The organism is Citrobacter sp. Cb080 (genome assembly GCF_030334745.1).
In the GTDB taxonomy this organism is placed as follows: Bacteria; Pseudomonadota; Gammaproteobacteria; order Enterobacterales; family Enterobacteriaceae; genus Citrobacter; species Citrobacter braakii.
This window is the reverse complement of record NZ_JAOWDG010000021.1, coordinates 57,672-115,342: the sequence shown is the minus strand read 5'-3', so window position 1 is coordinate 115,342 and position 57,671 is coordinate 57,672. Positions and strand designations below refer to the sequence as shown.

Genomic DNA, 57,671 nt, shown 5'->3' with positions numbered 1-57,671 from the left:
CCGCCGACTCACGCATTACCAACGAGGTTCGTCGGGTGTTCAACTTCATCGAGAACCCGTATCGTCCGGTGACATTCGATTATCTGCTGGTTTCTCCGCAGAACTCGCGCCGTTTGCTGTACGCGATGATTGACAAAGAAATCGCCAACGCGCAGCAAGGACAGCCTTCCGGTATCACCCTAAAACTGAATAACCTGGTCGATAAAGGCCTGGTTGATCGTCTCTATGCGGCCTCAAGCTCAGGCGTGCCAGTCAATTTATTGATTCGCGGTATGTGCTCTTTGATTCCGAATCTGGAAGGCATTAGCGACAATATTCGCGTGATAAGCATAGTTGACCGCTACCTTGAACACGACCGGGTTTATATCTTCGAAAACGGTGGCGACAAGCAGGTATACCTCTCCTCCGCAGACTGGATGACCAGGAATATCGACTATCGCATCGAAGTCGCCACACCGCTGCTGGACCCGCGTCTTAAGCAACGGGTGCTGGATATTATCGATATCCTGTTCAGCGACACGGTGAAGGCTCGCTTCATCGATAAAGAACTCAGTAATCGCTACGTACCGCGCGGAAACCGCCGTAAGGTTCAGTCACAATTGGCGATATACGACTACATCAAATCACTCGAGCAACCTGACTAACGCTATGCCAATACACGACAAGACTCCACGACCGCAGGAATTTGCTGCGGTCGACCTTGGTTCAAACAGTTTCCATATGGTCATTGCCCGCGTGGTTGATGGCGCAATGCAGATTATCGGGCGACTGAAACAGCGCGTTCATCTGGCGGATGGCCTCGGCGAAGATAACAAGCTGAGCGAAGAGGCAATGGAGCGCGGATTAAGCTGCCTGTCGCTGTTCGCCGAACGTCTGCAGGGCTTTCCCCCATCAAGCGTATGCATCGTGGGAACCCATACTTTGCGTCAGGCGCTAAATGCGACCGATTTTCTCAAGCGAGCAGAAAAAGTTATCCCCTACCCTATTGAGATTATTTCCGGTAATGAAGAAGCCCGACTGATTTTTATGGGCGTGGAGCACACCCAGCCGGAAAAGGGTCGTAAGCTGGTTATTGATATCGGCGGTGGTTCAACAGAACTGGTGATCGGCGAAGATTTCGAGCCCAAACTGGTGGAAAGCCGTCGTATGGGCTGCGTCAGTTTTGCTCAGATGTATTTCCCGGGCGGCGCTATTAGTCGGGAAAACTTCCAGCGTGCGCGCATGGCGGCAGCGCAAAAGCTTGAAACCTTAACCTGGCAGTTTCGCATTCAGGGCTGGAACGTTGCGCTGGGCGCGTCGGGCACGATTAAAGCGGCACACGAAGTGCTGCTGGAGATGGGCGAGAAAGATGGTTTTATCACCCCCGAACGCCTGGACAAACTGCGATCCGAAGTGCTAAAGCATGCGTCATTCGATGCGCTCAGCCTGCCGGGGCTGTCTGAAGAGCGAAAAGCGGTGTTTGTGCCGGGACTCGCGATTCTGTGCGGCGTTTTTGACGCACTGGCTATCCGCGAACTCCGCCTTTCTGATGGCGCACTACGCGAAGGCGTGCTGTATGAGATGGAAGGTCGTTTTCGCCACCAGGACGTTCGCAGTCGTACCGCGAGCAGCCTGGCGAACCAGTACAATATCGACAGCGAACAGGCCCGGCGCGTACTGGAAACGACGATGCAAATGTACGACCAGTGGCATACGCAGCAGCCAAAGCTGGCCAATCCACAACTGGAAGCGTTGCTGCGCTGGGCGGCGATGCTGCATGAGGTTGGGCTGAACATCAACCACAGCGGTTTACATCGCCACTCGGCGTATATCCTCCAAAACAGCGATTTACCGGGTTTCAATCAGGAACAACAGCTGATGATGGCAACCCTGGTTCGATATCATCGCAAAGCGGTGAAACTGGATGATTTGCCGCGCTTTACGCTGTTCAAGAAAAAACAGTTTCTGCCGTTAATTCAGCTGTTGCGCCTGGGCGTGCTGCTGAATAATCAGCGACAGGCGACCACCACGCCACCGACGCTGACCCTAATTACCGACGACAACCACTGGACCTTACGCTTTCCGCATGACTGGTTTAGCCAGAATGCGCTGGTGCTGCTCGATCTGGAAAAAGAGCAGCAATACTGGGAAGCCGTTACCGGCTGGCGTCTCAAAATTGAAGAAGAGAGTTCACCCGATATCGCCGCATAAGCTCTCAGCAGGTGCCAGTTCTTCTGGCACCTGCTCTTCCAACATTTCATGCAACGGCTGCGGTTTACCAATCAGATACCCCTGCATGTAATCAATCCCCAGCGAAATTACCGCACTGCGTATTTCTTCACTTTCGACGTACTCCGCGACCACCAGCATTCTTTTCATCCGCGCCAGATGGCAAATAGAGGCCACGATTTGATAGTCGAGGCTATTCGAAACGATGTTGCGAATAAAGCTGCCATCAATTTTCAGAATATCGGCATTCACATTCTTCAGCCGCGCATAGCTGGCATATCCGGTACCAAAATCATCAATCGCAATCTGACAGCCCAATGATTGCAGCTGCAGTAACGTTGCCTGCGCCTGTTCCGCATTGGTTAAGGCATTGCTTTCCGTTACTTCAAAAATCAGCTGCCACGGTTCAACTTTGTACTTAATCAGCAGTTGGTTGATGTCATGCGGAAGCCGGGCACGGCATACCGACGTGGGAGATAAGTTAATAGCAAACCGACGAGCGGGCATTTTTTCCCGATTCTGCGCCATAAACTTCAGCGTATTTTCAATCACCCACAGATCGATGCTGGATGACAATCCAAACTCATGCGCTACCGGTAAGAAGCTGTCAGGACCGATGGTTTCACCATCATCCCCCTCGAGCCGCAGCAGAATTTCGTGATAAACATCGCCGCGCACGCCTGAAATCGGCTGCGCCATCAGGAAAAAGCGATGGTGCTCCAGCGCCAGTTGCAGACGATTCATCATCGCAACCTTATCTTTCAGGTCACGTTGCAGGTGCATCACGCCTCGGCGCTGCAAATTCTCTGGCGCATTGGTCGCCAGAGAAAGCTCGGCGATAGTGCTTAACTCCCCCAGTAACAAGTAGATGTGGTTAACAGGAGAACGGACATAGCAAAAACTAATCCCCACCTGCGGCTGTAAAGGCATGCCATCCCAGATAAAACGAAACTGCTTGATATGCCTGTCCAGCGCTTCAATACGCTCCTGATGCGACTCGGTGTTAAACCGCAGGACTAAATCATTACCCGATAACTGATAGACATGCTCATCTTGTTTCAGCAATGGCTTTACCCACTGGGCAAGTTTTTGCTTGTACTGGATACGTAGCATAATGCCGTAATTTTTCACCAGCAGTTCCATACCCGGAACACTCAAAAAGCAAAGCACTGACCATGGCGCTTTTCTCAAATCCCGGTTCAAAGCGCGCAAATTCGGAATATGCACCATGGGGTCAAAGAAGGCCAGACGATGAGAATGTCTGGCGACAATTCTCTGCCGCGTTGCCAGTACGGCAATAAAATTCACAATGAAGGAAAAAACCAGATAACTCGATGAGGTAATGGCAAGCTGCACATCGTAACCCGAATACCAGGGCATATAGCGTTGATAATAATGAATTGCTGTAATGAGTACGAGCATCCATATTAACGAAATAAATTTATAACCGTAACGCATAGCTCCCCATAGCATGACGGGCAGCATCAGTGACAAGGTATAATTCGTGCTAAATATCGAGCTTTTCTCATCTAGCGGCATACACAACAATGTCATTAGTATGGTCAATATAATCAACCAGACCGCAAACTCTGTTTTGGTAACTTTGGTATCAAACTGCTGCTTTAATTGAGATAAATAGCCTCTGATATACAAAGGATTACGAATCGTGCGAATTATAAAGTAGCACAGTGGAACCCCAACCAGATTCCCGGCCAGCATGGCCTGATAGTTGATCAACGTGCCGGTATTAAGGGGCATAACGCCCACCATGCCGGATTTGCTCTCATAGACGCCCACAAACGCGGCGAAATGGAAGAATAGTAGAAACAGCGTTGCCGGGCAGAAAACCTGCCAAAACATGTGCTGAAACATCAGGTGGGAGTCACCGTAAGAAACGTTATTCCGCCGGGGAGCAAAAACTTTATACCCTCCCCAACTAAGCACTATCGTAACTATAAAGTGCGAAATTATTGAAAGCATTTCAAATAACCCAACCTGCGGATATTTGTACCAAATGATGGAAATGATAATTCCTGGTAATGCCGCCCAGCCAAAAAACAACATCAGGCTAATCATCAGCGCTAAAGGCAGGTAGAAAAGAATTACGTTCCCGGTACTAATATGGGCATAGGTGTTAGCAGTGCTCAATATAGGCAACAGCAAGGAAGGCAAGATGAGAGGTAACGCCCACCATCTATCTCTAATACCAATATAATTTTTATTGAGTTTCATAGATGCTCAGTAGAATCCCGCACATCCTGCAGGGGGTATTCGGACAGGCATCCCACCTGACGTTAAAACGATAAAGTTAAATACATTAAAATGACTCATCAATTTTAGTTGTCAGCAAAGGGTGATGCTTGATACACATCAATAAATAAGTCCCTCATTAATCAATTATTACTCTTTTCATGGTTTTTTATCGTTATCTCATTATTAATGCAAATAATAATATTAATTTCCATAACATAAATAGATAAAACAACTGAAGCAATTTTACATAACGAAAAATTGACCATTCCCTCACAGTATGCCTTAATGTGACTATCGCCCTCAGTTGGGTACACTACAAGGAACCTTTTGTGAGCCAGGTTACCAGCCTACGCAAACGACACCGATTTAACAGTCGCATGATCCGGATCGTACTGCTTATCAGCTTTCTTTTCTTCTTCGGACGCTTCGTCTACTCCGCCATAGGTGCGTGGCACCACCACCAGAACAAAAAAGAATCTCAGCAGATCACCCTGCCGCAACAGGCATCTCCTGCACAAACTGACGTACGCTGATCGCTCGAGCCGAGCCGAGCCGAGCCGATGATACTACAGCATTAAGATTCCTTACCGGATGGCTAATCGCCTGATATTTAACCATCCGGTAAGGGATTTGAGTGATGAAACTTCACGCAGTCTTACTCACCCATACGTGCTGATATATCGGATAATCAACCGTGTTTTTCGCACAAATACACAATCTTTTAATCCCACTACACTGCGCTCAAATTGACGCTAATTAATATCTCCAGAAAATATCACTGACTAAAACATTCATATTTCACATGAAATTAAATGCTTATTTGAATTGTTACCATTATTAAATTCTACAGGGTAATACCATGAGTGTTTTTCATTATTTCCGTAAATAAAAAGCGGTGTTGAATGGAGCGAAGACGTTAAGTGTGTGATTAACCCTACTATCGAGCAGGTCTGTCGCATCGATAAAATTCGCGCAATAAAAAGCCCTCTGTAAAAAGAGGGCTTTTACATACTACCGGTTCAGAAACCGCTAAACGGGAGGAATATTATTCCCACTCAATCGTAGCTGGCGGCTTACCGCTGATGTCATACACCACGCGGGAAATACCGTTAACTTCGTTGATAATGCGGTTAGAGACGCGGCCTAAGAAGTCATACGGCAGGTGCGCCCAGTGCGCGGTCATAAAGTCGATGGTTTCAACAGCACGCAGGGAAACAACCCAGTCGTACTTACGGCCATCGCCCATGACGCCAACGGAACGTACTGGCAGGAACACGGTGAACGCCTGGCTCACTTTGTTGTACAGGTCAGCGTTGTGCAGTTCCTCAATGAAGATAGCATCCGCACGGCGCAGCAGGTCGCAGTACTCTTTCTTCACTTCGCCCAGCACGCGTACGCCCAGACCCGGCCCCGGGAATGGGTGACGGTACAGCATGTCGTACGGCAGACCCAGTTCCAGACCAATCTTACGCACTTCGTCTTTGAACAGCTCACGCAGCGGTTCAACCAGACCCATCTTCATCTCTTTCGGCAAACCGCCCACGTTGTGGTGAGATTTGATGACGTGCGCTTTACCGGTGGCAGAAGCCGCGGATTCGATCACGTCCGGATAGATGGTTCCCTGCGCCAGCCACTTAACGTCTTCCAGCTTCAGCGCTTCTTCGTCGAAGACTTCCACGAACACGCGGCCGATGATTTTACGTTTAGCTTCCGGATCGTTCTCGCCTTTCAGCGCGTCCAGGAAACGCTTTTCACCTTCAACATGAATGATGTTCAGGCCGAAATGGTCGCCGAACATATCCATCACCTGCTGAGCTTCGTTGAGACGCAGCAGACCGTTGTCGACGAACACACAGGTCAGGTTTTTGCCAATCGCACGGTGCAGCAGCATCGCGGTGACGGAGGAGTCAACGCCGCCGGAGAGGCCGAGGATCACTTTATCAGTGCCAACCTGCTCACGAATGCGGGCAACGGCGTCATCGATAATTTTTGCCGGGGTCCACAGCGCTTCACACTGGCAGATGTCGCGCACAAAACGCTCCAGCATGCGCATCCCCTGACGAGTGTGGGTAACTTCCGGGTGGAACTGCACACCGTAGAAACGTTTTTCCTCGTGCGCCATGATGGCAAACGGGCAGTTGTCGGTGCTGGCAACGGTCACGAAACCTTCCGGAATAGCGGTCACTTTGTCGCCGTGGCTCATCCACACGTCCAGCAGTGGTTTGCCGTCTGCGGTCAGAGAGTCTTCAATACCGCGGATCAGCGCGCTGTCGGTCTGAACTTCAACCTGCGCATAGCCGAATTCACGTTCGTTAGAACCTTCAACATGGCCACCGAGCTGCATTGCCATAGTCTGCATGCCGTAGCACACGCCGAACACAGGCACGCCCGCAGTGAAAACGTATTCCGGCGCACGCGGGCTGTTTTCTTCAGTGGTGCTTTCCGGACCACCGGAAAGAATGATACCGCTTGGGTTGAATTCGCGAATTTGTGCTTCCGTAACATCCCACGCCCACAGTTCACAATAGACGCCCAGTTCACGTACGCGACGAGCAACCAGCTGAGTGTACTGAGATCCGAAATCAAGGATGAGAATGCGATGTTTATGAATATTGTCTGTCATTGACGCTAATTCCGAGGCAAGTGAAACAAATTCGCCCGGCATATAGCCGGGCGCGGAAACTTATCAGGAGCCCATGCGGTAGTTAGGGGACTCTTTGGTGATGGTCACATCGTGAACGTGACTTTCCTGAATACCCGCACCGCTGATACGTACAAACTCTGCTTTTGTTCGCAGCGCGTCGATAGTACCACAGCCGGTCAGACCCATACAGGAGCGCAGGCCACCCATCTGCTGGTGAATGATCTCTTTCAGGCGGCCTTTATACGCAACGCGACCTTCGATACCTTCCGGGACCAGTTTGTCAGCGGCGTTATCGCTCTGGAAATAACGGTCGGAAGAACCTTTGGACATCGCGCCCAGAGAGCCCATACCACGGTATGATTTGTAAGAACGGCCCTGATACAGTTCGATTTCGCCCGGAGATTCTTCAGTCCCCGCCAGCATAGAGCCAACCATCACTGCAGAAGCACCGGCAGCGATCGCTTTTGCGATGTCGCCGGAAAAACGAATACCGCCATCGGCAATAACCGGAATACCAGTGCCTTCCAGCGCTTCAACGGCGTCAGAAACGGCGGTGATCTGCGGTACACCGACGCCGGTAACGATACGGGTAGTACAGATGGAGCCTGGGCCGATACCGACTTTAACAGCGCTGCAGCCGGCTTCCGCCAGCGCGCGAGCGCCTGCACCAGTCGCAACGTTCCCCCCGATGATCTGCAGATCCGGGTATTTAGCACGAGTTTCGCGGATACGCTGCAGTACGCCTTCTGAGTGACCGTGAGAGGAGTCAATCAGCAGAACATCCACGCCAGCGGCAACCAGCGCGTCAACACGCTCTTCGTTACCCGCACCTGCGCCTACAGCAGCCCCAACGCGCAGACGACCATGCTCGTCTTTACAGGCGTTAGGTTTACGTTCCGCTTTCTGGAAATCTTTAACGGTGATCATGCCGAGCAGATGGAAGCTGTCGTCAACAACCAGCGCTTTCTCGACGCGTTTTTCGTGCATTTTGGCAAAGACAACATCGCGTGCTTCGCCTTCACGAACGGTCACCAGACGCTCTTTCGGCGTCATGTAGACGCTAACCGGCTGATTCAGATCAGTCACAAACCGTACGTCACGACCAGTGATGATGCCGACCAGTTCGTTATCTTCAGTCACAACCGGGTAGCCTGCGAAACCGTTACGCTCGGTCAGTTCTTTTACTTCGCGCAGAGTGGTGGTTGGCAGTACGGTTTGTGGGTCGGTCACGACGCCAGATTCGTGTTTCTTCACGCGACGAACTTCTTCCGCCTGGCGCTCAATAGACATGTTTTTGTGGATAAAACCGATGCCGCCTTCCTGGGCCAGGGCAATTGCCAGGCGCGCTTCCGTCACGGTGTCCATTGCTGCGGAGAGCATAGGAATGTTCAGGCGAATGGTTTTCGTCAACTGGGTGCTGAGATCAGCAGTATTCGGCAGAACGGTAGAATGAGCGGGAACGAGGAGGACGTCGTCAAACGTCAGGGCTTCTTTTGCGATACGTAGCATGGGCAATATCTCACCTGGGAGGTTATTAAATATTGCCGCGGCATTATACAGAGCGTAACCGATTGCATCCACACTTTTTTGCAAAAAAACCTTGCGCTCCTCTGTGAGCATGTTACTTTCGACTGAATAACTTGCTGATTTAGAATTTGATCCCGCTCACATGTTATCCTCTCAGACCACCTCAATTTTTACCGTAAGCCGCCTGAATCAGACGGTTCGTTTGCTGCTTGAGCAGGAAATGGGACAAGTGTGGATCAGCGGTGAAATTTCGAATTTCACTCAGCCGTCCTCCGGTCACTGGTATTTCACGCTCAAAGATGACACCGCTCAGGTACGCTGCGCGATGTTTCGCAACAGCAATCGCCGGGTAACGTTCCGACCACAGCACGGTCAGCAGGTACTGGTACGCGCCAACATTACATTGTACGAGCCGCGCGGCGACTATCAGATAATTGTTGAGAGCATGCAGCCAGCGGGCGAAGGTTTGCTGCAGCAAAAATATGAGCAACTCAAGGCCAAACTGCAGGCTGAAGGGCTATTCGATCAGCAGTTCAAAAAAACGCTGCCCTCACCGGCCCACTGCGTCGGGGTAATCACCTCTAAAACCGGCGCCGCGCTGCACGATATCCTCCACGTCCTGAAGCGTCGCGACCCTTCCCTGCCCGTTATTATCTACCCGACCGCAGTCCAGGGCGATGATGCGCCAGGGCAGATCGTTCGGGCCATTGAACTGGCGAACGCGCGGGGCGAGTGCGATGTGCTGATCGTCGGGCGCGGCGGCGGCTCGCTGGAAGATTTGTGGAGCTTTAACGACGAACGTGTTGCACGGGCGATCTTTGCCAGCCGCATTCCAGTTGTCAGCGCCGTCGGCCATGAAACCGATGTCACTATTGCCGATTTTATTGCAGATTTACGGGCACCTACGCCGTCGGCGGCAGCAGAAATTGTCAGCCGTAATCAGCTTGAACTGCTGCGTCAAATACAGCATGGTCAGCAGCGTCTGGAGATGGCGATGGACTACTACCTCGTCAATCGTACTCGTCGATTTACCCAGCTTCATCACCGCTTGCAACAGCAGCATCCGCAACTGCGTCTGGCCCGTCAACAGACCGTGCTGGAACGACTGCGTCAGAGAATGAACTTCGCACTTGAGAATAAGATTAAACAGGCAAATCAGCGTCAGCAGCGCATGCTGCAGCGTCTGAATCAGCAAAACCCGCAGCCGCGTATTTACCGTGCGCAAACACGCATTCAGCAACTGGAATACCGACTGGCGGAAAATATCCGTGCGCGTTTAAGCGATCAGCGCGAGCGTTTTGGCAACGCGGTTACCCATCTTGAGGCAGTCAGCCCACTGGCCACGCTGGCCCGCGGTTATAGCGTGACGACCGCAAAAGAGGGTGAAGTGCTGAAACAGACTAAACAGGTTACAGCAGGTGATGTGCTCACCACCCGCCTGTCTGACGGATGGGTGGAAAGCGAAGTGAGAGCTGTCACGAAGACAAAGAAAACGCGCAGGAAAAAACAGGATTAAAGCGGCACAAACGCCACGCGTTTCTTCGAGATAAGGCCATGACCGTTCTGGCAGAAATAATCCACCGCGCCACAGGCTTTAAGCACCTGCAGCGGCTGATTGCACTCCGGGCAGTGCGCTTCTAACTGAATATCTTTATTACAGTTATCACAGTGCGCCATACCGTTTTGCGGCTCCAGCTCTGCATGACAATCCGGGCAAATAATAGACATAGCGACTCCAGTACAGGGATCCATTACTGCGCTGAGTTTAACACGATGCGTTTAATGCCGCCCGCGTAACTGCTGCTGTAACGTTAACAGGCACTCCACTTCCTCCAGCCTGCGCTGCGTCGTGCGGCTCACTTCCTGTGGACTGCGTTCAAACAGACTTTGCGCGCCCAGAATATGCTCCACCAGACAATGGGCATATACACTACCAGGCAGACTCCAGCGTTGTACAACATCACCGTCAATCAATTCGAGCACATCCTCGACACCACGGCGATCATGGCTAATGACACGACCATCGCGCAGACAAAGGCGCAAGCCTTTTTGTCCGCCAGCCGGCCCCGCGTATTTATTCAGCCAGATGTCCAGCGGAATGCCGCTAATCTGTCCCTGCAGATGCGCCTCTCCTTCTGCTGTGGTCAGGTCGCCCTCTACAATATTTCGTCCCAGACGGTCTTTAGCGCTCTTCACCTGCAAGGTCATACTGTCATTACCGCCCAGGTAACGCACTGTTTCACGCAGCATTGCCAGTACATGTGTGCCAATGTCCAGAATCACACCGTCCGGATGACGAAGCTCACGGGTATCCGGCTCACCGGTGGCAAAGTTAAGCGCAATGGGTTCTCCAACAGCGTTAAACCCGCTCGGTTCCTGCAAAAAACCGTCGATTTTAACAATGTGTGAAAAATGAGAGACAAGTGCCTGTTGCGGATTATCGCCCTGCCACTGCGCTCCGAGTTTGCCCAACGCCAGCTGCATTGCACCATTGCGTGCCATCCAATGGTCGAGTGCCAGCACGCGGTTGGCAGCATCCGGTTGAGTCAGCAGCGTTTTCAGTTTTTCAATTTGGGAAAGCGTGGCGACAAGAGGCTTTTCGACCACAATACGAGCGATGGGAGCCGCCAGCGCCTGTTCAAGCACATCGAGGTGATGCAGGGATGCGGTGGTAATAAACAGGGTATCAAGCGGCATTGCAAGAAGTTCAGCGAGCGACGCACAGCGTGTCACGTCTGCGGGCTGCTTTGCGGGTTGAACATCAAATCCCACACAGCGTAGTGCATCACCGAACATATTACGTAATGCGGGCAAGTATGCCGTTTCAACGACTGCACCAAGCCCAACAAATCCTAACAGCATGCTCTTACCTCGTTAATTGAATAGCCGGGACATAACGTCTGCCCCGGCACAATCGAGGTGTTATCAGGCGCTAGTTGCCGGTTTAGTTTGCGTATTCTCCAGCATGCGACGAATCGGAACAATGAGGATGATCAGTACCGCAGCGCAGATCAGCAGCGCAATCGAGCAGCGTGCGAAGAGATCCGGCAGCATATCCAGTTGGTCAGCCTTCACATGACCGCCAATCAAACCTGCGGCCAGGTTGCCCAGCGCACTGGCGCAGAACCACAGGCCCATCATCTGCCCGCGCATTCTTTCCGGCGCCAGCAGCGTCATTGTCGCCAGACCGATCGGACTCAGGCACAGCTCGCCAAGCGTCAGCATCAGGATACTGCCCACCAGCCAGAATGGAGAAACGCCTGCCCCGCCGTTACTGAGAACGTTTTGCGCCGCCAGCATCATCAGACCGAAGCCTGCCGCCGCAAAGAGGATACCGATAACAAACTTGGTGATGCTACTCGGGCGAATATTCATGCTTGCCAGCTTCGGCCATGCCCAACTGAATACCGGTGCCAGCAGGATAATAAACAGCGCGTTTATCGACTGGAACCAGACCGCCGGGATTTCAAAATCACCGATCATACGGTTAGTGTAGTCGTTGGCGAACAGGTTGAACGAAGTTGGCTTCTGCTCAAACGCGGACCAGAAGAACGCGGCGGAAACCAGCAGGATAAAGCAGACCAGCAGTCTGGCGCGCTCTTTACGGTTCAGACCGGCAAAGATGAACAGGTAGATAAAGTAGAGCGCAACGGAGGCTGCAATCACATACACCAGCATGCTGGCAACCGCGACCGGATTAATTACAATCACGCCCTGCGCTATCAGCGTAACAATAACCGCCGCACCGACGGCCAGCGCCAACAGCCACGCGCCCACGCCGTTACGTTTCACTACCGGGCTATTCCAGGTGGAGTCGAGCCCCACTTCGCTGTCGTAGCGTTTCATTGATGGAACGGCAAATACACGGAAAATGATCAACGCCACCAACATCCCGATACCACCAATGCCAAAGCCCCAGTGCCAGCCGTGAGTTTTAATCAGCCAGCCGGAAATCAGCGGCGCGATAAACGACCCCATGTTGATGCCCATGTAGAACAGCGAGAAGCCGCCGTCGCGACGCGCATCGCCTTTTTTGTACAGCGTGCCAACCATGACCGAAATACAGGTCTTAAACAGACCGGAGCCGAGCACAATAAACATCAGACCAATAAAGAACAGGTTGTTCCCCATAATGGCGGAGAGCGCAATTGACAGATGGCCGAGGGCAATCAGGATGGAACCGTACCACACCGCTTTCTGTTGGCCGAGCCAGTTATCCGCCAGCCAGCCACCCGGCAGCGCAGCGAGGTACATCGTACCGGCAAAGATACCCACAATCGCCGAGGCATTTTCACGTGCCAGTCCCATGCCGCCGTCATAAACGGTAGCAGCCATAAACAGGATCAGTAACGGGCGAATGCCATAAAACGAGAAGCGCTCCCACATCTCTGTGAAGAACAGCGAGCCGAGCGGATAAGGATGGCCGAAGAAAGTTCGGCTTTCTTTTTGATTAACAGAGGATTGCATAATTCTCCCGAAAGTTATGTCGTCGTGTGTGTAAACACCGCGATGTACGCCAGCCAGTTACGTATCTGACCGATTTTTTACATACGGCGAAAATTTATTTAACCATTTGATAACCTAAGGCTAGTTTTGTCTAGTACCAGCCCCCGGACTTTAAGACGAAAACTCGACAAATGTCTACTTTCTTAGATTTAAACTTGGTAAAAAATGAATAGTGATTGACATCGCACGGGCTGAGGCTGGCGATGGAACGTCGAAAAAAAACCCGCGACAAGCACGGGTTTTTATCAGCATCAGCAACGGTTACTTGCTTTTTTTGATGTGTTTTATCAAACGCTTACGTTTACGCATCTGCGTCGGCGTCAGCGTATTGCGTTTGTTCGCAAACGGGTTTTCCCCTTCTTTGAACTGAATGCGGATCGGCGTCCCCATCACATCCAAAGACTTACGGAAATAGTTCATCAGATAACGCTTGTAGGAATCCGGCAGGTCTTTGACCTGGTTGCCGTGAATCACCACGATTGGTGGGTTATAACCACCGGCGTGGGCATATTTCAGCTTCACACGACGACCACGCACCAGCGGCGGCTGATGATCTTCTGCCGCCATAGTCATAATGCGCGTCAGCATCGCGGTGCTGACGCGACGGGTGGAGCTGTCATACGCTTCGCGGACCGATTCAAACAGATTACCCACGCCGCTGCCGTGCAGCGCAGAGATGAAGTGTACACGCGCAAAATCAATAAAGCCCAGACGGAAGTCCAAGGTCTCTTTGACCTGCTCTTTCACTTCCTGCGTCAGGCCATCCCACTTGTTGACCACAATAACAAGTGAACGCCCACTATTGAGGATAAAGCCCAGCAGCGACAGGTCCTGATCGGAAATTCCTTCGCGCGCGTCAATCACCAGCATCACCACGTTGGCATCTTCAATCGCCTGCAGCGTTTTGATAACTGAGAATTTTTCTACTGCTTCGGTAATTTTGCCGCGCTTACGCACGCCCGCGGTATCAATGAGCACATATTCGCGCTCATCGCGTTGCATCGGGATATAAATACTGTCACGCGTGGTCCCCGGCATGTCGTAAACCACTACGCGGTCTTCGCCGAGAATACGGTTAGTAAGCGTGGACTTACCTACGTTCGGGCGACCAACAATCGCCAGTTTGATCGGCAGATCCTGCGGATTGAAGTCATCTTCAGGCTCTTCTTCGCCGTTCTCTTCGGCTTCCAGTTGCGCCCAATATTCTGCATCTTCATCCACCTCTTCCTGAGGAGCAACGTCATCCATCCACGGCAGCAGAACATGCTCCAGCAGGCTGAGAACGCCACGACCATGGGATGCCGCGATCGGATAAATTTCACCCAGACCCAGCGAGTAGAAATCGACGACCGCCTGATCAGGATCGAGTCCGTCAGTTTTGTTGGCTACCAGGAACGTCGGTTTCTGGCGCGAACGCAGATGTTTCGCAATGGCTTCATCCGCAGGCATCAGGCCAGCACGTGCATCTACCATGAACAGCACAACGTCCGCTTCTTCGATCGCCAACAGCGACTGTTCCGCCATGCGGGTTTCTACACCGTCTTCGGTGCCATCAATACCGCCGGTATCAATACAGATAAACTCGCGGCCTTCAATTTCCGCACGACCGTACTTACGGTCACGAGTCAGACCCGGGAAATCCGCAACCAGCGCATCTCGGGTGCGAGTTAGACGGTTAAATAACGTGGATTTGCCAACGTTAGGGCGCCCGACAAGCGCGACCACAGGTACCATGTTTAAAGCCTCATTTAATAAATCATCAGACAACGGGCACATTTTTTGCGCCGTTGTTAAAAACAGTAAAACGGCCCCTGCACCAGGAGCCGTTTTTCAAAGCGAGCGGCCGGGACGATTAACGCGTAATAGAGTACAGCGTACCGTCTTTCGCCTGGATCAGCAGTTTACCATCAGCAGAGACCGGCTCGGTCAGGAAACCAGAGCTGTCAACTTTCTGCTGGGCGACAAAGCGGCCATCATCAACGTTAATCCAGTGCAGGTAGCCTTCGCTATCACCCACGACCAGATTGCCGTTATACAATACCGGGGACGTCAGCAGACGGTGCAGCAGATCGCTTTGCGTCCACAGCGTCACACCGCCGTCGGTGGTCAGCGCCAGTACACGGTCGTTCTGGTCTACCAGGTAGATACGGTTACCGTCGACGATGAAATCATTCACTGAGCCCAGTTCACGTTTCCACATGATCTGACCGCTGCGCAGATCCAGCGCCGTCAGGTTACCATTATAAGCCAGCGCGTAGACAACGCCATTGACGATAACCGGCGTGGTATCAACGTCGCTCAGACGATCGATTTCCGTTGGACCTGTCGCCTGAGAAATACGCTGCTGCCAAATCATCTGGCCCTGCTGCATCAGCACGGCGCTTACGCGGCCGTTATCACCGCCAGCGATAGCTGCGCCAAAGGCGGTCGCTGGGGCAGATTCGCCGCGCAGAGACAGAGAAGGCATGTCGAGGTTAACGGTCCATTTGATAGCGCCGTCAGCTTCGTTCAGGGCCTGCAACTGACCGTTACTGGTGTGGATTAATACCACGCCATCGCTCACAACAGGACGAGACAGCGCTTCACCGGCAACTTTCGTCTGCCATGCGGTGGTACCATCGCTGGTGTTCAGCGCATAAACCTGCGCTTTTTCGCTGCCAATGTAAACATGGCCACCGGACACGGTTACACCGCCAGAAAGCTGTGCAGATGCGCGGGAGAACCAGCCGTCTTTCTCACCCAGATTAACAGACCAGACTTCTTTGCCGTCGTCCGCATTCAACGCCTTAACGACGCCGGCGCGATCGGCTGCATAGACAACGTTATCCGCCAGCGCAGGATGAAGATTGGAATAGAAATCACCAATACCGTTACCTACAGAGGTGCTCCAGTCCGTAGACGGAGTAAACTGGTTTTCAACCACCGGTAATGGGGACATCTTAACGACATCTTCTTCGCCACTAAACAGTGAACAGCCGCTCAATAGGGTAACGGAAAGCAGCCCTGGCAGAAGTAATTTACGCAATTGCATCGGGTCCCTCTCAGATGGACAAATTATTGATTTTCATCTGCATCATTTCGCTCAGAGCAGGAGAGGCATCGCTTTTCACGCCCGCTTCCCATGCGCTACGCGCACCTTGTTTGTCGCCTTTGCTCAGCAATGCTTCACCGCGCAGGTCGGCAACAATGGCCGTCCACCCTTCACCTTTAATGGTGTCGAGTGTTTTCAGCGCGGTATCAGCCTGTTTAAGCTGAACCTGAACACGAGCCAGACGCAGATTAATCACCGCTTTGAGATTCTCATCGCTGGTCGCTGCTAAGCCTTGTTGCAGCTGGCTTGCGGCTTTCTCAAGTTCATTTTGGTCAACAAACTGCTGCGCCAGTTCCAGTGAAGCTAACGCGCCGTAGGTATTTTTGTTTTCTGCGGCAAATTTCTCTGCAGCAGGAAGGCTATCCGGTTTACCCGCGCTAACCGCAGTCACCGTATTTTGATATGCCAGAGAAGCAGAGCGTGCGGACTCCGTCTGATGGCTGGTCCAGTAACGCCAGCCAACCAGCGCGCCAACCCCTAAAATGACCCCAACAGCCAGCGCTTTGCCGTTTTCAGCAAAGAAGCGTTTTACTGCATCAATCTGGTCGTTTTCGTTCTCGTAAATTTCCACGCTGTCCTTCTCCTTAGCCCAGTAGAGTGCGCAAATGCGCGGCAACGCTATCCTGCGCTACTGCCGTTTGCTCACCAGAGCGCAAATCCTTCACTACAACAGTACCGTCAGCCACTTCGGACTCGCCCAGTACCAGTGCAACGCGGGCGCCCCACTTGTCGGCGCGGGCGAACTGTTTCTTAAAGTTGCCGCCACCGTGGTTTGTCATCAGTTTCACACCAGGAACTTCATCGCGCAGACGTTCTGCAAGCCGCATTGCAACCGACTGCGTATCCGCCCCCGAAGCGACCAGGTATATATCGACAACAGGATCTGCGTTAAATTCCGGATTAACTGCCTGAACTAACAAAACAAGTCGTTCCAGACCCATGGCAAAGCCCACGGCCGGCGTTGCGCGACCGCCAAGTTGCTCTACCAGACCGTCGTAACGCCCACCGGCACACACGGTACCCTGAGAGCCCAGGCTGCTGGTAACCCACTCAAATACGGTGCGGTTGTAATAATCAAGACCACGAACCAGACGCTGATTGACGGTGTAGGCAATACCTGCGGATTCCAGCAGTTTGCACAGGCCCGCAAAGTGCTCGCGAGAGTCGTCATCAAGATAGTCGCCCAGCGAAGGTGCGTCGTTGAGCAGCGCCTGTACTTCCGGGTTTTTGGAGTCGAGAACGCGCAGCGGGTTAGTGTACATACGGCGCTTGCAATCTTCGTCCAGTTTCTCTTTGTGCTGTTCCAGGTAGGCGACCAGCGCATCACGGTAGTTAGCGCGGGCTTCAAGCGAACCAATTGAGTTCAGCTCAAGGCTGACATGCTGAGAAATACCCAGCGCGCGCCACCAGCGAGCGGTCAGCATAATCAGTTCAGCATCGATGTCCGGACCTTGCAGGCCAAACACTTCGACACCCAACTGATGGAATTGACGATAGCGCCCTTTTTGCGGACGTTCGTGGCGGAACATCGGCCCGATATACCACAGACGCTGTTCCTGATTGTACAGGAGACCATGTTCGATGCCGGCGCGTACGCAGCCCGCAGTCCCTTCAGGACGCAACGTCAGGCTGTCGCCATTACGGTCCTCAAAGGTATACATCTCTTTTTCAACCACGTCGGTGACTTCACCGATCGCGCGTTTGAATAACGGGGTCTGCTCTACAATCGGCAAGCGGATTTCACTGTAACCGTAGCTGCCGAGCACGTTTTTGAGAGTGCCTTCAATGCGCTGCCGGATGGCGGTTTCGCCAGGCAGATAATCGTTCATGCCGCGAATGGCTTGAATGTTTTTTGCCACGTTTATTCTCTTTATGAATATAAAAATGAACCCTCAGCGCTAACCCGAACAATGCGGGCGCCATGCGGGTTCAATCATACACGGGAAGCACGCCGCTTCCCATCACGTTGTTATTTTTCAAGCTGCTGCACGTCAATACGACGCGCTTCGTCCAGGATACTCGCTTTGGCGCGAATGCGGGCTTCAAGCTGCGTAATCATATCGTCGTTATCGAGTCGATCCTTACGCACGCCGTCTTCATACAGACCGCTTTTCTTGTTACCGCCCGTCACGCCCAGCGTAGAAACCAGCGCTTCGCCAGGACCGTTCACCACACAGCCGATGATCGAAACATCCATTGGCGTAATGATATCTTCCAGACGTTGTTCCAGCGCGTTCACCGTACCGATAACGTCGAACTCCTGACGCGAGCAGGTTGGGCAGGCGATAAAGTTGATCCCGCGCGCACGAATGCGCAGCGATTTCAGGATATCGAAGCCAACTTTGATCTCTTCCACCGGATCCGCTGCCAGAGAGACACGCAGCGTATCGCCGATCCCTTCGGACAACAGCAATCCTAAACCGATCGCTGATTTTACCGCCCCGCTGCGTGCGCCACCGGCTTCGGTGATCCCCAAATGCAGCGGTTGATCGATCTGTTTCGCCAGCAGGCGATAGGATTCAACAGCGAGGAAAACGTCAGACGCTTTAACGCTGACTTTGAATTGATCGAAGTTCAGACGATCGAGGTGATCCACATGGCGCATAGCGGATTCCAGCAGCGCCTGCGGCGTCGGTTCACCGTATTTTTCCTGCAGATCTTTTTCCAGCGATCCGGCGTTGACGCCGATACGGATAGGAATATTTTTATCACGAGCGCAGTCCACTACCATGCGAATACGCTCTTCATTACCGATATTGCCTGGGTTGATACGCAGGCAATCGACGCCGTATTCCGCCACCTTCAGCGCGATACGATAGTCGAAGTGAATATCGGCAACCAGCGGGACATTAACCTGCTGTTTGATAAGCTTGAACGCTTCTGCGGCATCCATTGTCGGTACAGAGACACGAACAATATCTGCGCCGACGCGTTCCAGCGCTTTGATCTGATTAACCGTCGCTTCCACATCTGTGGTACGCGTATTGGTCATAGACTGTACGGCGATGGGCGCGCCATCGCCGATCGGCACGTTCCCAACGTAAATGCGTGTTGATTTTCTACGTTGAATTGGAGCCTGGTTATGCATTAAAAAATCTCCCGCATTGCCGTCTGTTACTGAGCCGGTGATTGTTCGGCATTAACGGTCAGACGCGCAACCTGGTTAGTTCTGATAAAACGACTCAGATCGACAGGTTTACCCTGGAACTGAATCTGCACTGCCGCCGGAGCGCCAATTTTCAGTTTGTACGGCGCCTGACCCGTCAGATTCAGATTGCCGTCCTTACGCTGCATACCACTGAACAGTTTTTTTCCGGTCGCATCGGTCACTTCCAGCCAGCAATCGGCGGTAAAGTTCATTACCAGTGCGTTAGGATCGGCGGCTGGGGTAGTGACACCCGCCTGGTCAGTCGGCAGCGGCGCCGCGGTCGCTGGCGCAGCAGTTGCGGTATCGACGTTAGCCTGAGAAGGTGCCACAACGGCATTCTGCTGCGCATCAGCGGCAGGTGCCGGGGTTGCAGCAACATCTGGCGTAGGCGCTGCGTCCGCCACCGCGCCATCGTCTGGAGCCGGGGTAGTATCCTGGCCCGCTGCGGCGCTGGTATCTAACGGTACGTTCTGCGCACCATCTTTACCGGCATTCAGCTCAGCGGAGGATTGATCGGCCATGGTGGTGATCTCTTCCTGCTGCGCTTTATGGTTCTGCCACCACCAGGCTCCCGTCAGTCCGACAACGACAAACAGCACCAGCCAGGTAAAGGTCATTAACCAGCCGTCGCGTTTTTTACGACGCTTACCGAGCGAGAAGCTCTGCATCGGTGCGACTTTGGCTGGGCGAATCGGAGCCTGTTTTTCCAGCCCTGGCAACAGTTCTTCTTCAGGAATATGCACCAGACGCGCATAAGAACGGATATACCCGCGCAGGAATGTTGAAGCGAGATCGGCTGGTGCCTTATCTTCTTCAATATCACGTACCGTGGAGACCTTCAGGCAAAGTCGCTCCGCGACTGCCTGCTGGCTGAATCCGAGTTGTTCACGGGCATTGCGCAGACGAACGCCGGTGGATAGTGCTTCATTTTTGTCGTGCGTGGCTTCAGTATTCATTCGCTACAGCTGCGTAAATTTGGGTTCTGATGCCGGCGAGCCACAATGCTCACCCACACCGCGAAACATCTGGTCAGTTAACCTTCGTCAGACAGTATAAAACGGTCAGACTATCAAAGACAAAACAACGTAAACCTGAGGGCTAAAGGCTTGTTGCGCCGTTACATACTGCCTTAAAGTCGACAAAAACGCACCGTTATTATTGACCTGACGACAACAACAAAAAACCTCATTTGGCTTACGTTGCACTACGGTACATGAATTATACCGTAGTGCACTCAACATCAAACGGTCTTGATATCGATAGCGTCGCCCTGCATACGCTTACGCAGAGTACGCTTGGTACGGTCGATAACGTCACCCGCCAGCTGACCGCAGGCTGCATCGATGTCATCGCCACGTGTTTTACGCACGATGGTAGTGAAACCATAGCTCATCAACACTTTGGAGAAACGATCGATACGGCTGTTAGAGCTACGGCCATATGGCGCGCCTGGGAACGGGTTCCACGGGATCAGGTTAATCTTACACGGCGTATCTTTCAGCAGCTCTGCCAACTGATGCGCGTGTTCAGTACCATCATTGATGTGATCTAACATCACATACTCAATGGTCACACGACCCTGGTTAGCGTTGGACTTCTCCAGATAACGACGAACCGCGCCAAGGAATGTTTCGATATTGTACTTTTTGTTGATAGGTACAATTTCGTCACGAATTTCATCGTTCGGCGCATGCAGAGAAATCGCCAGCGCGACATCAATCATATCGCCCAGCTTATCCAGCGCAGGGACAACGCCTGAGGTGGAGAGCGTGACGCGACGCTTGGACAGCCCAAAACCGAAGTCATCCAGCATGATTTCCATCGCTGGCACCACGTTGGTCAGGTTGAGCAGCGGCTCGCCCATCCCCATCATCACCACGTTGGTGATAGGACGCACGCCCGTTGCTTTCACCGCGCCGACGATTTTCGCCGCGCGCCAGACCTGACCAATGATTTCCGACACCCGCAGGTTACGGTTAAAGCCCTGTTGCGCCGTAGAGCAGAATTTACACTCTAATGCACAACCGACCTGTGAAGAAACACACAGGGTCGCGCGATCGTCTTCCGGGATATACACGGTTTCTACGCGCTGATCGCCAACCGCGATGGCCCATTTGATCGTACCGTCAGAGGAACGCTGCTCTTCCACCACTTCCGGGGCGCGAATTTCAGCCACTTCTTTCAGCTTGTTACGCAGCACCTTATTGATGTCAGTCATGTCATCAAAGTTGTCGCTGCAATAGTGGTACATCCACTTCATGACCTGATCGGCACGAAACGGTTTTTCACCCATATCTTTGAAGAATTCGCGCATTTGCTGACGGTTCAGATCCAGCAGGTTGATTTTTCCATTTTTATTTGGAACCGCAGGAATGACGACTTCAGAGGTGTTAACTAATTCAGACATAATTTTTTCCGGCCTCGTTGTTACACGTTGTGGCCCGTGGAGGGTTAAAAAGAAACGCCCCGGCAAGCGTTCTGCTCTTCCGGGGCGTTGCATTGTACAAAGTCTGGCGCAGGGATGCCACGTTTGCACGAAGCATTAGCGAAAATAATATGTAAATCGCTAATTCCTCTCCAAAGGATTTCGCATCGCAGGAAAGCGGCACGTTCGAGCCTCCCTGAAAGCATAGAAAACGATGCGATGTGAAAGACGCAGGAGATTAGCGCGTGCGCGGGCAAACCTCGCCTTCACCGAAGAAATAGGCGATTTCACGCGCGGCAGATTCAACGGAGTCGGAACCGTGAGTACCGTTCTCAGTGAAGCTATCAGCGTAGTCTGCACGCAGAGTACCCGCCAGCGCATTCGCCGGGTTGGTTGCACCCAGCAGATCACGGTGACGCTGTACGGCATTTTCGCTTTCCAGAACAGAAACAACGATTGGACCGGAGGTCATGAATTCAACCAGACCGTCAAAGAACGGCTTACCATCATGCTCAGCATAGAAGCCACGCGCCTGCTCAACGGTCAGGTGCAGCATTTTAGTACCGACAATTTTGAACCCTGCTGCTTCAAAGCGCGCAAAGATGCTCCCAATAACGTTTTTTGCCACCGCGTTTGGTTTGATGATGGAAAAAGTACGTTCAATAGCCATGATTACCTCTGAAAAAGATGTTTTGTTGTTGTTTACCTGGCGCAGATTATAAAGAGCATCCCGGCAATTGACTATTGACGAAGATAACATTTCTTTAAAATAAGATGAATTTTAGCAACAAAAGTCACCTGGTGGTCTACTGCAACGAAAATCTCACCGTCGCCACCTGTCCGGCATCATCCATCACCAGCAGTTGATAATCCCCTTTGGTCGCCAGCCGTAGCGTAAGACGGCGTCCGCGTTCATCCAGCCGTTCACCGTTAAGAAACCACCAGCGATCGCCAGTCCCACCGCTGGTTTGTACTGGCAATGAGGCCAGCGCAGAACCGGGTAAACGCTTCACGATCGCGCCATCACGAACCCCTGTCAACTGCAACGGCAGCGAAGCATCCTGCCCCAGCGGCGGACACGTGGCAGAAACCGGCGGTAATCTCGCCCCACGGCGCTCTGACTCCGGCAGCCATGGCTCCAGCGGTAAAGGCCAGACGATTAACGTTTGTTCGCGCGCCTGCGGGCAATCCGCCGCCACACGTTTGCCTTCATCATCCAGCCAGACGGGGAAACGAATGCCACTCACACCCTCCTGTTCGGGCAATAACAACGTGGGCGGCTGGCTGCCCTCCAGCAGCCAGGTTGCCAGACGGCGTCGACACTTGCTGTCTCCGGGCGCAAGTGACTGCCCGCCCGGCCAGCACACTACGCCGCGGCTAACGGATTCAGGGCGCGGATCCTCCGGCTGATTTGTCCCGCGAGAGAGCAAAAGATTGTTGACCTGATTGAGCAGCGGCACGGCGCTGGCAAAACCAAACTGGCCCACCACCGGCGTACCGTCGGGTCTGCCGGTCCAGATCCCCATCACATAACGGGCGTTAACGCCAATCGCCCACGCATCGCGATAGCCATAACTGGTACCCGTTTTCCACGCCAGCGGAACCACTCTGCTCAGCGCGTTATCCGGCAGCGGTTGCGCTTCGTCAGCCATAATGCGGCGAATAATCCACGCCGCGCCTACCGACATCAACGGACGCTCCAGCAGTGGATCGTCTGGCTGCAGGCGCAGTTTTCCCGCTTTTCCCTGACGGGCAAAGGCACTGTACGCCGCCGCCATGTCTTCCAGTCTGGCCCTTGCCCCGCCCAAAATCAGCGACAGATTCGGTGCGGCACCTGCGGGCAGATACAGCGGTAAGCCAACGTTACGTAACGATGCGGCAAAACGCTTCGGGCCATAGGCTTCAAGTACCTGCACGGCGGGTAAATTTAGCGAGCGCACCAGCGCTTCGCTCATACTCACCGGGCCATGAAAACCACTGTCAAAATTCCCTGGTCGATAATCTCCGGTTCGACGCGGCACATCCTGCAACAATGAAGCAGGATGAATTAATCCGTCATCCAACGCCAGACCATAGATAAACGGCTTCAGCACCGAGCCCGGCGAGCGGATCGCATTCACCATATCCACATGGCCAAAGCGGGAGTCGTCATTCATATCTACCGACCCCACCCAGCCACGCACGCTCATATCAGTGTGATCGACCACAATCATCGCCAGCGAACTGCGCGCAGGTAAGCGGCCCTTCCAGTTTTGCGCCAGCTCTTCCAGTTGGCGCTGCAATCCGGCGTCAAGGGTGGTCACGATTTTATCGCTCCGGCTTTTTCCCAGCATCATGCGCGAGAATAACGGCGCTAACTGCGGCATTTGTCTGGGCGCCAGCCAGACCGGTTCTTCGCGTGACTCCTGCACCTGTCTGGCAGGCCAAACGCCCTGCGTCGCCATGCGCTCAAGCACTTTATTGCGCGCCGCTTCAGCGCGGTCCGGCCAGCGGTCCGGGCGCAGACGGCTCGGTGCCTGCGGCAACACGGCCAGCAGCGCGGCATCGGAATAACTCAACTGTGTGGGAGATTTACCAAGGTAGGCCCAACTCGCCGCCCCCACGCCCTGCAGCGTGCCGCCAAACGGCGCACGGTTAAGATATAGCGTCAGGATGTCGCGCTTAGAAAGATGCCATTCCAGCTGCAATGCGCGCCAGAGCTGGCGGAACTTGCCGCCGAAAGTTCGCGGGTGGGGATCGAGTAATCGTGCGACCTGCATGGTGAGCGTACTGCCGCCTGAAACGACGCGACCTGAGGAGAGGTCCTGCCATGCCGCGCGCAGCACTGAAAACGGATTGACGCCGGGATGTTTCCAGAACCAGCGGTCTTCGTAGTTGATTAACGCCTCAAGGTAACGGGGGGACACCTCATCAATAGTCACCGGATAACGCCAGATACCGTCCGCGTCGGCGAAGCGCCATAGCGGCGTACCATCGTAAGCCACCACGACACGTGCCGGATCGACTTCGTGAAGCGGCAGCGGCCAGATTTTATCTGCCGCCCAAACCACCGCTACCAGCAATAGCGCAACGGCTGCCAGCCAGAGCCAGCAGCCGCGTTTCCCCAACCCGCGCATCATTTACGGTCTGACAATCAAAAGCCCCTCTGTCGCACCGGTCGCGCGCCACTGCGGAACATACATTGACTCCACTTGCGGCACAGGAACCTGATAGGTCCCCGGCGTTACCGCCCGCGCCAGATAGACCAGCGTCACCGGCTGCCCTTCGTTGACCGCTACCGCGGCGACAAAGCGATCGTCACGGAACTCAACGTGCTGGATATCCGCCTGCTGCATCTGATTGAGCAAATTCGCTACCTCGCTGCCGCTGTCCTGCAGGCTGGCGCTGCCGTTGGCCAGATTCTGGTTTTCCAGCTCCAGGCCGGCTGGCAGTAAGTCAACCACCAACGCATCCGGTACGTTCTGGCTGGCTTTCACCTCCAGCCAGACCAGTACCAGCTCGCCGCTGCGCAGAGAATCCAGCGCTTTGCTGTTCCCGTCGAGCCCCAGGATCTGACGCTCAATGTGCAGGACGTTGCTGGCAGGCGTCGGCGAGGTTTGCGGGTAACCACTCACATCCAGACGCAGCCACAGCGGCAGATTACCGGTATTGGTGACGTTCAGCGTAGACAGCGCGTCAGCATCCAGATTACGCGTTTGTGATTTCTCCCCGGCTAACGCCTGTTCAGAGAGTGACGTTTGCGCCTGCCACGAGCCAGGCAAGTCCTGTAACGTACGCGCGGCAAGGAACAGCGCATTGTTTTCCTGAGTAGAGAGCCAGCGCTGCCCAAAGGCCTGTTCTGACAAAGTGTTCAGCAGCGTATTCTGCACGTCAGGTTTAAGCTTGTTCTCTTCCAACAATGCCAGCATCAGCGCGTTGTCACGTAGCTGACTGCCGTAATCCGCCATCCACTGCTGCGCATCACGGCGTGGCGTATTCAGCGCCAGCGTCAACGCTTGTTCACTGCGGTTGGCGTCGCCCATGTTTTTCAGCGCTATCCCCAGTTGCAACAGCGGTAAACCGGAAGCCGCCTGTGCACGACGCTCCCAGATCTCACGCAGCGCGCCGAGCGGGGCTTTCTGCTGACGAGCCAGCACCAGCGCGGCGTAGGCCTGTACGGCAAACCGGCTTGCTGATGCGTCGTCGGTATAGCGAATCGACATCATGCCCGGATCCTGCAAATAGCGCAGCAGCCGCTCGTTACCCCGGTTAATCACCTCTGCCGGAACGCTATAGCCCTGTTCATTCGCGCGAACGAGGAAATCCATCACATACGCGGTCAGCCAGTACTCTTCCGACCCGTTCTTATCCCACAGCGCAAAACCGCCGTTATCACGCTGCATTTGCAGTAAACGAGAGATGCCAATCTCTACTGCCGCACGGCGTTTTTCATCACTGTCGCCCGCGATACCTAACGCCTTCAACTGCGCGGCATTGGTGTATAAGGATGGGAACAACCCGCTCGCCGTTTGCTCGAGGCAACCGTAAGGGTAAGCTTTCAGTTCACGGATATAGCGCGCCAGATTCAGCGGTGGCTTACCGCTGAACAGCAGTTGTCCCTGCATCGTCACAGGAGAGAAATTCGTCAGTTCTTCGCCCGGAATCTGCCAGGTTGCGCCCGGCTGAAGTGCGACGCCGTAATTAACAGTTTGCGCCGGGAACGCCGGTCGCACGCCAATTTTCCACTGTTTATGCTGAACAGGCAGCGTTTCACCCGGTAGATTCAGACCGCTAATTTGCGCCTGAATTTCGCCATCGCCAAAGCCCTCCCGCGCACGCACCGGAATAAACAGCGTAGTCCGTACGCCTGGCGCCAGATTCACCGGGGCGGGATCTTGCCCCATCAGCTCCAGTAAACCGCTGGCCGCGAGATTAATAATCAGCGTTTGCGGTTTGTCAGTCAGGTTGGTCACGTCCAGCGTCAGGCGCGAGGTATCCCCCCCCGCCAGAAAGCGCGGCATGTTCAGTTCAGTAATTACCGGCGCGGCGACAATCACTTTGCTTTCGCTACTGCCAAAGTCATCCGCCGTCCAGGCTTGCGCCATTACCCGCAGCTCGCCGTTGAAATCACCAATTGGTAACGTCACCGTACCTTCGCCCTGCTCGTTAAGCGTCACCGGCAGCGCCTGTTGCGCCACAATATTGACGTGATTAACCGGTGGCTTGCCGCCGCGTTTTAACTCATCGCCATCACCACCAAAGCGCAGCGCCGCCAGACGTCCTTGCCCTTCGATCACCTGGCCGTAAATATCATAAATATCCGCGCCATAGCGTTTTTGCCCGAAAAACGCCTGCCACGGATCCGGCGTGGCGTAATCGGTAATGTTCAACACCCCGCTGTCAACGGCTGAGACCAGCACGTTAACCTGTTTTGGCACGTCGCCATTTTTAACGCTGGCTTTAATCTTGACGGTCAACGGCTGATTTGGACGCATTTTCGCCGGACTTTCCAGCGCCAGCGCCAGACGACGGTTTTTATCGCCTAACGGCAAATGCAGTAAGCCGACTGCCCGTTTTGGCGTTGCCGAACGAGACTTGTCGCCAGGACGAACCACCAGCGCGCTGAGATACAAGTCATGGCGATTCCAGGTTTTATCGACCGGGATGGAGATATCAAGACCATCCGTCGGTACGTCTATCTCTTGCCACCACAGCGGGCCTTCGCTGGACTCCACCATCGCGTAACCTTTGCCTGCAGCGGGTGCGGCAATGTGTAGCTTCATGGTATCACCGGGACGATAGCCGGGTTTATCCAGTTTCAGGGTCACGCGATCGGGACGTACTGCCCCACTGCCGTCGCTGTTATCCTGCCAGCTATAACCAGCCCAGAAGCGAACGCTGCTCACCGCATCATTCGGAGCTTTCACTTCCAGGCGATAGGCACCCCACTCGACAGGGAAGCTGACTTTACCGGTCTCATCGGCCTTAAGATCCAGGGTCTGCTCACCCTCAACCAGATCTTTTTGATCGAACTGCGATTGCCAGCCCTCGCCTTCAGACCAGTTCCAGTAATAATCACGGCGTTCACGGATCAAACGCACCTGTAAACCGGACACCGCTTTTTTCTCGCCTTGCGCATCGGCATACACAATATCAAAAGCGGCATTGCTGTTTTCATCAACGCCAGGCTGATTGACGGTGGTATCGGTGCGGTAGTCATAAACGGCTCTCGCCGCAAACTGCGGACGAATACCTGGCAGCGTATCCGCAGGCCAGATGGCTTGTTCAACCCGACGCGTCACCGGACGGCCACCCGACTCCAGCAGGCTGGCTTGCAGAATCACCTGTAACGGAGAATGCGTCTCCTGCCATTGGCTGTTGGTAGTCACTTCGCCGCGACCGTGGTCATCCAGCGTCAACTGAACCTCATCGAGGCTGCGAGAAAGATTTTCTTCGGCAATATTACCAAACTGGAACCCCGGTAATGCCTGCACCGCTTCCCGCAACGGGCGCAGGAAAAGCTGCCCTTGCAGAGCATTGCCGTTGGCGGGCGCGCCGTACAGGTAGTAGCCCACCACCGAGAACTTCACTTCATCAGTTGGAGCCACCGGTATTTTATTGGCGGTGAGATTGAGCGCCATCCGCTCAGGCATGAAATCTTCGACGTGGAAATCCCACATCCGCGACTGGTTGTCGCCAGTATTGGCACGAATATGCCACATGCCGGTTGGCGCGCTGCTGTCCAGCGGCCAGCTAAAGCGATACAGACCGTTTTCCGGTTGGCTCACTACCGAGCGTAACACCTGTCCGTCGGGCTTAACGACCTCCAACTTCACCGGCTGGTCAGGCAGCGTTTTGCCGTCGCTATCTCGCAGTAATCCGTTGAGGATCACCGTTTCGCCAGGGCGATAGAGGTCTCGGGGGCCAAACATAAAGAACTGCTTGCTGTATCCCGGCGCGCCGGCAATATCAAATTCAGCCAGATCCAACGCCGGGAGCTTCAGGTCCAGCAGCGTGGTTTGCCCGTCTTTACGGGCCAGCAATAAGGCCGCGTCTTTATCGGTTTCCAGCTTGACGTGCCCCTGCGCGTCACTGGTAGCCTGCGCCAGCGTCTGCCCTTTTTCGTTGAGTAACGTGACCTCAATACCCTGCTGCGCAGCGCCGTTTTCCAGACTCTGCGTAAAGACATCCAGTTGATTGTGGTAACGGTGCGCAGAGACACCAATGTCACTGAGCGTAAACAGCGTAGCAGCATTGCTGTAGTTATAGTGTCCGGCCTGATTCATCACCGCAATGTAAACGCCTGCTTGCTGCAACGGCTTGATATCGCTCAGTGGCAGTAGCAGCTTCTCTCGGGTGTTACGCTCAGGATTGAGGTCAAAGCGTCCGGTATAAACCAGCTCCGCCATTTTCAGCAGATTGTCTGACTCCCAGTTTGACAACGAATTACGGTATTCCCACTGGCTGACAAACGCACCGAGCGATTCAGGCTTCACGCGAAAGAAGTTCACATCCACGCTATTAACGTTAAGGGCCATCACCGGTAACCCTTCAATCACTTTTCCCGGCAGCAGCGAGCCGCGACTAGCGAACCCTACGCTTGGCTGGACGTCGCGGGTGGTAATATTTTTTTCATAATCGATAGCGAACGTCGCTTTATTCAGCGCCAGCAAATCACGCTCAATGGTAACCACCAGTTCCCGGTTAGGTTCGAGATGGCGTAAGCGTAGCTCTTTTAGATTTGGCGCCAGCTCCCAAGCACCATCCACTTTGCCGCTTTTTTTATCAACAACGTGCACTACGCGAGAAAAATCTTGTTCCGGATCGAGGGGAATGGAAAAGGTTAAAACGAGCGTTGCCGCGCCATCGAGCTGGACCTCGGAGGCATCAAGCAGCGTCAGCGACTTGCCCTGGCTTTGCTGAATCAGCTTTTGTAATTGGGCCTTATCTTTTGCTGGCGCAGTCTGCGGTGCAGGCGCATCAGGCTTCGCAGCCGTCGGTGATTTTTCGTTATTATTATCGCACCCAACCAGTGCCAGCATCAGCATACAGGCCGCTACGCGTAAATGTTTCATTTTTCATCCCTGGCCGTAGTGGCCCGTTAGCTACGTAGAACAACTATTATGCGTCAGATTTTCGGCTGTGAAAGCCAGTAACTGTTCTACGTTGTCCTATTTTTTCGTGATTAATGTGGATTCGCCTGACAAATCAGCCTCTTTTACTTGTCGCATTGCACTAAACATCCGACAATTTGCCAAAACCTGGTAAAAATGGAGATGCCTATGACCACCGCCTTTTTTGTCGCTGCCGACTGGCTTGCCGAACACATTGACGACCCGGAAATACAAATTCTTGATGCCCGGATGGCACCTCCAGGACAGGAAGATCGCGATGTTGGCGAGGAGTATCGTGCAGGCCATATTCCTGGCGCAGTCTTTTTTGATATTGAAGCGCTTTCCGACCATACGTCACCGCTACCGCATATGATGCCGCGACCGGAAGCCTTTGCCGTAGCGATGCGCGAATTGGGCGTTCATCAGGATAAACACCTGGTTGTCTACGATGATGGCAACCTGTTTTCCGCGCCACGCGCATGGTGGATGCTGCGGACATTTGGTGTCGAGAATGTCTCCATTCTGGCGGGCGGTCTGGCTGGCTGGCAGCGCGATGAGCTAATGCTCAAAGAAGGAAATGAGGATTTACCGGAAGGTGAATTTAACGTGGCATTTACACCTGAAGCGGTTGTGCGCGTTACCGACGTACTGCTGGCCAGTCATGAAAAAACGGTGCAGATCGTCGATGCCCGACCGGCTGCACGTTTTAATGCCGAAGTTGACGAGCCGCGTCCGGGCCTCAAGCGTGGCCATGTGCCTGGTGCGCTTAACGTACCGTGGACAGAGCTGGTTCGTGACGGTGAACTGAAAACTACCGACGAACTGGATGCTATTTTCTTCAGCCACGGCGTAAGCTTTGACCGCCCCATTATCGCCAGCTGCGGCTCAGGCGTCACGGCGGCGGTGGTTGTGCTGGCGCTTGCCACGCTGGGCGTTTCTAACGTCGCATTGTATGACGGCGCATGGAGCGAATGGGGCGCGCGTAACGATTTACCGGTAGAACCGGCTGAGACTCTATAAAATCTGATTTACTCATCTTTTTCACCCACAAAAAAACCGCTCAATGAGCGGTTTTTTTGTGCCAGTCCGGTTCGCGGCCTTTCCAGCAGGCTGTGCTGCTTTAGCAACGCAGGCTCATCGTAGCGCACTAATACTCCCTTTTGAGGGAGAAAAAGCCAACTGAGTTAGCGGCAAAATTATTCAGTGCGCAAGGTATTATCCTTCGTGGCGGCTTTCCTTCACTCAGATAATCCGGTTCTGTTTGAAATCGCGCAGGAAACCGCCCCAGCGGCGTTCGTAGAACGGTGCGATGTGCTCAGTGATAAAGTGACTCACGCCCTTCTCACCTTTCTTCACCTGGCAGATATCAATGGGTTCATCACCCGGCAACGTATCGGTCGCGACGCTACCCGCAGCATGGATGATCTCTTCAATATCACCTTCAGCTTCAATACCAATCAGCAGATTCGGCTGGGCTTCCGCACTTTCTTTGATTGAGCAGAGAAATGCGCGTTTTACCGGCTTAATGGTTTTAAACAGCGTGGTCAGTGAGTCAATCATCTGCGCCGGAGGTTCAGCGACTTCAGAAAGGAGCAGCGATTCACCACCTTCCAGTACTTCCTGGGTGCTTAGCGGATTACCCTCTTCCCCCATCAGCAGGCTGATTTCACGCGGCATAAACTCTTTGCCGGTCGGCAGTTTAGCGTTGAGAAAGAGCGTTTCGCCAAGCGTCATTTCAAATAGCGTACGCACCGACATAACGACAAATGCTTGCTCATCTTCAACCGCCTGTTGCAGGGCATCCAGGGAGGTGAAGAACGGGATCACGGTAGTGCCGTCTTCTTTTTCCCAGTGTTGAAGGTCGAGGGCGCTGTCTTCTACTACCGCCTCGCCTTCTGCGGCAGTACCCGGCACCCAGACGGTGGATTCCAGTAATGTACGGAAAAATGCCGGACGATGCGCAGGCTCTGTCGCTGCTTGCTCCAGCAACGTTTCTAATTCATTTTTTGTTTCGGACATAAGTATCACAAATTGGATGAATACATGTAAGCCGGATAAGCTTAGCGCTATCCGGCAATACAGTCGTGAATTATGCGGTCAGCAGATTCGCGATGGTGCGCACACCCAGACCAGTTGCGCCCGCAGACCACTGCTCAACCGGCGCTTTGCGATAGGTTGCAGAGCAATCGATGTGCAGCCAGCCTTGCTGGTAATTTTCCACGAAATGGGACAGGAAGCCCGCCGCGGTGCTTGCACCCGCTGGGTAGGCCGCACTGCCGGTATTGTTCAGCTCGGCAAAATTTGACGGCAGTTGGCTACGGTGGAACTCTGCCAACGGCAAACGCCAGAACGGCTCGTTTTCTTGCGCCGCACTTGCCAACAAACGCGCGGCCAGTTGGTCATCAAAGCTAAACAGCGCGTGGTAATCGTTGCCCAGTGCGGTTTTCGCCGCGCCGGTCAGCGTGGCAGCATCAATGATCAATTCAGGTTTTTGCGCGCTGGCATCGATCAGGCCATCGGCCAGTACCAGACGCCCTTCAGCATCGGTATTCATCACTTCAACTTTTTTACCGTTGCGATAGTGAATGATATCGCCAAGCTTAAAGGCGTTGCCGCTGATCAGGTTATCCGCGCAGCACAGATACAGCTTTACACGCTTGTTCAGGCCACGGGTGATGGCAAACGCCAGCGCGCCGGTGACCGTTGCCGCACCGCCCATATCGGACTTCATTGAGTCCATAAATGCGCTTTGCTTGATGCTGTATCCGCCGGAGTCAAAGGTAATTCCCTTGCCAACCAGGCAGGCATAAACTGGAGCTTCTTTGTCGCCAGTCGGGTTGTAATCGAGCGCCAGCAGCACCGGCGGGCGTTCAGAGCCTCGACCTACGGTATGCAGCCCCATGTAGTTCTGCTCGCGCAGATCTTCACCTTTGGTGATACGGTACGAGACGTTGTCGCAGGCCACGCCGCACAGCAGGTCTACCGCGCGTTGCGCCAGCTGTTCCGGGCCCAGCTCTTCTGCAGGTGCGTTAATGGTATCGCGCACCCAGTCAATAATCTTCAGACGGTTATCCAGCTCTTTGCGCTGCGCCTCGTCCAGAGCGGCCCACTCAACTTTGCGGGTGCCTTTTGGTCCTTTGTAACCCTGCCAGAACGCCCAGCTACGTTCGGTATCCCAGCCTTCACCATCCAGTTGGACATGTTTAATACCCAGGCCGTCAATTTTACGCGCGGCGCGCTGGATAAGGCTGAGATCATCTTTTCCGTTCAGGTGCAGGGTAATACCGTCATTATTAATGCTGTATGTCGCCTTTTCACCCCAGCGAGCATCAGCGGGTTGCGTGGAAAGCGTAATTTTCATGGCTTCTGTCATTTTATTTATCCTTATTTCGCGCATACAGGAAAACGGGCCACCCGTGGGCAGCCCGTTGACTTATTCGGCTTCGTCCAGCCAGACCAGTAAAATGGCCTCAAGGATTTTTTCGTTCGATGCCTGTGGATCATCATCGAACTCTTCCAGGTCACAGATCCATTGGTGCAGATCGGTGAAACGAACGGTCTTGGGATCGAGATCGGGGAACGCGTCGTACAGCGCCTCGCCGATTTCGCGGCTATCGGTCCACTTCAGTCCCATACTACCCTCTGTTAATGCTCACGTGCATGATTGATTGTGTAACGTGGGATTTCGACCACTAAATCGTCCTCGGTTACCCGTGCCTGACAGCTTAAACGGCTCTCCGGCTCCAGTCCCCAGGCTTTATCCAGCATGTCGTCTTCTTCTTCTGTGCTTTCCGGCAAAGAATCAAAACCTTCACGTACGATGCAGTGGCAGGTCGTGCAGGCACAGGATTTTTCACAGGCGTGTTCAATCTCGATACCGTTACGCAGGGCAACGTCGAGAATGGTTTCGCCGGTCTCAGCTTCCAGAACTGCGCCATCGGGACAGAGATCCTGATGAGGCAAAATAACAATCTTTGGCATATTAAACCTCGTCCACGGAATGGCCTTTCAGCGCGCTACGGACGGATTTGTCCATACGGCGAGCGGCGAATTCCTGGGTTTGTTTGTCTACGTTTTTAATGGCTTGTTCTATCGCGTCAACATCGTCACCCTGTGCTACCTCGCTCAAGTGCGCAGCAGCGGTGTCGATAGCCTGACGTTCTGCGGCGCTTAACAGCGCGGCATCAGCGTTCAGCGCACCGGATAAACTCTCCAGTACGCGTGCCGCTTCGACTTTCTGTTCTGCCAGCATACGAGCTTTAACGTCCTGCTCGGCAAAACTCATCGAATCCTGAATCATGGAGGCGATTTCACTGTCGGTCAGACCGTAGGACGGTTTGACCTGAATCGAGGACTCAACGCCGGTGGATTTCTCCATAGCGGTGACGCTCAGTAGCCCATCAGCATCGACCTGGAAGGTCACGCGGATATGCGCGCCGCCTGCCGGCAACGCCGGGATACCGCGCAGCGCAAAACGCGCCAGTGAACGACAGTCCTGCACCAGCTCACGCTCGCCTTGCATCACGTGAATGGACATCGCGGTTTGGCCATCTTTAAACGTGGTGAAGTCCTGCGCGCGCGCCACCGGGATAGTGGTGTTACGCGGGATCACTTTCTCCACCAGACCGCCCATGGTTTCCAGTCCCAGAGACAGCGGGATAACGTCCAGCAGCAGCATTTCGCTGTCCGGTTTATTCCCGACCAGAATATCCGCCTGGATTGCCGCACCGATAGCGACCACTTTGTCCGGGTCGATAGAGGTCAGCGGCGTACGGCCAAAGAATTCACCGACGCGTTCACGTACCAGCGGCACGCGCGTTGAACCACCGACCATTACCACTTCCAGCACATCCTGCGGCTCAACGCCCGCATCTTTCAGCGCACGGCGGCAGGCCAGCAGCGTACGTTTAACCAGTGCGGAAATGAGTTCATTAAAGGTTTCACGGTTGATTTCACCCTGCCATCCCGCCACGTTAACCGTCACAGAATCGGCGTCGCTGAGTGCGATTTTCGCTGCAATCGCGGCATCCAGCAGTTCGCGCTGTACGCGGTTATCGCTGCGATCGGCAACGCCCGCCTGCTCGCGAATGTAATCGGCCAGCAGATGGTCAAAATCGTCGCCGCCGAGCGCGGAATCACCACCGGTCGCCAGCACTTCGAACACGCCGCGACTCAGGCGCAGAATAGAAATATCAAAAGTACCGCCGCCAAGGTCATAGACCGCGATCACGCCTTCCTGACCGGAATCCAGGCCATAAGCGATCGCCGCAGCGGTCGGTTCGTTCAGCAGACGCAATACGTGCAGGCCCGCCAGACGCGCGGCGTCTTTCGTCCCCTGACGCTGTGCATCGTCAAAGTAAGCCGGAACGGTGATCACTACGCCATCCAGTTCGCCGGACAACGATTCGGTTGCCCGCGCGGCCAGCGCTTTCAGAATGTCAGCGGATACGCGCACCGGATTAAGCAAACCGGCAGCGGTTTCAATCATCGGCAGGCCGTTTTCGCTCGCCTGGAATGAATAAGGCAGATGCGGGTAACGCGCCTGGATATCCGCCAGAGAGCGGCCCATCATGCGTTTTACCGAGCTGACGGTGTTTGCCGTATCCAGCGCAGCATTGGCGCGGGCATCGTAACCGACCGAGTAGCCCTGCTGCTGATAGTGAACCACTGACGGCAACAGGTGGCGACCTTCATGATCTGCCAGCGTTTCGGCCTGGCCGCTGCGTACGGTCGCAACCAGGGAGTTGGTGGTGCCTAAATCGATACCGACCGCCAGACGACGCTGGTGCGGCGCGGCGCTCAGACCAGGCTCACTAATTTGTAATAAGGCCATTTTCGCTTCCGGAAATTAAAAATCGAGCAGTTTTTCTTCGAGTTGTTCTGCACTGCTTCGCAGTTTATCGAGAAAACGCAGCTTACGCACGGTATCTGCCGCTGCGTCCCACGTCTCGCTATCCAGCTGTTCCACCATCAGTTGATGGCGAACGTTGTACATTTCGCTGACGCGTTGCATAAACGCATCCAGCCGTTGATTGTCTTTTGCCTGTTCAATCTCGTCCAGCTCTTCGCGCAGCTCCAGCTGTTCCATCAGAAACGCGGTATCGCGCACCGTGTGCTGCTCGCTGCGGATATCAAAGCCGTGTAAAGACAACAAGTATTCGGCGCGCATCAAAGGATGACGCAGCGTTTGCCAGGCCTGGTTGATAGTGGCGGACTGCGAAACCGCAGCAAGTTGTTCCGCCTGAGAACCGCTGGCGAATTTATCAGGATGATACTGACGTTGCAGATCCTGAAAACGTAGGCTCAGCGCCTGAGTATCGAGCTGATAACGGGCCGGTAAGCCAAAGAGGGTGAAGTAGTCCATAACATTCTCAGGGCATCGATTCTCTGTTGTTCGATGAGGCAAAACCAGAGAGTCAGGTAAAACAAACCCCACGCGCAGGCGACCACGGTGGGGTTATCAGTAAGCGCGTTACACGTGGAAGCTTTCGCCGCATCCACATTCGTCTTTCACGTTCGGGTTAGTGAACTTAAACCCTTCGTTCAGACCTTCTTTGACGAAGTCTAACTGCGTACCGTCGAGGAATTGCAGGCTCTTACCGTCGATCACGACTTTTACGCCTTTGTCTTCAAACACGGTATCTTCAGCCGCCGGCTCGTCAACAAATTCCAGTACATAAGCCATACCTGAGCAGCCGGAGGTTCTCACGCCCAGACGCAGACCAAACCCTTTACCGCGGTTTGCCAGGAAGGTATTTACACGCGCTGCTGCACTGTCGCTTAAGGTAATCGACATAATAAAACCTCAACTCTTAATTATTTTGCTTCACGTTTGCTTTTGTAATCCGCAATCGCGGCTTTAATCGCGTCTTCAGCCAGAATAGAGCAGTGAATTTTCACCGGTGGCAGTTCAAGCTCGTCGGCGATATCGGTATTTTTGATCGCCTGTGCTTCGTCCAGAGATTTCCCTTTTACCCATTCGGTAACCAGAGAGCTGGAGGCAATAGCGGAACCGCAGCCGTAAGTCTTGAAACGCGCGTCTTCAATGATACCCTCATTGTTGACTTTGATCTGCAACTTCATCACGTCGCCACAGGCCGGTGCACCCACCATGCCGCTGCCCACGTTCTCGTCGCTGTTGTCAAAAGAGCCCACGTTACGTGGATTCTCGTAATGATCGATTACTTTTTCGCTGTAAGCCATGTTGAATTCTCCTTATGTGCGCCGAATTAGTGATGAGACCATTCAATACTGTTCAAATCCACGCCCTGTTTGAACATTTCCCACAGCGGGGAAAGGTCGCGCAGGCGGCCAATGGAGTTGCGAACCAGATTGATGGCGTAGTCAATCTCTTCTTCGGTAGTGAAACGACCTAAAGAGAAACGAATTGAGCTATGTGCCAGCTCGTCGGTCATCCCCAGCGCGCGCAGCACGTAGGATGGCTCCAGGCTTGCAGAGGTACATGCAGAACCGGAGGATACAGCCAGGTCTTTCAGCGCCATAATCAGCGACTCGCCTTCAACAAAGTTGAAGCTAACGTTGAGAATGTTCGGCGCGCCCTGCTCGAGGTCACCATTGAGGTACACCTCTTCCATATCTTTCACGCCGTTCCACAGACGGTTACGCAGAGTGCGCAGGCGCGCCATCTCGGTTTCCATCTCTTCTTTGGCGATACGGTAAGCTTCACCCATCCCAACGATTTGGTGCACAGGCAGCGTACCGGAACGCATACCACGCTCGTGACCGCCGCCGTGCATCTGCGCTTCAATACGAATACGCGGTTTACGACGAACGTACAGCGCGCCGATACCTTTCGGGCCATAAATTTTGTGGCCGGAGAAGGACATCAGGTCAACTTTCAGTTGGCTCAGATCGATAGGCAGTTTGCCCACGCTCTGAGTCGCATCAACGTGATAGATGATACCGCGGGCACGGCACATTTCGCCGATGGTTGCGATATCCTGTACCACGCCGATTTCGTTGTTAACGTGCATGATGGAGACCAGAATGGTGTCGTCACGCATTGCCGCTTCAAGTTCTTTCAGGTCGATAATGCCATTACGCTGCGGGGCGAGGTAGGTCACTTCAAACCCTTCGCGCTCCAGCTGACGGCAGGTGTCCAGCACGGCTTTGTGTTCGGTTTTGCTGGTGATGATGTGCTTGCCTTTTTTCTGGTAAAAGTTGGCTGCACCTTTAATCGCCAGGTTATCGGATTCCGTCGCACCGGAAGTAAAGACGATTTCACGCGGATCGGCACCGACCAGATCAGCGATCTGATTGCGGGCGATATCTACCGCCTCTTCAGCTTGCCAGCCGAAACGGTGTGAACGGGAAGCTGGGTTACCAAAGTTTCCGTCCAGGGTCAGACACTGCATCATTTTCTCGGCAACACGCGGGTCCACCGGCGTGGTTGCGGAGTAGTCGAGATAGATCGGTAATTTCATTGCTCTATAAACTCCGTACATCGCTTCAATGCAAGGAACCAGGCAACCGGCTGGATGTACGACCGAGTTAACGGGGCGTCTGGCACCCCGGCCTGATTCTGAAATACTTTTTACGCTTCATCTTTCTGGCTGCCTTGATGCAACCAGAAGATATTGCGTAATTTTTATTAGGCACGCAGTTTGACGTCGATAGCGTCTTGCGTGCGAGTGCTGCGTGGAGCGTCATGTGTGTGCTGGCGACCAGACACATCCAGGACTTCCTGATTATTCACCAGTTCGCCCAACGTAATGTTGTTGAGGAAACCGGTCAGACGATCGCTCAGATCGCGCCACAGCGCGTGAGTCAGGCATTTATCGCCGCCCTGACAACCGCCTTTGCCCTGGCAACGGGTCGCGTCTACAGACTCGTCAACAGCGCTAATCACTTCACCTACTGCGATGCTGCCGGCATCTTTACCCAGCAGATACCCGCCGCCTGGTCCACGTACGCTGGAAACCAGACCGTTTTTACGCAAACGGGAAAACAGCTGCTCCAGATATGACAGGGAAATTCCCTGACGTTCAGAAATATCAGCCAACGGTACCGGGCCCGTTTCGGAGTTGAGCGCAACGTCCAACATTGCGGTCACGGCATAACGCCCTTTTGATGTCAGTCTCATGTCTTACTTAGCCTCAAACTCGCCCCTGCCCGGGGTTTTTTATTGTAAAATGGGGGTATTGCATAGCAGGGGCAAGTCTGACATTCCCGACTAAATCAGTCAACTATTTACTTGACTAATTTAGTCAGGTATTTAACCTTCAGTGCCATTTTCACTTACTGGATGGCGCTTCGCTAATCCGGCCTGGAAATCGTGCAGCCATCCGGCATCAAGACGCTTACTTGCCTTTATTCTGCTGCTCTATAGAAGCTAAAATTCCGCGCAAAATGTTCAGCTCCTGGCTCTCAGGACGCGCACGAGTGAACAGACGGCGCAGCTTGTTCATCACCTGCCCCGGATGTCCTTCGCGGATAAACCCGGTCGACAGCAGCGTTTGTTCCAGATGACCGTAAAAACGCTCTAAATCATCGACCAGCGGATACTCAGCTTCTTCGTATTCTGCGGTCTTGTCGCTTTCCTGCGTTGCCAGCCAGGCCATGCGAACTTCATAAGAGATGACCTGCACCGCCATCGCCAGGTTGAGCGAGCTGTATTCCGGGTTCGCGGCAATGGCGACGTGATAATGGCACTTCTGCAGCTCTTCGTTGGTCAGGCCAACGCGTTCACGTCCAAACACCAGCGCCACCGGCGAGTTCGTTGCTTCAGAGACGCTTTTTAAACCGCATTCACGCGGATCCAGCATCGGCCACGGCAGCGTACGGGAGCGCGCACTGGTACCTACCACCAGGCTGCAACCCGCCAGCGCTTCATCGAGAGTATCGACGATCTGCGCGCTGCCGATCACATCGCTGGCACCAGCCGCCAGGGCGATGGCCTGGGAGTCCGGTTTAACCAGTGGATTTACCAGCCACAGATTAGTTAAACCCATGGTTTTCATTGCGCGGGCCACAGAGCCCATGTTGCCAGTGTGAGAGGTTTCCACCAGCACGATTCGAATATTTTGCAGCATTGTATTTCTTCGGCTAAAGATTATTCGGGCATATTATCATAAAACGAAGACATATTCCGAACTCGCTGCTATACTCTGCGCCGTTTTCCCGTTCTTTAACATCCAGTGAGAGAGACCGATGCATCCGATGCTGACCATCGCCGTGCGCGCAGCGCGCAAGGCGGGTAATGTAATTGCCAAACACTACGAAACGCCAGACTCTGTAGAAACCAGCCAGAAAGGCAGCAATGATTTCGTGACTAACGTCGATAAAGCCGCCGAAGCGATTATTATCGAAACAATTCGCAAATCTTACCCACAGCACACCATCATCACCGAAGAAAGCGGTGAGCATGTTGGTGAAGATCAGGATGTTCAATGGGTTATCGATCCACTGGATGGCACCACCAACTTCGTAAAACGTCTGCCGCACTTCGCGGTTTCCATCGCAGTACGCATTAAAGGCCGTACTGAAGTCGCCGTTGTTTACGATCCAATGCGTAACGAACTGTTCACCGCAACCCGCGGCCAGGGCGCACAGCTGAACGGCTACCGTCTGCGTGGCAGCACCGCACGCGATCTGGACGGCACCATCATCGCCACCGGTTTCCCGTTCAAAGCGAAACAGCACGCCACGTCTTACATGAAAATTCTTGGCAAGATGTTTACCGAGTGCGCTGACTTCCGCCGCACAGGTTCTGCTGCGCTGGATCTGGCTTACGTTGCCGCTGCACGCGTTGACGGTTACTTCGAAATCGGTCTGAAACCATGGGATTTCGCCGCAGGTGAGCTGATTGCTCGTGAAGCAGGCGCACTGGTTTGCGACTTCACCGGCGGTCATAACTACATGGCGACTGGCAACATCGTTGCAGGTAATCCGCGCGTAGTGAAAGCCATGCTGGCTAACATGCGTGACGAACTGAGCGACGCGCTGAAGCGTTAATTCAGTACAGCCCGGTGGTGTCCTGCTTACCGGGCCTACGTGTTGATACAGGCCGGATAAGGCGTAGCCGCCATCCGGCTTTGATTAAAACGGTCTAATCCCTCGCCCCACCGGCACCGCGCTCACCCACATCACTACCGCAGCAGCAATCAGCACCGCACCACCGGCTAATGCCAGCGTCGTCCAGCCAATCTGTCGCCACAGCACCGGCGCTTTATGTCCGCTAAGTCTCACCGCCAGCGAGCGGAAACTGTGTACCAGCAAAGCCAGTGACGTAATGGTCAAAGAGGTTCCGGCCGCCATCGCCAGCGCCGACGCCATGCCCCAGCTAAAAACGCCAACCACTTTGCTAAACAGTAAAACCATAATTGCCCCGGAGCATGGCCGCATTCCCATAGACAAAACGATCATCAGCCGGGCGCGCCAGTCATCACCGCTTTGCAGCTGTTCAGGATCAGGCAAATGCTGATGCCCACAGCCACAGCCCTCGTGATGCACATGGTGCGGCGTGAAGGCGGTAAATTTCGGGCGACGCAGCAACTGGCGCAATTTCTTCAGTGCACGGACGCACAATAAAACGCCCAACACGCCAACCAGCGCATAACTCCCTTTCTCCAGCCAGAAACTACTCATATGTAGCTGTCGTGCAGGCAACTGCAAAATGGTGAGCACCACAACCACCAGCCCAATGGCGACCAGTCCCTGTAATAAAGATGAGGCCAGCGTCAGGCCAATACTCGACCTCAGCTTCGAGGGATGCGTTGCCAGCCAGGTGGTAATGACGACTTTTCCATGTCCTGGTCCCAACGCATGCAGCACACCATAAAGAAAACTAAACAGCAGCAGCGATCCCCCGGCCTGGGCCGGATTGGCGGCAACGGCTTTCAGCAAACCGCTCATCTGCTGGTTAACGTCGCGCTGCCAGACGACACTTTTCATCATCACCTGCGGCCAGGCCTGCCATAGCCACAGTATGCCGACTGCAGCCAGCAGTAAAAACACCGCCAGCGGCCATAGCGTGAGCCAGCGGCGTCTGGCGGCGCGTTGTTGATAAACTACGGACATTGCAGCGTCACCGTCTGTGCAAACTGTTTACCCAATTCCATATCCTCCGGCGGTGCGTCTTCTTTATCCAGCGACTGCGCAAAGCTCAGCATTTGTTCATTCGGCGTCGGCGTATGTACTGAAATACGGCATTGCTGACTTATGGCCTGCGCCAGCCTGGCATCGCTGTCTTTGTCATAGCTCATATCAACGTAGTAGGTGGGGTCGAAGGTTGAAATGGTATATTTTTGACCGCTCAGCGGCTGAGCTTCCGCCAGCGGCAACACGAACGTCAGCACTGCCTGATGTTCTTCACGCTCCATGCCATATTCCGTCGGCCTGTTTTTAAACTTTACCTTTTTCCCGTCGTGCCACACTTCGGTGAAATAGTGCTGCCCGAGGACGTTGGCCATCACTTCTGCCGCCAGTTTTTTCCAGATCTCATCACCAGGTTTGGCATTTCCCGCATCGTAAAGCAGATCTGCCGAGGTGATTTCATCCATCGTCCAGCGCATTTTTAGCGCGACGAACTGGTCATTCTCGCTCACTATCTCGGTTTTCAAATGGATAAAGCTGTGGGGATGCGCACCTGCGCCAAAGGACAGGATCGCGAGAAACAACGTCATAATGATACGTTTAACGCCTTGCATGAGTTCTCCACGAGAAAAATCTACACCGCCACAAATAATGATGCTGTGTTTGGCGAAAGTGTGCTGAGGATACCATTGAACGAAAAAATGTTGAGCCTCCTTTTCCGGTATCGATTCAGTTCTCAATTTCAACAATTTCTTCTTCAGCAACATCCTCCCAAATACCTTTTCGTCGCCACAACTTAAGTAAAATGATAACAATTTGTTAATTTATGGTTTCATTTTAATGTTTTGTTAACACTGAATTTAAATTCCTGAGTGTATTTCCGTTCAAATTTAACCAATATTTAACCATTTATTTTCCATAAAATTACAATAATGGGCATAGATCACATTCACCAAACTTGTAATTCATTCCCTCTTCCATTCGTTGTTAACTTCACGCCGTGACATGTCCTGCCCCCCTACGAAAGGTACAACTATGAAATTCAAACTCGCATTACTCAGTGCAACCCTGGTTTCTGCATGCATGTTGTCCGGCACATCCTTTGCGGCGGAAAAATATGAAATTGCTGTGGTTGCCAAAGTCACCGGGATTCCGTGGTTTAACCGGATGGAAACCGGTGTTAATGAAGCAGCAAAAAAACTGGATGTGAATGCTTACCAGACCGGGCCTTCCACGCCGGATCCGGCACAGCAGGTCAAAGTGATTGAGGATCTGATCGCCAAAAACGTCAACGCCATCATCGTGGTACCGAATGATGCCAAGGTCCTTGAGCCAGTACTGAAAAAAGCGCGCGATAAAGGCATTGTCGTTCTGACGCACGAATCCCCGGATGAGCAAATTGGCCAATGGGATATCGAAACCATCGATAGTGAAAAATACGCACAGGCCAACGTCGATGAGTTAGCAAAAAACATGGGCGGCAAAGGGGGTTACGCCATCTATGTCGGTTCACTGACGGTGCCGCTGCATAACGCGTGGGCGGATTATGCAATTAAGTACCAGAAAGAAAAATATCCGGAAATGTTTGAGGTCACTTCACGTCTGCCGGTTGCGGAAAGCATCGATAAATCCTACGCCACAACGCTGGACCTCATGAAAACTTATCCGCAGATGAAAGGCATTATCGGTTTCGGCTCGCTGGGTCCAATCGGGGCGGGTCAGGCTGTGCAGAAAAAACGCGCCAAAGATAAAATCGCCGTTGTCGGGATTGCAATGCCAGCACAGGCTGCACCTTACCTGATGCGCGGTGATATCAAAAAAGCGCTGCTGTGGGATCCAAAAGACGCGGGCTACGCGCTGGTAACGGTTGCCGATCAGCTGTTGCAGGGCAAAGAAGTTAACGCCGACCTGAGTATCGATGGTTTAGGGAAAGCCGATATCGACACGGAGAAGAAAGTGATCCGCTTTAACAAGATCCTCGAAGTCACCAAAGACAACGCACAATCACTTGGTTTCTAAGGCTTTAGCCAACACCAGGGAACCTTAACGCCGGCCGTCTGGCCGGCGCTATCAACCAAACTAACACTCAGCGTCCATCCGGGCGCTCGCAGGGGTATTGTCCATGGCAGACACCACCGCATTTATCACTCTTGAGAATATCAGCAAACAATTCCCGGGCGTGCTGGCGCTGGATAACGTGAATCTGACGCTGAGAAAAGGCGAAGTTCACTGTCTGGCGGGTCAAAACGGCTGTGGTAAAAGTACCATTATTAAAGTGATCTCCGGAGTTTATCATCCGGAAAAAGGCGCGCAGATTTTACTCGATGGCAAATTGTTCCATCACCTGACGCCGCAGCTCTCTTCCCATTATGGCATTCAGGTTATTTACCAGGACCTGTCGTTATTCCCTAACTTTAGCGTCGCGGAGAATATCGCGGTTAACCGCTATCTGCCCGGTGGCGATATCTGGGTACGTCGTGGCGCCATGAAGCAGCAGGCGCTGGCAGCCATGAAGCGCATCGGTGTGAACATCGATCCCGATAAAAAGGTTGAAAAACTCTCGATTGCCGACCGACAACTGGTCGCCATTTGCCGGGCGATTGCCGCCGACGCGCGTCTGGTGATTATGGACGAGCCTACCGCCTCACTAACCCGTCAGGAGGTTAATGGCCTGCTACGGGTCGTTAACGAACTAAAAGCTGCCGGAATTTGTGTAGTGTTTGTCAGCCACCGTCTGGATGAAGTGATGGAAGTGGCTGACCGCATCAGCGTGATGCGCGACGGCAAACTGGTGGGCACTTATCCTGCCAGCGAACTCGACAGCCACGAGCTGGCTTTCCTGATGACCGGACAACGCTTCCACTATAGCCCGCTGCCGGAAAGACCCGCTATTGAGCAAGAGCCCCTGCTGGAGCTGCGCAACCTCAGCCGCAGAGGCAAATACCAAAACATTAATCTGTCGCTGCACGGCGGCGAGATTGTCTCCATTGTGGGCCTGCTGGGCGCCGGACGCACCGAACTTTGTCTGAGCCTGTTTGGCATGACGCACCCAGAAAGCGGTGAGATTCGCATTAACGGCCAGCCGGTCACTCTTCGCAATAACCATGATGCCATCAAACATGGGATCGGCTACGTCTCAGAAGATCGCCTGACGCAGGGGCTGATCATGGAGCAGTCGATCTACGACAACACCATCGTCACGGTGTTTGATCAACTGCATACTGGCAGCGGCCTGCTCGATCACCGTAAAGCGCAAAAACTGGTCGCCGACTTGATCCGCGAGCTGAATATCAAAGTGTCCGATCCACACCTGCCGGTTAAAACCCTTTCCGGCGGTAATGCCCAGCGTATCGCCATTGCCAAATGGGTGGCGACTAATCCCCGCATCCTGATCCTCGACTCCCCTACCGTAGGCGTAGATATCGCCAACAAAGAGGGTATTTACCAGATAGCCCGCGATCTGGCGGAACAGGGTATGGCGGTGCTGATGATTTGCGATGAAATCCCGGAAGCGTATTACAACAGCCACCGCGTGCTGGTGATGCGTCGCGGCAGGCTGGTGGCGGAATTTAATCCTCATCAGTGCCGTGAAGAGGAGATTGCTGAAGTGGTCGAGGTAATCAATGAATAAGATGCATCTCTCCCGTTTAATCGGGCAACATGAATTTTGGCTGGGCCTGCTGGTTGTGGCCCTTGCCGTTGGGCTGAGCATCAGCACCGATGAGTTCTTGTCTTTGGGGAACCTGACGGATGTGGCTACCAGCTATGCGATTCTCGGCATCCTTGCCTGCGGGCTGTTTGTGGTACTGATTTCCGGCGGGATCGACATCTCATTTCCGGCGATGACCGCGATAGCCCAGTATGCGATGGCCAGTTGGGTTATTGGCCACGGCGGCAACTTCGCGCTGGCGTTAATCATCGCGATTGCGGTGGGCCTGTTGCTTGGACTTATTAATGGCTTCCTGGTCTACTGGCTGCGCGTTCCGGCCATCATCATTACCATCGCCACGTTGAACGTTTACTACGGTCTGCTGGTGTACGCCACCAAAGGCACCTGGCTGTACGGCTTTCCGGACTGGTTTATGAACGGCATCAATTGGTTCTCGTTCACCGCGGCGGATGGCTACGACTACGGCTTGACACTGCCTCTGCTGTGCCTGGCGGCTGTGATCATCTTTACCGCCGTGCTGATGAACTATACCCGTCTTGGCCGTCAGGTTTACGCCATGGGCGGTAATCGTGATGCGGCCTCGCGCCTGGGGCTGAATCTGCTGAAGCTGCATTTCTACGTGTATGGCTACATGGGCATTCTGGCAGGCGTTGCCGCCGTGGTTCAGGCGCAAATCACCCAGTCAGTTGCGCCCAATTCGCTGCTCGGCTTTGAGTTGACGGTACTGGCGGCGGTCGTGCTCGGCGGAACCAGCATGAGCGGCGGACGCGGAACATTAACCGGAACTCTGCTCGGCGTGGTTCTGCTGGCCTTCTTACAAAATGGCCTGACGCTGCTCAGCGTCTCCTCTTACTGGCACACCGTGTTCAGCGGCGCCATTATCCTGGTCAGCATTAGCGCCACGGCCTGGAACGAAAAACGCAAACTGGCAAGGGAGCTTTGAGATGAAAACAATCGCCAGATTTTTACCCGGTGATGCCATCATTCGTCTGCAATGCGTCATTATTGTGGTCGTCGCCCTGGTCTTCTCGGCCCTGCTCGGCAGCCGTTTTTTCAGCGTCGCTAACTTCCAGTCGATTGGCTCGCAGCTGCCGATCCTTGGCATGCTGGCCCTCGGGATGGGCATGACCATGCTGACCGGCGGCATAAACCTGTCGATAATTGCAGGAGCGAATGCCTGCTCGCTGGTAATGGCGGCGATTATCGTCACCCATCCGGATAACCCGCTGTTTCTGGTGCTGGCGCTGCTGGCAGGCGCTGCCGTGGCGGTCGCAATCGGTACGCTCAACGGCGCGCTGATTGCCTGGGTCGGGGTTTCGCCGATTCTCGCCACGCTCGGCACGATGACGCTTATCTCCGGGCTGAATATTCTGCTTTCCAATGGGACAGTGATTTCCGGTTTCCCGACCGCCATTCAATATCTTGGTAACGCCACGATTGCCGGTATTCCGGTAGCGCTGCTGCTCTTTTTCCTGGTGGCAATCCTGCTGTGGGTACTGCTGGAGCACACCACGCTTGGGCGCAGTCTGTATCTCGTTGGTTCCAATGAACAGGCTACCCGCTACAGCGGCGTAAATACCGTCCGGGTACAAATTTCCGTGTACGTGATTTCTGCCCTGCTCGGCTGGGTCGCCGCCATTCTGATGATGGCGAAATTCAACTCGGCAAAAGCCGGATACGGTGAGTCCTACCTGCTGGTCACCATCCTTGCCTCCGTCCTCGGCGGCATCAACCCGGATGGCGGTTTCGGGCGCATTATCGGCCTGGTACTGGCGCTGATTGTGCTGCAAATGCTGGAAAGCGGCCTTAACTTGCTGGGGGTCAGCAGCTATCTGACGATGGCCCTGTGGGGCGCGGTGCTGATCCTCTTTATCGCATTACAGAATCGTAAAGCCTGATTTCAGGAGAAAAAATTATGGCAAGTTACTTTATTGGTGTGGATGTCGGAACCGGAAGCGCCCGTGCCGGCGTGTTTGATCTCAACGGCAGAATGGTCGGCCAGGCCAGTCGGGCTATCGAGATTTACCGCCCGCAGGCCGATTTTGTTGAGCAGTCTTCCGATAACATCTGGCAGGCGGTGTGTAACGCGGTTCGCGATGCGATTAACCAGTCGGATATCAACCCAATCCAGGTGAAAGGTCTGGGCTTTGACGCTACCTGCTCACTGGTGGTGCTGGATAAAGAAGGTAAACCGCTGACCATCAGCCCGTCCGGGCGCAGCGAACAGAACATCATTGTGTGGATGGATCACCGCGCCATTACCCAGGCTGAACGCATTAACGCCCTGCATCATCGGGTGCTGGACTACGTTGGCGGCATTATCTCCCCGGAAATGCAAACGCCCAAGCTGCTGTGGCTGAAGCAGCATATGCCCAATACCTGGGCCAATGCGGGTTACTACTTTGATCTGCCCGATTTCCTGACCTGGCGCGCAACTGGCGATGACACACGATCATTGTGTTCGACAGTGTGTAAATGGACCTATATGGGCCATGAAGACAAATGGGATGCCAGCTACTTCCGCCAGATTGGGCTGGAAGACCTGCTGGAACATGATGCTGCCAAAATTGGTCGCTACGTGAAAACCATGGGCGAACCGCTCGGTCACGGGCTGTCCGCGCGCGCCGCCAGCGAAATGGGATTGATTCCCGGGACCGCGGTCAGCGTCTCGATAATCGATGCCCACGCCGGCACGCTCGGAACGCTCGGCGCAAGCGGAGTTTCCGGCGAGGTGGCGGATTTTGACCGTCGTGTCGCGCTAATTGGTGGCACCTCCACCGGACACATGGCGATTTCCAAAGAGCCGCGTTTTATCGGCGGCGTCTGGGGTCCTTACTACTCAGCCGTACTGCCGGAATACTGGCTCAATGAAGGCGGGCAGTCAGCAACCGGGGCGTTAATCGACCACGTTATTCAGTCGCATCCGTGTTACGAAACCCTGCTGACGCAGGCTAAGTCTCAGGGGCAAACCATTTATGAAGTGCTGAATGCGCTGCTGCGTAAAATGGCTGGTGAGCCGGAAGATATCGCCTTTTTGACCCGAGACATGCACATCCTGCCCTATTTCCACGGCAACCGCTCGCCGCGCGCTAACCCCACGCTCACGGGAGCAATCACCGGACTGAAGCTGTCCCGCACGCCGGAAGATATGGCGCTCCAGTACCTCGCAACCATCCAGGCCATTGCGCTGGGAACGCGCCATATCATTGAAACGATGAACCAAAGCGGCTACACCATCGATACGATTATGGCCAGCGGCGGCGGGACGAAAAACCCGATCTTCGTTCAGGAGCATGCCAACGCCACCGGTTGCGCCATGCTGCTGCCTGAAGAGAGCGAAGCCATGCTGCTGGGCGGCGCCATGATGGGGACTATCGCTGCAGGCGTGTTCGACACGTTCCCGGAAGCGATGTCGGCAATGAGCCGGATTGGTAAAACGGTCACCCCGCAGACCAATCGCATTAAGCAGTACTACGATCGCAAATATCGGGTATTCCACGAGATGTATCAGGATCATATGAAATACCGCCAACTGATGCAGGAGGACGCATGAGTGACTCCTGGTCTCAGGCCACCGGCGTATTTCAGCTCTATAGCGATGCCCTCGCAGGTCTGGGACAGCATCTGACTGAACCGGTCTGGCAGCCGCTAATGGCGGAGCTGCGCGGTTGCCAGGGGAAAATCGTCGTCACTGGCGTCGGTACATCCGGTATTGCGGCGCGTAAAGTCGCGCACATGCTCGCCTGCGTGGAACGTCCGGCGATTTACCTCAACGCGACGGATGCGGCGCATGGCGATCTCGGTTTTTTACGCGCCGACGACCTGGTCATTATGCTATCACGCGGGGGAAATTCGGATGAACTCACCCGACTGCTGCCCGGACTGGCTGCGAGAAATGTGCCCATCCTGAGCGTGACTGAAAACGCCGACTCAGCCATTGCTAAAGCGTCGAGGCTGGTGATTTCCACCGGCGTCCAGCGTGAGGCCGACCCGTTGAACATGTTGGCCACCACCTCAATTTTACTGGTCCTGGCTATCTTTGACGCCGCCTGCGCCTGTCTGATGAGCGAAAGCGGTTACTCAAAAGAGACGCTATTGTCTGTACATCCTGGCGGTGATGTGGGATTAACGCTGAGCCGCGAGCAGTAACACCAGACCGCGCATTTCCACTCGTCTTCTCAACCCGTCACCCTCAGGCGGGTTTTTTTTATGTCTCAATAGAAGATAAAACAGTGAAAAAGCCAGTTAACGCGCTGCGTTCCACTCCTGCTATCTGTTCCGCACGTTAAAAATTCTGTGACGCTCTCCAGCATTCCTGGTGGAAAGCATTCCATTCTCCAAATCTATGAGCAAACTTTAGCTATTCTTATCAAACATACTTACGGGAGATCCTACAGATGATGTCAACGCTTGCTCCACCATCTGTACTTTCCGCTCCCCAGCGCCGTTGCCAGGTGCTGCTGACGCTTTTCCTGCCAGGGCAAATCGCTACAGCTCAAACCTTCAGTAGCCTCAATGGCGTTGATGATGCCACTGTTGAGGAAGATATTATTGGCGCAGGACTCGAAATCCAGCGCTATCACCGACTCGCGATTACCACCGCGCTGAATGGCGGCTATACGATCGAAGGGACCCCGCTAAATCAGCGCCTGTGTCTGTTACAGTGGCTGCGCCGCGGTCTGCGGATCTGCCCGACTTTTATCGCCCAGCATTTCACACCCGCATTAAAAATGGCGCTGAAACAACAAGGTATCGCGCGTACGCTGTATGACGACACCAATCTGCATGCGCTCATTAATCTGTGCTCCCGGCGCTTGCAGAAGCCGTTTGAGTACCGTGACATCCAGTTCCTGCGCCTGTATTTACAGTATTGTCTGCTACAGCATCACGCGGGAGTCACCCCGGAATTTAATCCGCTCCAGCAACGCTGGGCGCAATCCTGCGCAGAGTATCCGCTCGCTGAGGAAATTGGCCGCCACTGGCAGCGCCACGTCATGCAGAGTGCGCCGCCGGGCGAATCGCTGTTTATGGCGTTGCTGTTCTCAATGCTCCGTATCCCCGACCCTGTGCGCGATAACCACCAGCAGGATCGTCGCCTGCGTCTTGCTATTGCACGGCTGGTGCTGCGTTTTCGCGAGTATGGCAATGTACGCTTCAGCGATGAGCAAGGACTGAACGATCAGCTGTATATTCACCTTGCCCAGGCGCTTAACCGCAGCGTGTTTGCCATTGGCATAGATAACACGCTGCCGGAGGAGTTCAGCCGACTTTATCCCCGTCTGGTTCGTACTACCCGCGAGGCGATACATGGCTTCGAAGCGGAGTACGATGTGCAGTTTTCAGAAGAAGAGATCGGGCTGGTCGCCGTTATTTTCGGTGCCTGGCTGATGCAGGAGAAGGATTTGCACGAGAAGCAGATTATCCTGCTGACCGGCAACAATGAACAACTTGAAGCGCATATTGAGCAACAGCTGCGCGAACTGACGCTGCTGCCGCTCAACGTAAAACATATGCCGATGCAGGACTTTCAAAAACAGGGTGCGCCGCGCGGAGTCACGCTGATTATTACGCCGTATACCACGCCGCTGCCGCTGTTTTCTCCGCCGTTGATTCATGCGGATCTGGCACTTACGCCGCACCAGCAGCAGCAGATCCGCAAAATCCTCGAATCATAACGTTGCAGGCTGTGCCACCACCTTTGGGCGCAGAAAGATTGCCGGTAGCGCCACCAGCGCCATCACCCAGAATACGCCGTTGCCCAGATTCTGGTACAGGTAGCCAGCGAATACGGTCATGATGGCGATGCTGCCGCCCATCGCCACCGCAGAATACACCGCTTGCAAACGTATCACTTCGCTGCCCTGGCGCGTCGCGATATAGCGCATTGCCGCCAGGTGGCAGACGGTAAAGGTTCCGCAATGGAGGATTTGCACCACAATCAGCCACGGTAGCTCAGTGCTCCAGCCCATCAACCCCCAACGTGCCACGCCGCAAACGGCGGAAAGCAGCAGCAAATCGCGCGCGCTAAAGCGGCGGAACAGCTTGTGACTGAGCGCGAAAATAATCACTTCCGCCACCACGCCTAATGACCATAAATAGCCCACCGCCGAAGCGGAATATCCAGCAGACTGCCAGTAGATGGCGCTGAAACCGTAATAAGCGGCATGCGCACCTTGCAACAAACTCACACAGGCCAGAAAACGCCAGCTTTGGGTTATCAACGCACGCCAGGCGGGCCATCCCGCGCTCTCCTGCTGACGGTTTTCCCCCGCCGGCTGCACGCTCGGGCGGATCATCATCCCCAATAGCATCGACGCAACGCCAAGCGACAGCAGGACCAGGATCACCCGATAGTCAAACAGGGTCACCAGCTTGCCGGTCAGCGCGGAGCCAATCACAAAGGCAACGGATCCCCACAGTCTTACCCGACCGTAGTCCATGGTTATCTGTTTTTGCCAGGTGTTGGCCAGCGCGTCGGTCAACGGCACCAGCGGCGATAAAAACAGGTTAAAGCCGACCATCACCACCATCAGCCACGCCACGTTGGTGCCTGCCCAGAAGGCCAGCGCAAACACCAGCGTCAACAGGGCCAGAATACGTAAAGCGGAGATCAGACGAGAGGGATCGCTTACGCGCGGCGCAATCAGCAAACTGCCGAGAAAACGTGCAATCAGCCCCGCGCCCAGCAGTAAACCGATGGTTTCCGGCGTCAGCCCCAGCCCTTCGAGCCAGACGCTCCAGAAAGGCAGAAAAATACCGTAGCTAAAGAAGTAGGTGAAATAACCGAGCGCCAGCCAGCGCGTGGAATGCAAAGCCATGGGTCCTCCCGTTTTAGAAGCCCTAGTCTAATGACACAAGCCGCATTCTGAAGAGTACTACTGTTCACATTTACCAGATAATTGTGACAAACATCACTTTTAACCAACACTGTTGGCTATCCGAATCCACAATCATTTACACCTGTACAATTTTACAGCAGAAGATGTGATGGGATGAGTAAACAGGAATGCAAGAAAGGAAAATATTTAGCTAAAAAACACGCAACTGAATATTAAGGGCTTAATATCATCACGAGTATAATACTTAGCAAAAACATTCGTTATTATAATATTTCACCCCTCACTAATTTAATATTATTTAATACAATGACAGTTAATTCGCTTATTTTTAATAAATATAATCTGAAAACATCACGCCTTAACTTGCTTATGCACGAATATCGAATACCATCGCCCCGCAATTAATTTTAACCTGTATGTTTTCATAAATTTAATTGTCAATAGGTTTATCGGATAAGAGGGAATTTAATGAACAAAATTACAAAATCTATAGCAGTTAGCCTGATAGCGCTTTCTGCGGGAAGCGCATGGGCGACAGATGGCACCATTGAATTTACGGGTGAAATTCTAACCAGCACCTGTGAGTTTTCTAATGGCGATGTCATCAACGTAGAACTGGGTCACTACGCCGCTGCTCAGTTTAAAAGCGTCGGCGACCGTTCCCCGGCGATTCCGGTTGATATTCCGTTAAAAAATTGCCCAACCACCCCGTGGGAACACGTTGATGGTACAACGGACAACTCGTTCCAGGTGTGGCTGGAAACGCGTGCAGGCGGCACCGTGGCCAATCACGACGATCTGGTCGCCGTTAGCAGCCTGGATACCCCTGCAACCGGCGTGGGTATCCGTATCGACAGAGCCAGCGACGGCCAACAAATGTCGCTGAATAAGCTCACCACGCCGAAAGTTAGTTTTACCCCGGAAGCCGATGGCACCACTACCGTAGGGCTGCAAGCCTATTACGTCTCCACCGTTGATTCATCACTGATCACCCCTGAGGAAGCCAACGCCAGCGTGGATGTCACCATAGACTACCGCTAATTCCCGTACGTCGTCTCTTTTCTTCCAGCAAGGACGGAAAGAGACGTTTTCTGACGTCTGGTTAAGGATGACTGTGATGAAAAAACACACTATTCTCGTATTATCGATGCTGCTTGGCGGCTGGGTCAGCCAGTGCCTCGCGGGTGGAATTGTGCTAGAGAGAACTCGCGTCATCTACGATGCCGGGAAAAAAGAGGCCGCCCTGCCGGTGGCTAACCGCAGCGAGAACCTGCCCTATTTATTACAGTCGTGGGTCGATAATGCGCAAGGAACGGCGCGTGGTCCTTTTATTATTACGCCACCGCTATTTCGTCTGGATTCAGGCAGCGATTCATCACTACGAATAATTAAATCATCTGAAAACATCATTAATAACAAAGAATCACTTTTCTTTATTAACGTCCGCGCGATCCCGGCAAAAAGCCAGTCTGCCGACAGCGATAATAATATGCTGACCCTGGTATTTAAAACGCGTATCAAACTATTCTATCGGCCAGCCAATTTAACGGGTAAACCTTACGATGCCTATAAATCTCTCGAATATAAATATAGCAATAATAAGTTAGACATCTATAACCCATCAGCTTATCACGTCGTCTTTGCCGGTATTGCGCTCGGGAAAACCGATCTCACCAGTAAAATCGACTATATCGCTCCCGGCGAGCATAAACAGATCGAGGTTCCCGCTTCTGCAGGGAAAACGGTGCAGTGGGCAGCCATTAACGACTACGGCGGGGCCACCAAAACGGAAACCCGAACGCTGCAATAGCCGTCCCCCACGTTGACCACACGATAATAGCTCTCAAGGAATGACAAGCGAAATGGTGCAATTAACACCGCATTTATTAACCACGAAACGGCTCTCTGTCTGGATACATTGCGCGATTGTCAGCGGATGCCTGAGCGCATGCCAGGCCTGGGCCAGCGATCTCTATTTTGACCCGGCGCTGCTGGAAACGGAGAAAAGTGGCCAGCGGGCAGTGGATCTCAACGTATTTTCTCAGAATAACGCCCAGCTCCCTGGTGAATATATTGTTGATATTTATATTAATAAAAAGAAAACGGTACAACGTACGCTGCCGTTCATCACCGGTAAAGACCACCAGCTGATTCCTCAGTTCACCCTTGGGCAGCTACGTGAGTTAGGCTTTAAGATCGACAACTATCCGCAGCTTGCGGAGCAGGACAACCGTACGATAATTGCCGATCTGGCGCAGGCCATCCCCGGCAGCGTCTCTCAGTTCGACTTCAACCATAGCCGGCTGAATCTCAGCGTGCCGCAGATTGCATTGTACCGCGACGCCCGCGGCTATATTGACCCCTCCCGCTGGGACGACGGTATGCCGGTGCTGTTTACCAACTACGCCTTTAGCGGCTCGCAGAACCAATACGACAGCGATAACACCCAGCGCCAGTATCTGAATATGCAAAACGGCGCCAATATCGGCCCCTGGCGGCTGCGCAATTATTCCACCTGGACGCACAACGATAACGACACACGCTGGGAGAGCATTAATAGCTGGTTGCAGCGGGATATCAAAAGTCTGAAATCGCAGCTGGTAATGGGCGAGAGCGCAACGGAAGGCACGGTATTCACCAGCTATCAGTTTACCGGCGTGCGGCTGTACTCCGATGAAACCATGCTACCCAACAGCCAGCGCGGCTTTGCGCCGACTATTCGCGGTATCGCCAACTCCAGCGCTATCGTCACGGTACGGCAAAACGGCTACACCCTGTATCAAAGCAATGTCCCGGCCGGCGCTTTTGAAATCAACGACCTCTACCCCTCTTCCTTCAGCGGCGATTTAGACGTCACTATCGAAGAGGCCGACGGTAGCGTGCGGCACTTCGTCCAGCCGTTCTCCGCGCTACCGCAGATGCAGAGGCCGGGATATCTCAAATACAGCGCCACCGCCGGGCGCTTTCGCGCCGCCAGCTCGCAGGACAGCAACGAGCCGGAGTTCCTTGAAAGCACCGCCAGCTATGGCCTGAACAACGTGTTGACCCTGTACGGTGGCCTGAATGCCTCGCAGGACTATCGGGCGCTGGCGCTGGGTCTCGGCTCTACGCTCGGCGAACTTGGGGCGGTATCGATGGATGTCAGCCGTGCGGATACCCAGCTTGATAACGATGAAAACTATCACGGCTACAGCTGGCGTACCCAGTACATCAAAGATCTACCGGAAAGCGGCACCAGCGTGTCAGTAAGCTACTATCGCTACACCAGCAGCGGTTATTTCAACTTCTCCGACGCCAACCAGAAGGACATCAGCGCCGACGACCGCCTGCGCGATGAAGCTCAGTTCACCGTCAGCCAGTCGCTGTTTTCTGGTATCAGCTTCTACGCCTCCGGCTCGCAGCAGAAGTACTGGGATCGCGGGGGGCAGGATAAAAACCTGTCCATCGGTCTGAACGGCAATCTATGGGGCGTGAGCTATAACCTCAGCGGCCAGTTCACCGATTCGCAGGACAGCGACAACGATCGCACGCTGTCGCTCAGCCTGAGCGTACCGCTGGATCGCTGGCTGTCGCATGCGCGGGCAACCTGGCGCACCACCGATCAACGCGATCGCGCCACACAGCACGAAGTGGGTATCAACGGCTCGCTGCTGGAAGACCGTCGACTGAGCTATAGCCTCAAACAGCGGCAAAGCGAAGGCGGCGGCGGTGATAGCAGCAGCCTGTACGGCAGCTATCGCTCTGCCTATGGCACCATGAATGCGGGCTACGACTACAGCAGCGATAGCCAGCAGATGAGCTACGGCCTCTCCGGCGGTATTGTCGCCCATCCCCACGGCGTGACGCTGTCGCAGCCGCTGGGTAATGCCTTTGCGCTGATTGACGCCAACGGCGCGGCAGGTATCCGGGTGAAAAACTATCCGGGCATCGCCACCGACTATTTTGGCTATGCCATTATCCCCTATCTGACCGCGTATCAGGAAAACGCCATCTCTCTCGATACCACTATGATGCCGGATAATGTCGATGTGACCGAAACCGTGCGTACCGTGGTGCCTAATCGCGGTGCCGCCGTAACGGCGCACTTTATTGCCCAGACAGGCTACCGCGTGCTGTTGAAACTCACCGATGCGCGAGGGAATGCGCTGCCCTTCGGCGCAGTAGCCAGCAGCCAGACACAGCAAAGCATCGTCGATGAAGGCGGCGTGCTGTATATCACCGGCGTGAACAATCAGCCGCAGAGGTGGTCCGTGCGCTGGGGCAATCAGCCTGATCAACAGTGCCAGTTTACCTTCAGCCTGCAGGAAGATGCCGCTCGCAGCGCCGCAATACATAATGGGAACGCACTATGTCAATAAAGAATTCGTGGATGAAAAATGGGATTGCCGCCGCGCTGCTGGCGCTATCTATCGCCCCGGTCTACGCGGCGAACGGGTCCTGCGTCGCATCAGGTCCATCAGGTCGCTTTAACGCCGATGTCTCCAGCGACTGGACACAAGCCCAGAACGTCGCCGGAACCTCGCTGGAGCTGCCGACGCCACTCACGGGCGGTGCTTATCAAATTGATTGCGGCTGTGGCGCGGGTAGCAGAGTGGCGCTGTTCTATACGGTCACCAGCGCGCTATCCGGAAACGGTCAACTCAGCGGCTTTTACCATCTGAATGATAATCTGGATATTAAAACCGAAGTTGACGATATTCCCGGCGCCACAGCCGTCTTACCGACAAACCGTGACCCATTGAGAGAAAGCGGCTCGTATGGGATAAGCAGCGAAAAAGGCAGCGTATGTATCGACGATCCGGCGGAGACTCGCGCCGCGCCGGTGACGATTGGCGCACGTACCCGTTTTACGCTGTACGTCACCAAACCCTTCTTAGGTGAACTGGTGATTCCAGATACCCAAATCGCCTCCGTACGGGCCGGATGGAGCACGACGACCACCTCTCCGTCAATGAACAACCTGGGAGATATCGCCGAGCTGCACATCCAGGGGAGCATTACCGTGCCTCAGGACTGTAAAATCAACCAGGGCGACGTCATTCAGGTCGATCTCGGTTATATCAACACCAGTCGTTTCACTACCCTTAATGAGATGCCGGACGGCTATACACCAGTCAATTTTGATATTGACTACGACTGTGGCGATACATCAAGCATCAACAATGATATGGAAATGAGGATTGATGGCGATGATGTGCTTGATCAGTACACGT

The 57,671-nt window shown here is 53.9% G+C and carries 47 protein-coding genes (2 of these 47 cut by a window edge); 17 read left to right on the top strand and 30 right to left on the bottom strand.

Annotated elements, in window-relative coordinates; all coding sequences use genetic code 11:
• Nucleotides 1–644 carry the 3' portion of a polyphosphate kinase 1 gene (ppk1, locus tag OGV38_RS00745; RefSeq protein WP_003835119.1) on the top strand. It extends 1,423 nt beyond the left edge of the window, so only the last 644 of its 2,067 coding nucleotides appear in the window; its start codon lies off the left edge, out of view; its stop codon occupies nucleotides 642–644.
• Nucleotides 645–648: 4 nt separating this feature from the next.
• Nucleotides 649–2,190 carry an exopolyphosphatase gene (ppx, locus tag OGV38_RS00740; protein WP_047358231.1) on the top strand — a complete coding sequence of 514 codons (1,542 nt, stop codon included), beginning with the start codon at nucleotides 649–651 and terminating at the stop codon, nucleotides 2,188–2,190.
• On the opposite strand, the gene OGV38_RS00735 is transcribed toward ppx, so the two are convergent.
• Nucleotides 2,170–4,440, bottom strand: a complete 2,271-nt coding sequence (locus OGV38_RS00735; RefSeq protein WP_137351749.1) for a bifunctional diguanylate cyclase/phosphodiesterase — start codon at nucleotides 4,438–4,440, stop codon at nucleotides 2,170–2,172. The genes ppx and OGV38_RS00735 overlap by 21 nt on opposite strands.
• A gap of 350 nt (nucleotides 4,441–4,790) precedes the next feature.
• Between OGV38_RS00735 and OGV38_RS00730 the strand changes: the two genes are divergently transcribed.
• A complete protein-coding gene (locus tag OGV38_RS00730; RefSeq protein ID WP_047416419.1) occupies nucleotides 4,791–4,994 on the top strand; it encodes a YfgG family protein in 204 nt (67 codons plus the stop codon).
• A gap of 512 nt (nucleotides 4,995–5,506) precedes the next feature.
• Here the strand turns inward: OGV38_RS00730 and guaA are convergent.
• Both guaA and guaB read right to left on the bottom strand, forming a co-directional pair.
• Complete coding sequence (gene guaA, locus OGV38_RS00725) at nucleotides 5,507–7,084, bottom strand: glutamine-hydrolyzing GMP synthase (RefSeq protein ID WP_016153990.1); 1,578 nt, start codon at nucleotides 7,082–7,084, stop codon at nucleotides 5,507–5,509.
• Between the two features lie 63 nt (nucleotides 7,085–7,147).
• Nucleotides 7,148–8,614, bottom strand: coding sequence for an IMP dehydrogenase (gene guaB / locus OGV38_RS00720; protein ID WP_019077375.1), 1,467 nt, complete (start codon nucleotides 8,612–8,614; stop codon nucleotides 7,148–7,150).
• A gap of 160 nt (nucleotides 8,615–8,774) precedes the next feature.
• Here guaB and xseA point away from each other — a divergent pair, with 160 nt between their 5' ends.
• Nucleotides 8,775–10,148, top strand: coding sequence for an exodeoxyribonuclease VII large subunit (gene xseA, locus OGV38_RS00715; protein ID WP_104651162.1), 1,374 nt, complete (start codon nucleotides 8,775–8,777; stop codon nucleotides 10,146–10,148).
• Here the strand turns inward: xseA and OGV38_RS00710 are convergent.
• From OGV38_RS00710 to OGV38_RS00650, 13 genes are all read right to left on the bottom strand, one after another.
• Nucleotides 10,145–10,360 (bottom strand): zinc ribbon domain-containing protein, encoded by a 216-nt coding sequence (locus tag OGV38_RS00710; RefSeq protein ID WP_016157125.1) that lies wholly within the window; start codon nucleotides 10,358–10,360, stop codon nucleotides 10,145–10,147. The two genes, xseA and OGV38_RS00710, sit on opposite strands and share 4 nt — an antisense overlap.
• A 51-nt stretch (nucleotides 10,361–10,411) precedes the next feature.
• Nucleotides 10,412–11,494 carry a Gfo/Idh/MocA family oxidoreductase gene (locus OGV38_RS00705; protein WP_269517392.1) on the bottom strand — a complete coding sequence of 361 codons (1,083 nt, stop codon included), beginning with the start codon at nucleotides 11,492–11,494 and terminating at the stop codon, nucleotides 10,412–10,414.
• 63 nt (nucleotides 11,495–11,557) lie between these two features.
• Nucleotides 11,558–13,099: a peptide MFS transporter gene (locus tag OGV38_RS00700; protein ID WP_016157127.1), complete on the bottom strand. Its 1,542-nt coding sequence runs from the start codon at nucleotides 13,097–13,099 to the stop codon at nucleotides 11,558–11,560.
• A 300-nt stretch (nucleotides 13,100–13,399) separates the two neighbouring features.
• Nucleotides 13,400–14,872 carry a ribosome biogenesis GTPase Der gene (gene der / locus OGV38_RS00695; protein WP_016153996.1) on the bottom strand — a complete coding sequence of 491 codons (1,473 nt, stop codon included), beginning with the start codon at nucleotides 14,870–14,872 and terminating at the stop codon, nucleotides 13,400–13,402.
• Between the two features lie 118 nt (nucleotides 14,873–14,990).
• On the bottom strand, nucleotides 14,991–16,169 hold the full coding sequence (gene bamB / locus OGV38_RS00690) for an outer membrane protein assembly factor BamB (protein WP_269517393.1): 1,179 nt from the start codon (nucleotides 16,167–16,169) through the stop codon (nucleotides 14,991–14,993).
• 10 nt (nucleotides 16,170–16,179) lie between these two features.
• Nucleotides 16,180–16,800 (bottom strand): YfgM family protein, encoded by a 621-nt coding sequence (locus OGV38_RS00685; RefSeq protein ID WP_016157128.1) that lies wholly within the window; start codon nucleotides 16,798–16,800, stop codon nucleotides 16,180–16,182.
• 13 nt (nucleotides 16,801–16,813) lie between these two features.
• Complete coding sequence (hisS, locus tag OGV38_RS00680; protein WP_286472841.1) at nucleotides 16,814–18,088, bottom strand: histidine--tRNA ligase; 1,275 nt, start codon at nucleotides 18,086–18,088, stop codon at nucleotides 16,814–16,816.
• A 110-nt stretch (nucleotides 18,089–18,198) separates the two neighbouring features.
• Nucleotides 18,199–19,317, bottom strand: coding sequence for a flavodoxin-dependent (E)-4-hydroxy-3-methylbut-2-enyl-diphosphate synthase (ispG, locus tag OGV38_RS00675; protein ID WP_016154000.1), 1,119 nt, complete (start codon nucleotides 19,315–19,317; stop codon nucleotides 18,199–18,201).
• A 26-nt stretch (nucleotides 19,318–19,343) separates the two neighbouring features.
• Nucleotides 19,344–20,333 (bottom strand): cytoskeleton protein RodZ, encoded by a 990-nt coding sequence (gene rodZ, locus OGV38_RS00670; RefSeq protein WP_016154001.1) that lies wholly within the window; start codon nucleotides 20,331–20,333, stop codon nucleotides 19,344–19,346.
• A gap of 284 nt (nucleotides 20,334–20,617) precedes the next feature.
• A complete protein-coding gene (gene rlmN / locus OGV38_RS00665; RefSeq protein ID WP_016154002.1) occupies nucleotides 20,618–21,784 on the bottom strand; it encodes a dual-specificity RNA methyltransferase RlmN in 1,167 nt (388 codons plus the stop codon).
• A gap of 256 nt (nucleotides 21,785–22,040) precedes the next feature.
• Entirely contained in the window at nucleotides 22,041–22,472 is a 432-nt protein-coding gene (gene ndk, locus OGV38_RS00660) for a nucleoside-diphosphate kinase (RefSeq protein ID WP_003037710.1), read from the bottom strand.
• 136 nt (nucleotides 22,473–22,608) lie between these two features.
• Nucleotides 22,609–24,921, bottom strand: coding sequence for a peptidoglycan glycosyltransferase PbpC (gene pbpC / locus OGV38_RS00655; protein WP_286472839.1), 2,313 nt, complete (start codon nucleotides 24,919–24,921; stop codon nucleotides 22,609–22,611).
• Entirely contained in the window at nucleotides 24,922–29,856 is a 4,935-nt protein-coding gene (locus tag OGV38_RS00650) for an alpha-2-macroglobulin family protein (protein ID WP_286472838.1), read from the bottom strand. It abuts the gene before it with no gap.
• Between the two features lie 207 nt (nucleotides 29,857–30,063).
• On the opposite strand from OGV38_RS00650, the gene sseA reads away from it, so the two are divergent.
• The gene (gene sseA / locus OGV38_RS00645; protein WP_047416431.1) at nucleotides 30,064–30,915 is read left to right on the top strand and encodes a 3-mercaptopyruvate sulfurtransferase; all 852 of its coding nucleotides are present in this window, start codon (nucleotides 30,064–30,066) and stop codon (nucleotides 30,913–30,915) included.
• Nucleotides 30,916–31,137: 222 nt separating this feature from the next.
• On the opposite strand, the gene sseB is transcribed toward sseA, so the two are convergent.
• From sseB to trmJ, 11 genes are all read right to left on the bottom strand, one after another.
• Nucleotides 31,138–31,914: an enhanced serine sensitivity protein SseB gene (gene sseB / locus OGV38_RS00640; protein WP_269517397.1), complete on the bottom strand. Its 777-nt coding sequence runs from the start codon at nucleotides 31,912–31,914 to the stop codon at nucleotides 31,138–31,140.
• 70 nt (nucleotides 31,915–31,984) lie between these two features.
• Complete coding sequence (pepB, locus tag OGV38_RS00635; protein WP_016157137.1) at nucleotides 31,985–33,268, bottom strand: aminopeptidase PepB; 1,284 nt, start codon at nucleotides 33,266–33,268, stop codon at nucleotides 31,985–31,987.
• 60 nt (nucleotides 33,269–33,328) lie between these two features.
• Nucleotides 33,329–33,529: a Fe-S cluster assembly protein IscX gene (gene iscX, locus OGV38_RS00630; RefSeq protein WP_003037694.1), complete on the bottom strand. Its 201-nt coding sequence runs from the start codon at nucleotides 33,527–33,529 to the stop codon at nucleotides 33,329–33,331.
• Nucleotides 33,530–33,540: 11 nt separating this feature from the next.
• Nucleotides 33,541–33,876 (bottom strand): ISC system 2Fe-2S type ferredoxin, encoded by a 336-nt coding sequence (fdx, locus tag OGV38_RS00625; protein WP_003037690.1) that lies wholly within the window; start codon nucleotides 33,874–33,876, stop codon nucleotides 33,541–33,543.
• Between the two features lies 1 nt (nucleotide 33,877).
• Complete coding sequence (gene hscA / locus OGV38_RS00620) at nucleotides 33,878–35,728, bottom strand: Fe-S protein assembly chaperone HscA (RefSeq protein WP_019077384.1); 1,851 nt, start codon at nucleotides 35,726–35,728, stop codon at nucleotides 33,878–33,880.
• A 15-nt stretch (nucleotides 35,729–35,743) separates the two neighbouring features.
• A complete protein-coding gene (gene hscB, locus OGV38_RS00615) occupies nucleotides 35,744–36,259 on the bottom strand; it encodes a co-chaperone HscB (protein WP_016154008.1) in 516 nt (171 codons plus the stop codon).
• 108 nt (nucleotides 36,260–36,367) lie between these two features.
• Nucleotides 36,368–36,691 carry an iron-sulfur cluster assembly protein IscA gene (gene iscA / locus OGV38_RS00610; protein WP_003835203.1) on the bottom strand — a complete coding sequence of 108 codons (324 nt, stop codon included), beginning with the start codon at nucleotides 36,689–36,691 and terminating at the stop codon, nucleotides 36,368–36,370.
• 20 nt (nucleotides 36,692–36,711) lie between these two features.
• The gene (gene iscU, locus OGV38_RS00605) at nucleotides 36,712–37,098 is read right to left on the bottom strand and encodes a Fe-S cluster assembly scaffold IscU (protein ID WP_002913991.1); all 387 of its coding nucleotides are present in this window, start codon (nucleotides 37,096–37,098) and stop codon (nucleotides 36,712–36,714) included.
• A gap of 26 nt (nucleotides 37,099–37,124) precedes the next feature.
• Entirely contained in the window at nucleotides 37,125–38,339 is a 1,215-nt protein-coding gene (gene iscS, locus OGV38_RS00600; protein WP_016154009.1) for a cysteine desulfurase, read from the bottom strand.
• Between the two features lie 167 nt (nucleotides 38,340–38,506).
• A complete protein-coding gene (gene iscR, locus OGV38_RS00595) occupies nucleotides 38,507–38,998 on the bottom strand; it encodes a Fe-S cluster assembly transcriptional regulator IscR (RefSeq protein WP_005120405.1) in 492 nt (163 codons plus the stop codon).
• A gap of 217 nt (nucleotides 38,999–39,215) precedes the next feature.
• The gene (trmJ, locus tag OGV38_RS00590) at nucleotides 39,216–39,947 is read right to left on the bottom strand and encodes a tRNA (cytosine(32)/uridine(32)-2'-O)-methyltransferase TrmJ (RefSeq protein WP_016157139.1); all 732 of its coding nucleotides are present in this window, start codon (nucleotides 39,945–39,947) and stop codon (nucleotides 39,216–39,218) included.
• Between the two features lie 118 nt (nucleotides 39,948–40,065).
• On the opposite strand from trmJ, the gene suhB reads away from it, so the two are divergent.
• The gene (suhB, locus tag OGV38_RS00585; RefSeq protein WP_016157140.1) at nucleotides 40,066–40,869 is read left to right on the top strand and encodes an inositol-1-monophosphatase; all 804 of its coding nucleotides are present in this window, start codon (nucleotides 40,066–40,068) and stop codon (nucleotides 40,867–40,869) included.
• An 84-nt stretch (nucleotides 40,870–40,953) separates the two neighbouring features.
• Here suhB and OGV38_RS00580 read toward each other — a convergent pair whose 3' ends face one another.
• Together OGV38_RS00580 and OGV38_RS00575 are read right to left on the bottom strand one after the other, a co-directional pair.
• Nucleotides 40,954–41,934 (bottom strand): nickel/cobalt transporter, encoded by a 981-nt coding sequence (locus OGV38_RS00580; RefSeq protein WP_016157141.1) that lies wholly within the window; start codon nucleotides 41,932–41,934, stop codon nucleotides 40,954–40,956.
• Nucleotides 41,925–42,563 carry a DUF1007 family protein gene (locus OGV38_RS00575; protein WP_016157142.1) on the bottom strand — a complete coding sequence of 213 codons (639 nt, stop codon included), beginning with the start codon at nucleotides 42,561–42,563 and terminating at the stop codon, nucleotides 41,925–41,927. The genes OGV38_RS00580 and OGV38_RS00575 overlap by 10 nt, the downstream gene beginning before the upstream one ends.
• 421 nt (nucleotides 42,564–42,984) lie before the next feature.
• Between OGV38_RS00575 and OGV38_RS00570 the strand changes: the two genes are divergently transcribed.
• From OGV38_RS00570 to csiE, 7 genes are all read left to right on the top strand, one after another.
• On the top strand, nucleotides 42,985–43,968 hold the full coding sequence (locus tag OGV38_RS00570; RefSeq protein WP_003037665.1) for an autoinducer 2 ABC transporter substrate-binding protein: 984 nt from the start codon (nucleotides 42,985–42,987) through the stop codon (nucleotides 43,966–43,968).
• 103 nt (nucleotides 43,969–44,071) lie between these two features.
• Nucleotides 44,072–45,580, top strand: a complete 1,509-nt coding sequence (locus tag OGV38_RS00565; RefSeq protein ID WP_016154014.1) for a sugar ABC transporter ATP-binding protein — start codon at nucleotides 44,072–44,074, stop codon at nucleotides 45,578–45,580.
• Nucleotides 45,573–46,562 carry an ABC transporter permease gene (locus OGV38_RS00560; RefSeq protein WP_008785467.1) on the top strand — a complete coding sequence of 330 codons (990 nt, stop codon included), beginning with the start codon at nucleotides 45,573–45,575 and terminating at the stop codon, nucleotides 46,560–46,562. Before OGV38_RS00565 ends, OGV38_RS00560 begins: the two co-directional genes overlap by 8 nt.
• A gap of 1 nt (nucleotide 46,563) precedes the next feature.
• Nucleotides 46,564–47,517 carry an ABC transporter permease gene (locus tag OGV38_RS00555; protein WP_003037658.1) on the top strand — a complete coding sequence of 318 codons (954 nt, stop codon included), beginning with the start codon at nucleotides 46,564–46,566 and terminating at the stop codon, nucleotides 47,515–47,517.
• A 17-nt stretch (nucleotides 47,518–47,534) separates the two neighbouring features.
• Nucleotides 47,535–49,172, top strand: coding sequence for an FGGY-family carbohydrate kinase (locus OGV38_RS00550; protein WP_003847100.1), 1,638 nt, complete (start codon nucleotides 47,535–47,537; stop codon nucleotides 49,170–49,172).
• Nucleotides 49,169–49,768 carry a KpsF/GutQ family sugar-phosphate isomerase gene (locus OGV38_RS00545; RefSeq protein ID WP_286472837.1) on the top strand — a complete coding sequence of 200 codons (600 nt, stop codon included), beginning with the start codon at nucleotides 49,169–49,171 and terminating at the stop codon, nucleotides 49,766–49,768. The genes OGV38_RS00550 and OGV38_RS00545 overlap by 4 nt, the downstream gene beginning before the upstream one ends.
• 248 nt (nucleotides 49,769–50,016) lie before the next feature.
• On the top strand, nucleotides 50,017–51,294 hold the full coding sequence (csiE, locus tag OGV38_RS00540; RefSeq protein WP_286472835.1) for a stationary phase inducible protein CsiE: 1,278 nt from the start codon (nucleotides 50,017–50,019) through the stop codon (nucleotides 51,292–51,294).
• Here the strand turns inward: csiE and OGV38_RS00535 are convergent.
• The gene (locus OGV38_RS00535) at nucleotides 51,289–52,437 is read right to left on the bottom strand and encodes a 3-phenylpropionate MFS transporter (protein ID WP_286472833.1); all 1,149 of its coding nucleotides are present in this window, start codon (nucleotides 52,435–52,437) and stop codon (nucleotides 51,289–51,291) included. The genes csiE and OGV38_RS00535 overlap by 6 nt on opposite strands.
• 489 nt (nucleotides 52,438–52,926) lie before the next feature.
• Between OGV38_RS00535 and OGV38_RS00530 the strand changes: the two genes are divergently transcribed.
• The 4 genes from OGV38_RS00530 to OGV38_RS00515 form a co-directional block, all read left to right on the top strand.
• Nucleotides 52,927–53,499, top strand: a complete 573-nt coding sequence (locus OGV38_RS00530; RefSeq protein ID WP_286472832.1) for a fimbrial protein — start codon at nucleotides 52,927–52,929, stop codon at nucleotides 53,497–53,499.
• Between the two features lie 76 nt (nucleotides 53,500–53,575).
• Nucleotides 53,576–54,268 carry a fimbrial biogenesis chaperone gene (locus OGV38_RS00525; RefSeq protein ID WP_016154019.1) on the top strand — a complete coding sequence of 231 codons (693 nt, stop codon included), beginning with the start codon at nucleotides 53,576–53,578 and terminating at the stop codon, nucleotides 54,266–54,268.
• 52 nt (nucleotides 54,269–54,320) lie between these two features.
• Nucleotides 54,321–56,816, top strand: coding sequence for a fimbria/pilus outer membrane usher protein (locus tag OGV38_RS00520; RefSeq protein WP_286472831.1), 2,496 nt, complete (start codon nucleotides 54,321–54,323; stop codon nucleotides 56,814–56,816).
• Nucleotides 56,807–57,671, top strand: the 5' portion of a protein-coding gene (locus OGV38_RS00515) for a fimbrial protein (RefSeq protein ID WP_077249785.1). It continues 227 nt past the right edge of the window; the window shows 865 of its 1,092 coding nt (coding positions 1–865); it begins with the start codon at nucleotides 56,807–56,809; the stop codon falls past the right edge of the window. The genes OGV38_RS00520 and OGV38_RS00515 overlap by 10 nt, the downstream gene beginning before the upstream one ends.

Excerpts from the sequence above, each read along its gene's own strand:
- OGV38_RS00545 (WP_286472837.1), top strand. The coding sequence starts at position 49,169 with ATGAGTGACTCCTGGTCTCAGGCCACCGGCGTATTTCAGCTCTATAGC.
- ppx (WP_047358231.1), top strand. The coding sequence starts at position 649 with ATGCCAATACACGACAAGACTCCACGACCGCAGGAATTTGCTGCGGTC.
- OGV38_RS00530 (WP_286472832.1), top strand. The coding sequence starts at position 52,927 with ATGAACAAAATTACAAAATCTATAGCAGTTAGCCTGATAGCGCTTTCT.
- OGV38_RS00710 (WP_016157125.1), bottom strand. The coding sequence starts at position 10,360 with ATGTCTATTATTTGCCCGGATTGTCATGCAGAGCTGGAGCCGCAAAAC.
- fdx (WP_003037690.1), bottom strand. The coding sequence starts at position 33,876 with ATGCCAAAGATTGTTATTTTGCCTCATCAGGATCTCTGTCCCGATGGC.
- ndk (WP_003037710.1), bottom strand. The coding sequence starts at position 22,472 with ATGGCTATTGAACGTACTTTTTCCATCATCAAACCAAACGCGGTGGCA.
- OGV38_RS00575 (WP_016157142.1), bottom strand. The coding sequence starts at position 42,563 with ATGCAAGGCGTTAAACGTATCATTATGACGTTGTTTCTCGCGATCCTG.
- OGV38_RS00560 (WP_008785467.1), top strand. The coding sequence starts at position 45,573 with ATGAATAAGATGCATCTCTCCCGTTTAATCGGGCAACATGAATTTTGG.
- rlmN (WP_016154002.1), bottom strand. The coding sequence starts at position 21,784 with ATGTCTGAATTAGTTAACACCTCTGAAGTCGTCATTCCTGCGGTTCCA.
- OGV38_RS00580 (WP_016157141.1), bottom strand. The coding sequence starts at position 41,934 with ATGTCCGTAGTTTATCAACAACGCGCCGCCAGACGCCGCTGGCTCACG.
- OGV38_RS00700 (WP_016157127.1), bottom strand. The coding sequence starts at position 13,099 with ATGCAATCCTCTGTTAATCAAAAAGAAAGCCGAACTTTCTTCGGCCAT.
- hscA (WP_019077384.1), bottom strand. The coding sequence starts at position 35,728 with ATGGCCTTATTACAAATTAGTGAGCCTGGTCTGAGCGCCGCGCCGCAC.
- iscA (WP_003835203.1), bottom strand. The coding sequence starts at position 36,691 with ATGTCGATTACCTTAAGCGACAGTGCAGCAGCGCGTGTAAATACCTTC.
- der (WP_016153996.1), bottom strand. The coding sequence starts at position 14,872 with ATGGTACCTGTGGTCGCGCTTGTCGGGCGCCCTAACGTTGGCAAATCC.
- OGV38_RS00570 (WP_003037665.1), top strand. The coding sequence starts at position 42,985 with ATGAAATTCAAACTCGCATTACTCAGTGCAACCCTGGTTTCTGCATGC.
- guaA (WP_016153990.1), bottom strand. The coding sequence starts at position 7,084 with ATGACAGACAATATTCATAAACATCGCATTCTCATCCTTGATTTCGGA.
- OGV38_RS00705 (WP_269517392.1), bottom strand. The coding sequence starts at position 11,494 with ATGCTGTTAGGATTTGTTGGGCTTGGTGCAGTCGTTGAAACGGCATAC.
- iscS (WP_016154009.1), bottom strand. The coding sequence starts at position 38,339 with ATGAAATTACCGATCTATCTCGACTACTCCGCAACCACGCCGGTGGAC.
- sseA (WP_047416431.1), top strand. The coding sequence starts at position 30,064 with ATGACCACCGCCTTTTTTGTCGCTGCCGACTGGCTTGCCGAACACATT.
- iscR (WP_005120405.1), bottom strand. The coding sequence starts at position 38,998 with ATGAGACTGACATCAAAAGGGCGTTATGCCGTGACCGCAATGTTGGAC.
- csiE (WP_286472835.1), top strand. The coding sequence starts at position 50,017 with ATGATGTCAACGCTTGCTCCACCATCTGTACTTTCCGCTCCCCAGCGC.
- OGV38_RS00735 (WP_137351749.1), bottom strand. The coding sequence starts at position 4,440 with ATGAAACTCAATAAAAATTATATTGGTATTAGAGATAGATGGTGGGCG.
- sseB (WP_269517397.1), bottom strand. The coding sequence starts at position 31,914 with ATGTCCGAAACAAAAAATGAATTAGAAACGTTGCTGGAGCAAGCAGCG.
- OGV38_RS00550 (WP_003847100.1), top strand. The coding sequence starts at position 47,535 with ATGGCAAGTTACTTTATTGGTGTGGATGTCGGAACCGGAAGCGCCCGT.
- OGV38_RS00555 (WP_003037658.1), top strand. The coding sequence starts at position 46,564 with ATGAAAACAATCGCCAGATTTTTACCCGGTGATGCCATCATTCGTCTG.
- OGV38_RS00520 (WP_286472831.1), top strand. The coding sequence starts at position 54,321 with ATGGTGCAATTAACACCGCATTTATTAACCACGAAACGGCTCTCTGTC.
- trmJ (WP_016157139.1), bottom strand. The coding sequence starts at position 39,947 with ATGCTGCAAAATATTCGAATCGTGCTGGTGGAAACCTCTCACACTGGC.
- bamB (WP_269517393.1), bottom strand. The coding sequence starts at position 16,169 with ATGCAATTGCGTAAATTACTTCTGCCAGGGCTGCTTTCCGTTACCCTA.
- OGV38_RS00565 (WP_016154014.1), top strand. The coding sequence starts at position 44,072 with ATGGCAGACACCACCGCATTTATCACTCTTGAGAATATCAGCAAACAA.
- iscU (WP_002913991.1), bottom strand. The coding sequence starts at position 37,098 with ATGGCTTACAGCGAAAAAGTAATCGATCATTACGAGAATCCACGTAAC.
- ispG (WP_016154000.1), bottom strand. The coding sequence starts at position 19,317 with ATGCATAACCAGGCTCCAATTCAACGTAGAAAATCAACACGCATTTAC.
- iscX (WP_003037694.1), bottom strand. The coding sequence starts at position 33,529 with ATGGGACTGAAGTGGACCGATAGCCGCGAAATCGGCGAGGCGCTGTAC.
- pbpC (WP_286472839.1), bottom strand. The coding sequence starts at position 24,921 with ATGATGCGCGGGTTGGGGAAACGCGGCTGCTGGCTCTGGCTGGCAGCC.
- OGV38_RS00525 (WP_016154019.1), top strand. The coding sequence starts at position 53,576 with ATGAAAAAACACACTATTCTCGTATTATCGATGCTGCTTGGCGGCTGG.
- suhB (WP_016157140.1), top strand. The coding sequence starts at position 40,066 with ATGCATCCGATGCTGACCATCGCCGTGCGCGCAGCGCGCAAGGCGGGT.
- pepB (WP_016157137.1), bottom strand. The coding sequence starts at position 33,268 with ATGACAGAAGCCATGAAAATTACGCTTTCCACGCAACCCGCTGATGCT.
- OGV38_RS00650 (WP_286472838.1), bottom strand. The coding sequence starts at position 29,856 with ATGAAACATTTACGCGTAGCGGCCTGTATGCTGATGCTGGCACTGGTT.
- rodZ (WP_016154001.1), bottom strand. The coding sequence starts at position 20,333 with ATGAATACTGAAGCCACGCACGACAAAAATGAAGCACTATCCACCGGC.
- guaB (WP_019077375.1), bottom strand. The coding sequence starts at position 8,614 with ATGCTACGTATCGCAAAAGAAGCCCTGACGTTTGACGACGTCCTCCTC.
- xseA (WP_104651162.1), top strand. The coding sequence starts at position 8,775 with ATGTTATCCTCTCAGACCACCTCAATTTTTACCGTAAGCCGCCTGAAT.
- hscB (WP_016154008.1), bottom strand. The coding sequence starts at position 36,259 with ATGGACTACTTCACCCTCTTTGGCTTACCGGCCCGTTATCAGCTCGAT.
- OGV38_RS00535 (WP_286472833.1), bottom strand. The coding sequence starts at position 52,437 with ATGGCTTTGCATTCCACGCGCTGGCTGGCGCTCGGTTATTTCACCTAC.